Source organism: Cellulosimicrobium sp. AB352 (assembly GCF_049538415.1).
Classification (GTDB): Bacteria; Actinomycetota; Actinomycetes; order Actinomycetales; family Cellulomonadaceae; genus Cellulosimicrobium; species Cellulosimicrobium funkei.
Map to the genome: position 1 here is coordinate 114214 of NZ_JBMVFX010000003.1, position 57671 is coordinate 171884.

The following is a 57671-nucleotide window of genomic DNA, read 5'->3' on the forward strand; positions in this document are numbered from 1 at the left end:
TGGCTGCGCGCCGGGGCACCCGCGCAGGTGAAGTGCCTCGAGGCGCAGGTCATGGACCTGGCGGACGACGTGTCGTACTCCGTGCACGACGTCGAGGACGCCGTCGTCGGCGGGCGCATCGAGCTCGCCGTGCTCGACGACCCCGACGAGCGCGCGCGCGTCGTGCGCGCCGTCCACTCCTGGTACGGCACCGCGTACGACGAGGCGGCGCTCGACGCCGCGATCACCCGGCTCCAGGGCACCGGGCACCTGGTCACCGGCTTCGACGGGTCGCGCCGCGCGCTCGCCGCGCTCAAGGACGCCACGAGCCAGCTCATCGGCCGGTTCACCGGTGCGGCCCAGGACGCGACGCGCGCGCTGTTCGGGGACGGCCCGCTCACGCGCTACGCGGCGCGGCTCGTCGTGCCGGACGAGACGGTCGCCGAGATCCTCGTGCTCAAGGGCGTCGCGGTCGCGTACGTCATGGCGCCGCGCGAGCAGGAGCCGCTCTACCAGCGCCAGCGCGAGGTGATCGCCGACCTGGTGCACGTCCTGGGCGACCGCGCGCCCGTCGCGCTCGAGCCGTCGTTCGCGGCGGACTGGGAGGCGGCGCCCGACGACGCGGCCCGCCTGCGCGTGGTGATCGACCAGGTCGCGTCGCTCACCGACGTCTCCGCGATGCAGCTGCACGCGCGCCTCGTGCGCCCGCCCGCCTGACCGGCGGGCGCACGGGCCGGGTCAGCCGCGCTCGGCGACCCACGCGTCGCTCGCGCGCTGCACGTCCTCGGCCGTCACCGACTCCGCGACGGTCGCGAAGTACCAGCGGTGCCCGAACGGGTCGCGCACCGCCGCCTGGCGGAACCCCTCGAACCAGTCCGACGGCTCCGCGAGGCTCGACGCGCCGGCCGCGAGCGCCCGCGCGTACGCGGCGTCGGTGTCCTCGACCGGGACGGTGAACGACGCGTGCGTCGGGGCGCCGGGCTCCGGCGCGACCGAGTCCGGCGGGAACGCCTCCGCGACCGTGAACGTGCTGGTCCCCGCCGGGGAGACGAGCCGCAGGTCGGAGTGGATGACGGCGTCGCCCGCCGTGATCGTGTCGACCACCTCGGCGCCGAGCGCGGCCTCGTAGAACGCGATCGCCTCGCGCGCGCCGCTCACCGTGACGTTGGGGTGCAGTGCCGACATCTCCATGGTGTCCTCCTCCTCGTGGTTCCCCGCCCACCCGGGGCGGGCCGTCCCCCCATGCTCGTGTCGGCGGGCCGTGCCAGTCTTGGAGGAATGCGACAGGTGTTCGAACCCGCCGGTGCCGGCGCCCCCGCGGGGCCCCGGCGCCCGACGACGTCCGTCCGCGGTCTCGTCGACCCCGCGGCCGCGCGCCGCGGCTTCGAGCTCGTGCGCGTCGAGCCCGCCCCCGACCTCGCGGACCTGGTGGAGCGGCACTGGGTCGTGCGGTGGGACCTGCCGCCCGGCACGGAGTTCACCCAGGTCCTCGTGCCCCACCCGGTGGCGAACGTCGTGGCCGAGAAGTCGGGGTACGTCGCGCACGGGATCCCGCCCGGGCTGTTCGAGCGCACCCTGACCGGGTCGGGCGCCGTCGTCGGCACCAAGCTCCGGCCGGGCGCCTTCCGGGTGCTGCTCGGCCACCCGGACGCCGTGCGTCCGGGCGTGCAGGTCCCGGCCGCGGCGCTGCTCGGCCCGACGGCGGAGCGCACCGGCGCCGCGGCGCTCGCCCTCGCGGTCGCGGGCCGCGACGAGGAGGCCGCGCGGACGGTCGAGCCCCTGCTGCGCGCGCGAGCCGAGTGGGTCCGCACCGCACGCGCGACGCGCGACCTCGACCGGGTCGCGCGGGCGTTCGCGGCGCTCGTCGGCGGCGAGCTCGGGCCGGGGGCGGGCGTGGGGGACCTCGCGGACGTCGTCGGCACGTCCGCGCGCTCGCTGCAGCGGCTGTTCGCCGCGTCCGTCGGCGTGAGCCCGAAGTGGGTGCTCCAGCGGCACCGCGTGCACCTCGCCGCGGACCTCCTGGCGGCGGACCCGGGCCAGGACCTCGCGGCGCTCGCGACCGCCGTCGGCTACTACGACCAGGCCCACCTCGGGGCGGACTTCGCACGCGCGACGGGCGTCACCCCGGGTGCGTACGCGCGCCGCTGCGCGGCGTCGCGCGCGGCCCTCGTGGGGGCGGCGGCGGGGACCGGAGCCGGGGTGACGGACGCCGCCGCCGGGGCACCCGCCGGGCCGGCCCGGGGCGCATAGACTCGCCTCGTGGCAGGCCTGATTCGACGCGAGGACGTGGAAGCCGTCCGCGACCGCGCGCGGATCGACGAGATCGTCTCCGCGCACGTCACGCTCAAGACCGCAGGCGTCGGCTCGCTCAAGGGCCTGTGCCCGTTCCACGACGAGCGCTCGCCGTCGTTCCACGTGCGCCCCGGCGTCGGGCGCTGGCACTGCTTCGGCTGCGGCGAGGGCGGCGACGTCATCTCGTTCGTGCAGAAGATCGACGGCCTGACGTTCGTCGAGGCCGTCGAGTACCTCGCGGACCGCATCGGCATCCAGCTCCGCTACGAGGACTCCGGCGGCCCGCAGCGCCCCCGCGAGGAGCCCGGCCGCCGCCAGCGGCTGCTCGAGGCGCACCGTGTCGCCGCCCAGTACTTCTCCGAGCAGCTCTTCGCCCCGGGCGCCCAGGCCGCGCGCGCGTTCCTCGCCGAGCGCAGCTTCGAGCGGGCCGACGCCGAGCACTTCGGCGTCGGGTACGCGCCGACCGGCTGGGACAACCTCCAGCGCCACCTTCAGGGCCGCGGCTTCACGCAGGCGGAGCTCGTCGCCTCCGGCCTCATGAGCCAGGGGCAGCGCGGCATCTACGACCGGTTCCGCGGCCGGCTCATGTGGCCGATCCGCGACGTGACCGGCGAGATCATCGGGTTCGGCGCGCGCCGCCTCTACGACGAGGACCAGGGCCCCAAGTACCTCAACACGCCCGAGACCACGCTCTACAAGAAGTCGCACGTGCTCTACGGCATCGACCTCGCCAAGCGCGAGATCGCGAAGCAGAAGCGCGTCGTCGTCGTCGAGGGGTACACGGACGTCATGGCCGCGCACCTGTCCGGCGTGACGACCGCCGTCGCGACGTGCGGCACCGCGTTCGGCTCGGACCACGCGCGCATCGTGCGGCGCCTCCTCGGCGACACGACCGCGGGCGGCGGCATGCAGCTCGCGTCGGGCGCGTCCGTCGGGGGAGAGGTCGTCTTCACGTTCGACGGCGACGCCGCGGGCCAGAAGGCCGCCGTGCGGGCGTTCGGCGAGGACCAGCGCTTCTACGCCCAGACGTTCGTGGCCGTCGAGCCGAGCGGCATGGACCCCTGCGAGCTGCGCATGGCGCGCGGGCCGGACGCGGTGCGTGCGCTCGTCGACGGCCGCCAGCCGCTCTTCGAGTTCGTCATCCGCACGACGCTCGCGTCGTTCGACCTCGACACGGCCGAGGGGCGCGTCGGCGCCCTGCGCGCGGCCGCTCCCGTCGTCGCCGGCATCCGCGACACCGCGCTGCGGCCCGAGTACGCGCGCATGCTCGCCGGCTGGATCGGCACCGACGCGGAGCGCGTCCGGCGCGAGGTCGCCGCGGCCGCCAAGCGCGGCAGCGCACCCGGGCCCGTGCGGACCTCCCGGCCCGACGACGCCCGCCCCGGTGCCGAGGCTCGGCCGCCCGAGCCCGAGGTCCCCGCGCTGCCCCTGCCCGACCCGCGCGACCCCGTCGCGCGCCGGGAGCGACTCGCGCTCGCCGCCGTCCTCCAGTACCCCCAGCACGTGCCGCCGATGTTCGACGACCTCGGCGAGGACGCGTTCGCCGTCCCCGCGTGGCGCGCCGTCCACGCCGCGATCCGCGCCGCGGGCGGCGTGCGCGAGGGCAGGTCGCTCGGCGCCGGGCACTGGGTCGAGGCCGTCGTCGAGCAGGCAGCCGAGCCCGTGCGCGGCCTCGTGACCGAGCTCGCCGTCGCGCCCCTGCCCGAGGACCGGGAGAACGTCGTCGGCGGCTACGTCGCGGGCGTCGTGCGCGGCCTCGTCGATCTGGGCCTCACCCGCCGCGTCGCCGACGCGAAGAGCCGGCTGCAGCGGCTCGACCCGTCGGTCGACCTCGCCGCGTACCAGGAGGCGTTCGCCGCGCTCCTCTCCGTCGAGGCCGAGCGCCGCACGCTGCGCGAGGGCGAGATCGCCTGACGCTGGCGGCCTCGGTCGGTCCGGGGCGTCCAGCGCCGACGGAGGTGTGTCCGCAGACGACCGGCCCGCGCGAGCGGCGCGGACGCGTCGACGGGTGCTCGGAGAGGTCGGACGCTCCCGCGCCGGACGGAGGTTCGTCCCGGAGACGCAAAAGGCTCGGCCCCGGATCGCTGTACGATCCGGGGCCGAACCTGAGGGCTCCCGCGGTAGGACTTGAACCTACGACCGTCCGATTAACAGTCGGATGCTCTGCCAGCTGAGCTACGCGGGATCGACCATGGCCGTCGGGGTTTGCACCGCAGCGACCGGGGAAAACTCTAGCAGGCTCAGAGGGGTAGTCCGGACGCCGACCGGACCCGACCCTCGGCCGCGTCGACCCGGGCCTCGACCTCCGGGTCCGTCAGGTCCAGCCCGGGGTCAGCGACGACCTGCGAGAAGAGCTCGCCGTCCGCGTCTCGCCGCACGGCGACGCGCGCGGTGAGGCCTGCGGCGAACGTCACGGTCTCGGAGAGCACGACCGACGACTGCACGCGCTCGCGCAGCGTCTGCGCGAGCGACGTGCGGCGCGGGTCGGCGAGGCGCAGGGCCAGGGGAGGGGCGCCGTCGACCCACGAGACGGTGATCGTCGCGCTCTCCGGGTCGTACCCCGCCCGGTCGACGTCCGACCAGAGGTGCCGGACGACGGTCGTCCCGCCGGCGTCGCTCGTGAGGAGCCCGGCCCGCGTCGCGACGGCCCACGACCCGTCGGCGAGCTCCGCCGACGCGAGGACACGATCGGTGGCCGGGAGGTCGAGCGCACGGCGGACAGGGTCGGGCAGCGCGGGACGGCGGAACCAGGACACGTCCCCACCGTAGCGGCTCTCCGACCGCCTGCCGCACGGGCGGTATGCTCGCCCGCGCGCCCCGTTAGCTCAGCTGGTCAGAGCAGGAGACTCATAATCTCTCGGTCGCGGGTTCAAGTCCTGCACGGGGCACCCTTCCGCGTCGCGCGTGCGGCGCGAGCGTCCGCGCGGTGTCATGGCCTCATGACGGTGCGGACCAAGCGCGTGTACGAGCCGGCCGAGGAGCAGGACGGGTTCCGTGTGCTCGTCGACCGCCTGTGGCCGCGCGGCGTGAGCAAGGAGGCGGCGCACGTCGATCTGTGGCTCCGGGACGTGGCGCCGTCGACGGACCTGCGGCGCTGGTTCCACCACGAGGAGCGGTTGTTCGACGAGTTCGCCGAGCGGTACCGCGCCGAGCTCGACGCCCACGGCGACGCGGTCGCGGAGCTGCGGGACGTCGTCGGGCAGCACCCCGTGGTGACGCTGGTGTACGGGGCGAGGGACGAGCAGCACAACCAGGCCGTGGTGCTGCGCGACTACCTCGCGGCGAGCGCCTCGTCCTGAGCGCCCCGGGACGCGGGAACGTGGTCCGGGCGGTCGAGGTCGCGGCGCAGGTCACGGTCGAGGGCGTGGCGCAGCCGGGGCCCGAGCGGGCGTTCGACGGCGCGGTGGATCACCCAGGCGAGGGCGAGGCACACCGCGACCGCCACCGCGAGGGTCGCGGCGCGCGAGAGGTACGGGTGCACGGACTCGATGACCCATCGTCCCCAGGACGAGTGCACGAGGTAGAGCGGGTACGTGAGGGCGCCGAGCGCGGTGAGCCAGCCCCAGGAGACGCGGGCGAGCGGGGTGAGCGTCGCCACGGCGACGAGCGCGAAGCACACGACGATCGCGACCCACCACGCGGTGGGGGAGACGACGACGTCGGTGCTGTTCTCGATGCGGCCGGACTGGATCCGCCCGGAGAGCGCCGCCCCGAGGAGCACGTTCAGCGCGAGCGCGAGCCAGAGGACGGGGGAGCGGCGCTCGCGGGTCAGCAGGTAGAGCACCATGCCGCCCGCGAAGAGCGGGGCGTCGGGGGCGACGAGCACCGTCGCGGCCAGCTCGGAGCCGGTCTGGGTCGCGATCGCGCCGGCGACGGGCCACAGCACGACGAACGCGAGGACCCGCGCCCGCGTGAGGCCGACGGCGACGAGCACGCCGACGAGGACGTAGAACCGCAGCTCGGACCAGAGCGTCCAGTAGACGGCCTCGAGGTCGGGGATCCCGAACGCGCGCTGGACCATGGTGAGGTTGGCCGCCGCCTGCGGCAGGTCGACGTCGCGCCGGCCGGGGACGACGAGCACCAGCAGGACCACCGTGAGCAGCACCGAGGCCCAGTACGCGGGGAAGAGCCGCCCGGCGCGCGACGCGACGAAGCCGCGCACGTCGCGGCCCCACGCCGTCATGAGGATGACGAAGCCGCTGACGACGAAGAAGAGCTGGACCCCGAAGGACCCGTAGGCGGTGACGGCCTGGGCGTCGGGGAGCGAGGTGCTCGTGCGCGCGCCCCACGCGTGGTGGTTGACGGCGACGAAGTGGTAGACGAGCACCGCAGCTGCTGCCGCGAACCGGAGTCCGTCGAGCACGGCGAGGCGGGGGTTCTGCGTGGGCATCCGCGGCACGTTACCGAATCGTGATCAACGCCGCCTGGCAACGCCGTCCGGCGTGCGCGGAGTGCGCAGTTCTGGCACCGTGTGCGGGCCGGAGAACCCGGCGGCGCGGTGGGGGCGGCGTCCCGACGACCGAGGAGGTCCTGTGGCACCGAGCATGAGCTCGACCGGCAAGGCGGCAGCACGCGGCGCACGCGGCAGCAAGACCCTGGAGCTCCTGGCCCGCGGAGGCTACGCGGTGAGCGGTCTGCTCCACCTCGTCGTCGGCGTCCTCGCCGTGCAGGTGGCGACGGGCTCGGCCTCGAGCGAGCAGGCCGACCAGACCGGTGCGCTCACCGCGATCGCGCAGACGCCGGGCGGCACCGCGCTGCTGTGGTTCGCCGTCGTGGCGTTCGCGGCGCTCGCCCTGTGGCAGGTCACCGTCGCGCTGAGCGGCGCGGCCGAGACGTCCGACCGGCTCAAGGCCGCGGGCAAGGCCGTCCTCTACCTGGCGCTCGGGGTGATCGCCCTCCAGGTCGTGACCGGGTCCGCCGGCGGCTCCGGCCAGGAGGAGAGCATGACCGCGACCCTCATGGAGAAGCCCGGCGGCGTGCTGCTCGTCGGCGCGGTCGGTGTGGGCATCGTCGCCGGTGGCGTCTACCACGTCGTCAAGGGGTGGCGGAAGAAGTTCCTCGAGGACCTCCAGGGCGGGACCAGCGGGCACCTGGGCCGCGCCGTGGTGACGCTCGGGCGCGTCGGGTACATCGCCAAGGGCATCGCGCTCGGCGTGCTGGGCGTGCTGTTCGTCGTGGCCGCGGTCCAGCACGACCCGCAGCAGGCGGGCGGCCTCGACAGCGCGTTCGCCACGCTCGCGGCGCAGCCGTTCGGGGTCGCGCTCCTCGTCGCCGTCGGTCTGGGCTTCGCGGCCTACGGGCTCTACTCGTTCGCGCGGGCGCGGTACGCGCGGATGTGACGCGCGCCCCGGTGCGGGGCTGGGGACGACGGCCGGACGTCGTCGTGCGCATGGAAGAATGGTGACCATGGCGATGAGAGAGATCCGGACCATCCCGGACCCCGTGCTCCGCACCCCCTGCGACGAGATCACCACCATCGACGACCGGGTGCGCTCTCTCGTCGCCGACCTCGTCGAGACGGTCGACCACGAGGGGCGCGCGGGGCTCGCCGCCAACCAGATCGGCGTCAACCTCCGGGCGTTCTCGTGGAACATCGACGACGAGATCGGGTACGTGCTCAACCCGCGCATCGTCGAGCTGTCCGACGACTACCAGGACGGCGACGAGGGCTGCCTCTCCGTCCCCGACCTCTGGTACCCGACGCGCCGCGCCTGGTACGCGCGCGTGGTCGGCACCGACCTCGACGGCAACGAGGTCGTGGTCGAGGGGACCGAGCTCATGGCCCGGTGCCTCCAGCACGAGTGCGACCACCTCGACGGCATGCTCTACCTGGACCGGCTCGACCGCTCCGTGCGCAAGAAGGCGATGCGCGAGCTGCGCGAGCACCTCTGACACGGGTGTGCCCGGTCGGTCCCGGGCACGCCCGCCCGATCTCTCGCGCGCACGCGCGATGTCGTGCAAGATGAGCACGAGACACGCCGCGACATCGGTGCGAGCGCTGTGGACCCGCCCTGGGTGAGGACGTTGGGGAAGACGAAACCTCGACCTAGGGAGGCAGACATGGCCGGTGCCATCACCCGCGGTGTTCTTTACGTGCACTCAGCACCGCGTGCTCTGTGCCCGCACATGGAGTGGGCCGCGGGCAACGTCCTCGGCGTGCGCGTGTCGCTCGACTGGACCGAGCAGCCCGCTGCGCGCGGCCTCTACCGGGCCGAGTACTCGTGGCAGGGGCCGCAGGGGACGGGCGCCAGGCTGGCTTCCGCGCTGCGCGGATGGTCCCACCTGCGGTACGAGGTGACCGAGGAGCCCAGCCACGGCGTCGACGGCGGTCGCTGGTCCCACACGCCCGACCTCGGCATCTTCTACGCCCAGACGGACGTGCACGGGAACATCGTCGTGCCCGAGGACCGGATCCGGGCCGCGCTCGAGCAGGTGAGCGAGCCCTGGGCCATGCGCGACGCCCTCCACCTCGCGCTCGGCAAGGCCTGGGACGACGAGCTCGAGCCGTTCCGCTACGCCGGTGCGGGCGCGCCGGTGCGCTGGCTGCACCGCGTCGGCTGACGCTCGCGCGCGCCTGTCGGCAGCGACTGCCCACGAACGCCCGTCCGCAGGGACGGCGAAGGGCGCCTCCCCGAGATCGGGGAGGCGCCCTTCGCGTCGTCGTGGCGTGCGGTCAGACGCTGGCCACGGCGAGGGCGACGTTGTGGCCCCCGAAGCCGAACGAGTTGTTGATCGCGACGACGTCGCCGCTCGGCAGCGGCGCGGGCGTGTCGCGCACGAGCGGCACCTGGAGCTCCGGGTCGGGGTTCGCCACGTTGATCGTCGGGGGAGCGAGGCGCTCCGCGACGGCCTTGATCGTGAAGATCGACTCGAGCGCGCCGGCACCACCGAGGAGGTGTCCGGTCATCGACTTGGTGGCCGAGAGCAGCACGTGGTCGGCGTCGTCGCCCAGGAGCGAGCGGATGGAGCGGGTCTCGGTGAGGTCGCCCACCTTGGTCGAGGTCGCGTGCGCGTTGACGTGCACGACGTCCCGTCCGGTGACACCGGCCTCCTCGAGCGCACGGCGCATCGCCGCGACCTGGCCCCGCCCCTCCGGGTCGGGAGAGGTGATGTGGTAGGCGTCGGAGGACAGCCCGACGCCGGCGAGGCGCGCGTAGACGCGGGCGCCGCGGGCCGCGGCGTGCTCGGCGCTCTCGAGGACGACGACGCCCGAGCCCTCGCCGATGACGAAGCCGTCACGGTCGACGTCGTACGGGCGCGACGCGCCCTGGGGGTCGTCGTTGCGCAGCGAGAGCGTGCGCGAGGCGGCGAAGGCCGCCATCGGCATGGGGTGGATCGTGGCCTCGGTGCCGCCCGCGACGACGACGTCCGCGCGGCCCGCGCGGATCATGTCGACGCCGTAGCCGATCGCCTCGGCGCCGGACGCGCACGCGGAGACGAGAGCGTGGGCGCCCGCCCGGGCACCGAGCTCGAGCGAGACGTACGCGGTGGGGGAGTTCGGCATGAGCATGGGCACGGTCATGGGCAGCATGCGGCGCGCGCCGCGCTCCCGCAGCGTGTCCCAGCCGTCGAGCGTGGTCCAGATGCCGCCGATGCCGGACGACACGACCGTGCCGAGCCGGTCGCCGTCGACCTCGGGGCTGCCCGCGTCCGCCCACGCCTCGCGCGCGGCGATGATCGCGTACTGCGTGGAGGGGTCCATGCGCTTGATCTCGGGGCGCGCGAGGACCTCGGCCGGGTCGACCTTGATCGTCGCGGCGAACGTCACCGGGATCTCGTAGCGCTCCGCCCAGTCGTTCTCGAGCGTGCGCGCGCCGGACTCGCCGGCCAGTGCCGCGGCCCAGGTGGAGGGCACGTCGCCGCCGAGCGGCGTGGTGGCGCCGAGGCCGGTGACGACGACTTCAGTAGCGGCAGACATGGTGCTCCTCGGGGGTTGCGGCGGGGGCGGGAGGACGGGCGGGCCGGCGTGGGTGACGCCGACCCGCCCGCAGGCCTGCGAGGCAGGCGGGGCGTGCTCAGGCCTGGGCGCCCGTGATGAAGGACACGGCGTCGCCGACCGTCGTGAGGTTCTTGACCTCGTCGTCCGGGATGCGGACCCCGAACTTGTCCTCGGCGTGGGTGACGATCGTCATCATCGACAGCGAGTCGATGTCGAGGTCGTCGGTGAAGGACTTCTCGAGCGCGACGGCGTCGGTCGGCAGACCCGTCTCCTCGGCGACGATCTCCGCGAGGCCGGCGAGGACTTCCTGCTCGGTGTAGGCCATGGTTTCTCCTTGTCGTGGGGCCGGCGGCGACCGGTCCCGGTGGCGGTGCCCGGTGGGTGTGCCGGGCGGTACTTCGTCAGACGGTGCGCGCGACGGACGGGTCCGCCGACGGCGTGGGTCCTCCCCGCGGGGAGGGCGGCCGTCCGTCCAGGGTGATTCTCCCCTACGGCAGCACGACCACCTGCGCCGCGTAGACGAGCCCGGCGCCGAACCCGATCTGGAGGGCGAGGTCGCCGGAGCGGACCTGCCCCTCGTCGAGCAGGCGCCGGGTCGCGAGGGGGATCGAGGCGGCCGACGTGTTGCCGGTCTCCGCGATGTCCCGGGCGACCGCGACGGACGCGGGGAGCTCGAGCTGCTTGATCATCTGGTCGATGATCCGCATGTTCGCCTGGTGCGGCACGAACGCGCCGATGTCGGCCGGGGCGACCCCGGCCTCGGCCATCGCCTTGGCGGCGACGGGGGCCATCTGGAACGCGGCCCACTTGAACACGCTCTGACCGTCCTGGCGCAGCGTGGGCCACCCGAGCGAGGGGTCCTCGCGCAGGTCCGACCACGCGTGCGTCTGGCGGATCGCCTGCGCCTTGCCGCCGTCGGAGCCCCACACCGTCGGGCCGATGCCCGGGGTGTCGGACGGCCCGACGATCGCGGCGCCGGCGCCGTCGCCCAGGAGGAACGAGATCGAGCGGTCGGTCGGGTCGATGAAGTCGCTCATCTTCTCCGCGCCGACCACGAGCACGTGCGTCGCGATGCCGGCACGCACGAGGGCGTCGGCCTGCGCGATGGCGTAGGCGTAGCCCGCGCACGCGGCGGAGACGTCGAACGCGGCGGCGGGCGTCGCGCCGAGGCGCTCCGCGAGCACCGCCGCGGCGGCGGGGGTCTGGTGGAAGTACGTGACCGTGGAGACGATCACCGCATCGACGTCGGCGCCCTGGAGGCCCGCCCGGGCGAGCGCGTCGCGCGCCGCGGCCTCGGACAGGTCGAGGACGTCGACGTCGGCGCCCGCACGACGCCGCGTGACGATCCCGGTGCGCTGCCGGATCCACTCGTCGGAGGAGTCGATCGGGCCGGCGATGTCGTCGTTCGTCACGACGTTCTCGCCGCGCACCCCGCCGATCGCGAGGATGCGCGAGTGCGCCGGCCCGGTGGCCTGGCGCAGGGTCGCGCCGCTCACGCGTCGACGCCCGTGGCCGCGCCGGCCGCCACCGAGTGTCGGGCGACGAGGTCGCGAGCGGCCTCGACGTCGTCGGGCGACTTCACGGCCACGGCCTCGACGCCCTTGAGCGAGCGGCGGGCGAGACCCGTGAGGACGCCTCCGGGCGCGAGCTCGAGCAGCGCGGTGACGCCGAGTTCCGCGAGGGTCTCCTGGCACAGGTCCCAGCGCACGGGCGCCGCGATCTGCGCGGTGAGGCGGCGGACGACGTCGCGCGCCTTGCCGTACGTGCTGCCCTCGATGTCGATGGTCCCGTAGGACTCGCCGTCGGCGTTGGACAGGAGCGGCAGGCGCGGGTCGGCGACGTCCCACGACGCGGCGACCGGCTCGAACTCCTCGAGCGCCGGCTGCATGAAGGGCGTGTGGAAGGCGCCCGCGACCTGGAGCGGGATGACGCGCGCCTTCGCGGGCGGGTTCTCCGCGAGGGCGGCGAGGTGGTCGAGGGCGCCGGCGGCGACGACCTGCCCGCCGCCGTTGACGTTCGCGGGCCACAGGTGGGCCGCCTCGATCGCGGCGAGGACCTCCTCCGGGTCGCCCCCGACGACGGCGCTCATGCCGGTGGGCGTCGCGGCGGCGGCGGCCGCGGCCATGGCGCGCGCGCGGTGCGCGACGAGCCCGACGGCGCCGGTGTCCGTCAGCGCCCCCGCGACGGCCGCGGCGGCGAGCTCGCCGACCGAGTGCCCGGCGGTCACGTCGACGACGTCGGCGGTGTCGCGCCCGTCGAGGATCACGCGGAGCGCGACGAGCGACGACGCGACGATGAGCGGCTGCGCGACGGCCGTGTCACGGATCGTGTCGGCGTCCGACTCCGTCCCGTGCGCGCGCAGGTCGAGGCCCGCGGCCTCGCCGAACGCGGAGACCTGGTCGGCGACGCCGGTCAGCTCGAGCCAGGGGGCGAGCATTCCGGGGGACTGGGAGCCCTGTCCAGGGCACAAGACGGCGAGCACCCGTCAACTGTGCCAACGCGAGGGCCGTGCGCCACGTCACGACGCGCACCAACCTTGCGGAGGGTGGTTGTGCCGAACCTACAAGGCGTCGCGGGCGGGGAGCTCGCGGGGCGTGGGGGGCGCCCGGCTCCTCAGCGGACCGTCGAGAGCTGCCCGAGCGCGAGCGCGACCTGCAGCACGAACGACTCGCGGGCGTCCAGCGGGTCCCAGCCGGTGATCTCCGAGACCTTGCGCAGGCGGTAGCGCACGGTGTTGGGGTGCACGTACAGGGACCGGGCCGCCGCCTCGAGCGACCGGCCCGTGCCGAGGTAGGCGGACAGCGTCTCGAGCACCGAGCCCGTCGCCTCGGCGAGCGGGCGGTACGCCTGGGCGACGAGCGTGCGTCGCGCCGTGGTGTCACCGGTGAGGACGCGCTCCGGGAGCAGGTCGTCGGCGAGCACCGGGCGCGGGGCCTGCGGCCAGGCGGGCGCGGCCCGCAGCCCCGCGAGCGCGGCCTGCGCCGAGCGCGCGGCCTCCTCCAGCCCGGGGACCGTCGGCCCGATGACGACCGGGCCGGGGCCGAAGCGGGGCAGGAGCGACGCCGCGGCGGCCTGGAGGTCGCCCTCGCCGCCGAGCACGAGGACGAGCCGGTCGCCGTGGATGCCCACGAGCGCGTCGCCCGCCGCGCGGCGCGTCGCCCGGCGCAGCTCCGCCGTCCGGACCTCGTCGAGCGTCGCGGCGATCGTGCCCGCCATGACGAGCGTCGAGCCGTGGCCGCCCCAGCCGAGCGCCGAGACGCGCGACCGCAGCGAGTCGTCGCCGTCGCCGCGGATGAGCGCGTCCACGACGAGGGCCTCCAGGCGCGCGTCCCACGCGCCGCGGACCTCCGCGGCGCGGGCGTAGACCTCGGCCGCGGAGAACGCCACCTCCCGGGAGTAGCGCAGCACGGCCTCGCGCAGGTCGCGCTCGCCGCCCGGCGCCGCGAGCTGGTCCGAGTACGCCTCGACGACCTCGACGACGATGCGGACGAGCTGGAGCGTGTTCTGGAGCGAGATCGAGCGCGTGAGCTCGGGCGGGGCCGCGGCGAAGATGTCGCTCACGCCGTGCGGCGGGGCCTGCGGGTCCGCGTACCACGTGACGAACGCCGTGATGCCGGACTGCGCGACGAGACCCACGTAGGAGCGGTCCTCGGCCGGGAGCTCGCGGTACCAGCGGATCTCGTCGTCGAGCCGGCGCAGCGCGGCGGACATGAGCAGGCCGCTGCCGTCGCGCAGGCGCTGGAGGTTGTCCGCGTTGCCGGCCGGGCTCGTCGGGGTCGGCGCGGTCGCCGGGGTCCTGGGGGTGGCCGTCACGCGCCGAGCATACGGCCGGGGTTGTGGACAGTCCACAAAGCGTGCGCCGTGGCGGCCGCCGGGTCGCCGGGGGACCGGGTCGCTGGGTGAGCACCCGGACGACCCGCTAGGGTCGGGGAATGGCACTCATGCCCCGACTTCGACAGCTCATGCGTCGGCCGACGTCCGCGTCGACCGTCGGCACGCGCCGCCCACGGTCCGGGGAGAAGCGTGGCGACACGGTCCACGAGGACGCGCTGCGGGCGATGCTCGTCGACGACCCCAACGACGAGCGGGCCTTCCGCGCGCTCGCGGAGCTGGTCCGCCGTCGCGCCGCGGAGGGACCGACCACGGACGACCCGCTCGCCGCCCCGGCGGACGAGACGGAGAAGCAGCGCGCCGCCGACCTCGCGGTCTGGGCGCTCGCCGAAGAGCTCGCCGGGCACCCCCGTGGGTGGTACCCGCTCGTGGAGCTCGGCCGCCTCTCCCTCGACGACGACCCGGAGGCGGCCCTGCGCCGCTTCGCGACGGCCGCGGAGCGCGACCCCTCGGGGCACGCGCTCGCGCAGTCCATGGAGGTGCTGCGCACGGCGGGCCTGCCGGTCGAGGCGCTGGGCCTCGGCGTCGGCCACTGGCGCGCCCGCGAGCACGAGGCCGAGGTCGGGCGCCAGCTCGTCCTCGCGGCCATCGAGGCCGACCGGCCCCTCGACGCCCGCCATCACCTCGAGTCGCTCGTCGAGTACGGCGACCCCCGGGGCGTCGCGCCGCTGCGCGCGGACCTCGAGCGCGCCGTCGCCCAGGCCGAGCAGCACCGCGCCGGGACCTGACCTACGGCGTCCGGCACCTTCCGGAGACGACGACGGCCGGTCACCCCGCGGGGTGACCGGCCGTCGTCGTCTCAGGCGGTGGCCGTCAGGCCTCGCCGCCCGCGTTGCCGGACGTGCCGGCGGTGACGTCCATCAGGCGGTACTTCTCGATCGCCCGGGCCGACGCGTCCGCGGGGACCTTGCCCTGCTTGGCGAGCGCCTGGAGCGTGCGCACGACGACGGACGGGCCGTCGATCTTGAAGTGCCGGCGGGCCGCCGCGCGCGTGTCCGAGAACCCGAAGCCGTCGGCGCCGAGCACCTCGTAGTCGCCCGGGACCCACTTGCGGATCTGGTCGGGGACCAGGTGGTCGTAGTCGCTCGTCGCGACGAACGGCCCCTCGGCACCGGAGAGCTTCTCCGTGACGAACGGGACGCGCGCGGGCGCGGCCGGGTCGAGGAACGCGGCCTGGTCGGCGGCGAGCGCGTCGCGTCGCAGCTCGTTCCAGCTCGTCACGCTCCACACGTCCGCCGCGACGCCCCAGTCCTCCCGCAGGAGCTGCTGCGCCTCGAGCGCCCACGGCACGCCGACGCCCGACGCGAGGATCTGGGCGCGCGGCCCGTCGCCCTCGCCCACGGAGATGCGGTGGATGCCCTTGAGGATGCCCTCGACGTCCACGTCCTCCGGCTCGGCCGGCTGGACCATCGGCTCGTTGTACACCGTGAGGTAGTACATGACGTTCTGGTCGCGGCCGTCCGCGCCCACGCCGTGCTCGCCGGGGCCGAACATGCGCTCGATGCCGTCGCGCACGATGTGCCGGATCTCGTAGCCGAACGCCGGGTCGTACTGGACGATCGCGGTGTTCGTGCCTGCGAGGAGCGGCGAGTGGCCGTCGGCGTGCTGCAGGCCCTCGCCCGTGAGGGTGGTGCGGCCCGCGGTCGCGCCGATGATGAAGCCGCGCGTGAGCTGGTCGCCCGCCGCCCAGAACTGGTCGCCGGTGCGCTGGAAGCCGAACATCGAGTAGAAGATGTAGAACGGCACCATGATCTCGCCCTGCGTGGCGTAGGACGTGCCGACCGACTGGAAGGCGGCCGCGGAGCCCGCCTCGTTGATGCCCGTGTGCATGATCTGCCCGGCCTCGGACTCCTTGTAGCTCAGCATGAGCTCACGGTCCACGGCGAGGTAGTGCTGGCCCTGGGTGTTGAAGATCTTCGCCGACGGGAAGATCGAGTCCAGGCCGAACGTGCGGGCCTCGTCGGGGATGATCGGCACGACGCGCTTGCCGAACTCCTTGTCCTTGATGAGGTCCTTGAGCAGGCGGACGAACGCCATCGTCGTGGCGATCTCCTGCTGGCCCGAGCCCTTCTTGAGGATCTCGTAGGACTTGTCGCCGGGCAGGGTGATCGGCTTCGGCGACGAGCGGCGCTCGGGCACGAACCCGCCCAGCTGCTGGCGACGGTTCAGCAGGTACTGGATCTCCGGCGCGTCGGGGCCCGGGTGGAAGTACGGGGGCTCGTACGGGTTGGCGTCGAGCTCCTCGTCCGTGATCGGGATCCGCAGGGAGTCGCGCAGCGCCTTGAGGTCGGCCAGGCCGACCTTCTTCATCTGGTGCGTCGCGTTGCGGCCCGCGAACGACGGCCCGAGCGCGTAGCCCTTGACCGTGTGCGCGAGGATCACGGTCGGCTGGCCCGTGTGGGCGCGCGCCGCCGCGTAGGCCGCGTAGATCTTGCGGTAGTCGTGGCCGCCGCGCTTGAGGTTCCAGATGTCGTCGTCGGTCATGTTCTCGACGAGCGCCTTCGTGCGCGGGTCGCGGCCGAAGAAGTGCTCGCGGATGAACGCGCCGGACTCCGCACGGTACGTCTGGTAGTCGCCGTCGGGCGTGACGTTCATGAGGTTGACCAGGGCGCGGTCCTTGTCCGCGTTGAGCAGGACGTCCCACTCGCGGCCCCAGATGACCTTGATGACGTTCCAGCCCGCGCCGCGGAACTGCGCCTCGAGCTCCTGGATGATCTTGCCGTTGCCGCGCACCGGGCCGTCGAGGCGCTGCAGGTTGCAGTTCACGACGAAGGTCAGGTTGTCGAGCTGCTGCTGCGCCGCGAGCTGGAGCATGCCGCGCGACTCGGGCTCGTCCATCTCGCCGTCGCCGAGGAACGCCCACACGTCCTGCTGCTCCGTGTCACGGATGCCGCGGTTGTGCAGGTACTTGTCCGTCCACGCCTGGTAGATCGCGCTCGCCGGGCCGAGACCCATGGAGACGGTCGGGTACTCCCAGAAGTCGGGCATGAGCCGCGGGTGCGGGTACGACGGCAGGCCGCCGCCCGGGTGGGACTTCTCCTGGCGGAACCCGTCGAGCTGGTCCGCGGAGAGGCGGCCCTCGAGGAACGCGCGCGCGTACACGCCGGGGGAGGCGTGGCCCTGGAAGTAGACCTGGTCGCCGCCGCCGGGGTGGTCCTTGCCGCGGAAGAAGTGGTTCAGGCCCACCTCGTACAGCGTCGCCACCGACGCGTAGGAGGAGATGTGGCCGCCGACGCCGATGCCGGGCCGCTGCGCCCGCGTCACCATGACGGCGGCGTTCCAGCGGATCCACGAGCGGTAGCGGCGCTCCAGCGCCTCGTCGCCGGGGAAGTAGGGCTCCTCGTGCACACCGATGGTGTTCACGTAGGGGGTGGTCAGGGAGGTCGGGACGGCGACGTTGCGCTCCCGGGCCCTCTTGAGCAGGTTCAGCAGGACGTAGCGGGCGCGCGGGCCCCCGCGGTCGTCGATCAGGCCGTCGAGGGCCTCGACCCACTCGCCGGTCTCGGCGGGGTCGAAGTCCGGAACCTGGCTGAGCAGACCGTTGATCAGCGGTCCGGTCTCGTCGTACGAAGCCACCAGCAACCTCATATCTCGTCGGATGCCGGGCGCTCGGCCGCGCGGTACACGGCCGACACCCGTCTCGGGCCCACTCCGGGCACGCGGCCGCGGCCGCTGGTGGCGACCGCGCCTCTTCACGAGACCAGGGTGGTCTACCCATTGTGTTCACAACGCGCGCGTAAGTCACACCATCGGGTGGTCAAGAGGGCGTGATTTCGGCGACACGGGCCGGACGGCGTGCGCGCCGCCGTCGTGCGGCCGCCCGGCCGTGCCCGGCCACGGCCGACGACCCGCGCGACGGCCGTCCGTGGGCGGTGCCTTGCCAAGCACCGCACCCTGCGGTGGGCTACCTTTGCCAGACACGGCAGGTCGTCGTGCGCGCGGGCGCCCGCCCGGGCGCGCGCGACGGCCCACCGCACGGACAGGACGAGGAAAGGAACGACACGACAGTGACCGACACCGTAGGGCCCAGCGGGGCGGACCGACTGGGGTTCGCGCCCGGCAACGTGGTCCAGGAGTTCGGCTGGGCGGACGACGTCGACGACGACCTGCGCGGTGAGCTCGAGGAGCTCGTCGGCGGCGAGCTCGTCGACGAGGACTACGACGACGTCACGGACGGCGTGGTCGTGTGGTTCCGCCAGGACGACGGCGACCTCACCGACCTGCTCGTGGACGTCCAGACCGTGCTCGACGACGGCGGTCTCATCTGGGTGCTCACCCCGAAGCCCGGCCGGCCCGGCCACGTGGGCCACAACGACATCCAGGAGGCCGCGACCACGGCCGGGCTGCACGCGACGAGCACGTTCGCCATCGCGCCCGACTGGTCCGCGACGAAGCTCGGGACCCGTGGCCGCGGTCGCTGACGACGCCGCGACGACCGGGCGCACGACGCCGCCCGGTCCGGGCGACCCGGCGCCCGACTTCACGCTGCCGGACACCCACGGCACGCCCGTCCACCTCGCGGACCTGCGGGGTGGGCCGGTGCTCCTCGTGTTCTACCCCTTCGCGTTCTCGGGGATCTGCACGGGCGAGCTGTGCGAGCTGCGCGACAACCTCGAGGAGTTCGAGGCGGCCGGCGTCACCCTGCTCGGCATCTCGTGCGACTCCGTGTTCGCGCAGAAGGCGTGGACGGCGCAGGAGGGCTTCGAGTTCGACCTGCTCTCCGACTTCTGGCCGCACGGGGACGTCGCGCGGGCCTACGGCGTCCTCGACGAGGACAACGGCCTCGCGCTGCGCGGGTCGTTCCTGCTCGACGCCGACGGGATCGTGCGGTGGTCGGTCGTGAACCCGCGCGGGCAGCGTCGTGACCTCGACGGTTACCGACGGGCGCTCGAACAGCTTTGACGCGGGCGCGCCGCGCGCGGTGGGGCATCGCCGGGCGGAGGGCCGACGACGGTTTTCGTCTCGGGCATCGCACCGCGGTGTGGCCGATGGCGGGGTGTCGAGCCGGTAGGCTGTGCTCCGCTGTTCCAGGGCCTGTAGCTCAGTTGGTTAGAGCGCCACGCTTACACCGTGGATGTCGGGGGTTCGAGTCCCTCCGGGCCCACCACCGGGCCGTCCGTTCGACGAGATACCCGTTGCCTCGCAAGTAGCTGGTTCTCAGCGCGGCACCCCGCTGGACCCATCGGGGAGACCCGGGGGTAGGTACCTGGCCGGGAGCTAGATCCTTCTGACGACGACACCCGCCGGGCACGACGTCGATCCGTTGCACGAGCCGGCGGTCCACAGGCGTGCGGGTTCCACCCCGACTCCGGCTGAGCTTCGGCGATCGACCTCACGGCGCTGATGCGGCGCATTGCAGTGAAGCCGCCGACGCGCGCTACATACAAGCAGGGCTGCTCGACACCCCGTCCGATCGTGATGTTGGAGGCGCCTGTTAGCTTGCCCCCAAGACCGACCGGCGTCGACCGCCAGTCGGGAGAGAATGGCAGGGGGATGCGTTGCCTGAGTGGATTTCTTCCATGTTGGACCATGCTTCATGGCCCGCTCGCCACTATGCAGAACAGGGTGGATTCGAGCAATCCGGGTGGCAGTATCTGTTGGTCGTGGTTGTCGTCTATGCCCTCGAGGCCGTCGTTGTGGCGTGGCTCTGGTCTGAGTTCTGGTTTTGTATTCCTGACATAGCGCGGCGTATAGGGAAGTGGGCGGCACGCTCGGGCTCGTTTCAGTCGATGAAGTCCACGGAGCGCGCACTCGCCGGGTTCGATAGGGCATGTGGGAGGCTTCGCCTTCTTTCAGGCATCACCCGCTCCAGAGGGCCGGAGCCGCGAGATGCGGATTTTGCCGGAGACGGTGCGCGAGGACTGGTGCGCTTGTGTCGATTTCTTGCGCGTGGCGTGTTCGGCGCGGTCGGCGCGCTAGCGAAGCTGGCGAAGCGATCCGTCTCCTTCATGGTTCGTCCGTGGGGGTTGCTGCTCCTGACGGCCAGCGTGGCCACCGTCTATCCGGACGCAATCTCGGGGGCCTTGGCGGCATTCAACGACCTCGCCCGTGACGTGGTGTGGACGAACCAGTTCTTCACGAACGTGGTCACAATCGTCGGTGTCGTCGTCGCGGTCGGCGTCGTCGTGCTCAAAGGGCTGCTGTCTGACCGCATCTCCGCAAGGAGACACGTGCAGGAGGGTCGAAACAGGCAGGCGCTCGAGTCGATCGCGCCGCTGTCAGAGCCTTTTGGCCGAATCGGATATTTTGGGATGAACGAGTTGGAGAGCGCGTGTGACCGAGTCGCGTGGCAACTCGACCTCGCAGAAGACTGGATCAACGGGCGGGTGGGTCGAGCCCTCGCCGTGGATCCCGACGAGTACCATCTCGCATGCGGTTCGGACTGTCCCGATCGATATGAACCGAACGTTGGGGCGGGCCGTGTCTTCCGGTCCGTCGAGCTGGACGGCGCGTTCGAGCAGATTGACGAGATTTGTGGCAAGCTAAACCCTCTCGCCGCGTGGGGTCGAGAGTTGAGTCGTGTCTGTAGTTATCGGGAGAGCTTCGCCATGGTTCCCGCGCGTTACCACGGTGAATCGCTGGCAGAATATGTGAGGAGTGGACTCCACTTTATTTCGGACGGCGAGGTCGAGAAGGTTAGGATCAGGTGGCAGCACAGTTGCCCGACCGATCTGATCGAGGACGACCCGGACCTCTCGGCGGAGTATATTTGGGCCGAGCGTAGGAAGTACCTTGACAGCTTGGCCGCAGACTATCGTGATCTCACTTGGGACACACTGGGGCGGCTCCGCTTCTGCGAAGAGATGGCGGAGATCGCCTGGCGGGCTAACGGGCTGCGTGGAGATCTCTTTGCCCGATTCGCAAGATAGATGCAGAGCCGGCACGTCGGCGTGCCTCGCTAGTGTCTCAGCTCTCCCCGCGCGAAGGTGTAGGCCTTACTCGTAGAGCCCCTCGGTGGGGGGAGAAGCCAAGCTGTAGCGCCGTGACCAGGCAGGACTGGTGAGCCCCGATCGTCTGGGTGATGGCAAGGGCGTCGCGGTCGACGGCGACTCGGTGGTCGTGCGGTATAGGCGACCGGAGCTCGGTTTGTTCGGTGTCGCCAGAGTGCGCGTGGGCCAGCAGGTGTGCGCTCGGTTCCTTCTGGAGGAACCCGACGCCTTCCGTCGGGTGACCTGTCCTTGAGCAGCCAGGAAGGCGTGTGGGAGCCCACCCCTAGCATCGGGCCCACCAGCAGCGACGACGTGACGGTGAGGTAGAGGGTGCTCGAGAAGGTCAAGGGTCTGTTCCGGCGTGACGAGGGGCAGACGGGAGGCGACCGCCCGAGCGCTCGGCTCGTCGACGCCCTGAAGGTGCTCGCGGTCGCGTCGCCGGAGCTCGCGGACCGCGCTGTCGCGTACGTGCACCGGGGCGAGGGCCCTGAGGTGCTGCTCGAGCTGGAGGCGCTGCGGGGCGGCGACGTCGAGGCCCTCCTCGGCCGTCCCGGCCAGTCCGGGGTCTACTCGTGGACGACCCCTGCCCAGGACGACCGGCTGAAGGCCGCCGTGCCGGGGTGGACGTCGGCGAAGGCGGTCACCGCGCGCTCCAACCTCTACACGCTCTCGGACTCCGTCACCGTCCCGGAGCTCGTACGCCTCGGCCGCGTCCTCAGCGCGGTCTCGTCCGAGGTGGACCGCGAGCGGGCGTCGGACCCGCGCTGGCTCACGACGCTCGTCAACGACATGTCGCGGCGCGCGAACGAACGCAGGCACGGCCAGAAGGGCAAGGGCGCGCCCGACCGCTGGACGCCGGACCTGCTCGTGGCCCTCGCGGTCGAGGGCGGCGTGCCGGAGGCGGACGCGCCGGCGGTGGTGCTGCGCGAGCTGTTCGAGCGGCCGGCGTCGGCCGGCTGGGCGTCGAGGCACCTGGGCCCGGCGCTGCTCGGCGACCCGGCGCGGGAGTTCGTCGTCGCGCACCTGGACGTCGCGACGCGGGTGCTGCCGGGGGTGAGCGCCGCGGGGCGCGGTGAGCTCGTGGCGCTCGTAGCGGCGGACCCGGCGGCGACCGAGACGTTCGCCCCGCTGCTCGCCGCGCTCGCCGCGGACACGAGCAAGGCGGTGCGCGAGGCGGCGGTCGCCGCGCTCGTCCCGCTCCCCGCGGCGCGCCAGCGCGAGCTCCTCGCCCCTCTGCTCACGTCGCTCCCGGCCTCGCGGCTCGGCGCCGTGGTGACACGGCTCGCCCAGGTCGACGGCGGTCTGGCCGCCCTGGAGGAGGCGGCCGAGCGGTCGACGGGCGCCCGGGCGACGCTGCTGCGCGACACCGTCGAGCGAGCGCGTGTCCTCGACGCCGCGCAGGAGGACGAGCCCGAGATCGACGTGCCGCCCTTCGAGCCGCTGCCGGAGACGGTGCTCGGCGACGAGTTCGTGCGGGCCGCGCGGGCCGCGATCGACACCGCCCTCGAGCGCGCCCGCGCCGACCACGCGGCGCACGCAGGGAAGAAGGACGACGACGGGTGGCCGCGGTGGCGCCGTCTGACCGTCGAGCAGGACCTCAAGGAGCTGCCGGGCATCACCGACGACGACCTCCGGGTCTTCGCGGCGTTCCTGTCCGGGACGAGCGCCCGGCGCCCCGGCGGCGTCGTCATGCGCCGGCTGTCCGCGCCGGGCGTCTTCTCGCGCCTCCCCGGCATCACGCTCCTGCACCGGCTGCGGCTGCAGGGGAACGAGGGACGCGGGCGCAGCGAGCGGTTCGGCTGGTACCGGCTCCACGAGGGCGACCTGCTCGACGTCGACCTGCGCGTCCTCGACGAGGCGCTGCGGCGCGTCGGACGCGACGACGCCGGGGCGCTGGTCGACGAGCTGTACTTCTCGACCTGGTGGGCGACCGACACGGTGACGCCCGAGCACGCGTGGCCCTACTACGCGGGGCACCTCGACCGGCTCGCCGCCGCGCTCGACGACCGCGAGCGCACGTACGGCAGCGCCAAGCCGGCCCGGGCGCTCGCGGTGCTCGCCCAGCTGCCGCAGGTCCCGCGCCGGTTCCTGCCGCGCCTGACCGAGCTCGCACTGGGTGAGGGCCGCACCTATCGTGCGACGGCGCAGGCGGCCCTGAGCACGCACCCCGGGGTGCGCGGGCTGGCCGAGCAGGGCCTGGGGAACGGCCGGTCCGAGGTGCGCCGCAGCGCGGCGGAGTGGCTCGCCCGGCTCGGCGACGTCGACGCGGTGCCTGCGCTGCGCGCCGCGCTGGGCAAGGAGCGCAGCGAGGTCGTGCGCGCCGCGCTCCTCACGGCGCTCGAGGCGCTGGGCGAGGACATCTCGGCCGACCTCGCGCCCGAGGCGCTGCTCGCGGAGGCGACCAAGGGCCTGCGCGCGAAGAAGCCGGTCAGCATGGCGTGGTTCGACCTCGACGCGCTGCCCGCGGCCCGCTGGGCGGCGGACGGCTCGCCGGTGGACCCGACGGTCCTGCGCTGGTGGGTCGTGCTCGCGGTCAAGCTCAAGGACCCGAGCGGTGCCGGGCTGCTGGAGCGGTACCTGTCGCTGCTCCAGGAGGAGGACCGCGCACGGCTCGGCAGCCACGTGCTCGCGGCGTGGGTCGCGCAGGACACGCGCAACCCCTCGCCGCAGGAGAGCGACGCGTACGCGACGGCCGGTGCCCAGCTGCGGTACGACCAGTACCAGGCCTGGGCCAAGCGCTCGCCCGAGCACTACTCGGTCGAGGCGTCCAAGACGCTCGAGGACCACCACCGCGACCTGTACCGCGAGCACCAGGCCACGTACGTCGGCTCGGCGGTCAAGGACAAGGGTCTGCTCGCGCTGACCGTCGCGATGCCGGGCGCCGAGCTCGCCGCGACGTTCCAGCGCTACGCGAAGGCGCACGTCGGGCGTCGCGCGCAGACCGAGGCGCTCGTGCACGCGCTCGCGGCGAACGGGCAGCCGGCCGCGATCCAGGAGCTCCTCGCCGTCTCGCGGCGGTTCCGCCAGGCGACGGTCCAGGAGACCGCGCAGCGGCTCGCGGGCGAGCTCGCGGAGCGGCGCGGCTGGACGGCGGACCAGCTCGCCGACCGCACCGTCCAGACCGCGGGCTTCGAGGACGACGGCCTGCTCCACCTCGACCTCGGCTCCCGGGAGTACGTCGGGCGCATCACCCCCGCGTTCACGCTCGAGCTCACGAGCGACGCCGGCAAGGTGGTCAAGGCGCTCCCGGCGCCCCGGGCGCAGGACGACCCCGAGCTCGTCGCGGCCGCCAAGAAGCAGCTCACCGCGAGCCGCAAGGAGCTCAAGGCCGTGGTCGCCCTGCAGAACCAGCGGCTCTACGAGGCGATGTGCGTGGGCCGCACGTGGACGGCGTCGGAGTGGCAGGAGTACCTCCTCGGTCACCCCGTGATGTCGCGCCTCGTCGAGCGGCTCGTCTGGGTCGAGAACCCCGGGACGGAGGGTGCCCGCCCGTTCCGGCCCGACGGCGGCGCGCTCGTCGACGCCGACGACGAGGACGTGGAGCTCGGGGAGGGGTCCACGGTCGGGCTCGCGCACGCCGTCCTGCTCGGCCCGGAGGCGACGGCGGCCTGGACGGCGCACCTGGCGGACTACGAGGTCACCCCGCTCTTCGCGCAGCTCGACGTCGCGACGCCCGACGTCCCCGCGGGCGCGACCGCGATCGACGACCACAAGGGCTGGTTCTCCGACAGCTTCTCGATCCGCGGGCGCGCCACGAAGCGGGGATACTCCCGCTCGCAGGCCGAGGACGCCGGGTGGTTCAGCGCGTACACCAAGGCGTTCACGAGCGCGGGGATCGTCGTGCAGATCGAGTTCACGGGGTCGTTCGTCCCGGAGGAGAACATCCCGGCCGCGGTGACGGCGCTGACGTTCGAGCGGACGGGCCGCGGCTCCGGACGGGGGACCGCGCGGATCGCGGACCTGCCGCCCGTCCTCGTCGCGGAGGCCTACCGGGACTATGTGGCGGTGGCCGAGGCGGGTTCGTTCGACCCCGACTGGGAGCGGAAGAGCCAGTGGTGACCCGCCGGACGCTCCCGTGAGCGGCGGCGCCGCCCCGTGATCGTCGTCGCGACGCTCGCCTGGCTGCTCGTCGCCGTGCTCGCGCGCCGGTCGACGGCGGTCCGGTCCGCCGTGAGCACGGCGACGTCGACGCTGCTCGCCCTCGCGGGCGTCGGGGCGGTCGTCGTCGTGGTGGCCGTCGCCGCGGACGACGGCGGGACCCGGGCGCTCGGCGCCCTCGCGAGCGTGCCCGCCGCGGCCGGCGCGGTCGCCGCCGGGACGTGGTGCGCGCGAGCGGTGGTCCGCCCGTGGACGGCGCGGCGGCGCGAGCGCGCGGCGGGCCGGGTCGCGTGGCAGGACCGCGTGCTCGCCGCCGCGGCGCGCACCGGGCCGCGCGTGCGAGGCGTGCGCGTCGTCGACGTCGCCGCCCGTTCGGCGTTCCGCGTCGCCGGGGTCCGCGTCACGGGCCTCGCCGCCGAGATGTCGTACTACGGCCTCATCTCGCTCATCCCGCTGACGACCGCGATCGGGTCGAGCCTCGGCTTCCTGCGCCCGCTCCTCGGCGACGACACCGTCGACTCGATCCGCTCGTCGATCGTCGGCGGGCTCACCACGGTGTTCGCCGAGCACGTGTCGACCTCGGTCGTCGCGCCGCTCGTCGACAGCCTGCTCGACGAGCAGCGCACCGGGTTCGCCGTCGGGTCGTTCCTCGTGGCGCTCTGGCTCGCGAGCCGCGTCTTCCGCGCCGCGGTCCGAGCCTTGGACGACGCGTATGGCGTCGAGCGGCGCCGCGGGGTCGTGGCGCAGTACGTCCTGGGGGTCGCGCTCGCCCTCGGCGCGATCGTCACGGCGGTGTCCGTCGTCGCTCTCGTCGTCGTCGGCCCGCTCCTGGGCGACGGCGCCGACCTGGCCGAGCGGCTCGGCCTCGACGCGGCCTTCCGGCAGACGTGGGACGTGCTGCGTTGGCCGACCGTCGTGCTCGTCTGCGGCGCGTACCTCACGCTGCTCTACCGCTACGCACCGAACGTCGACACGACGTGGCGGCGGTGCCTGCCCGGCGCGGCCGTCGGGACCGGTGGCGTCCTCCTCGTGTCCTGGGGGTTCGGTCTCTACGTCCGGCTCGCGGGACCGGCGGCGCCGGGCTCCGAGGCGGGGACGACGGCGGTCGTCCAGGCGGCCGGGCAGATGCTCGGCCTCGTCCTCGCCGGGGTCCTCTGGGGCTGGCTCACGAGCATCGTCGTGCTCGTGGGCGGCGTCGTGAACGCGGAGGCCGACCCGCACCGCGTGGTCCCGGCGGGACGTGCCACGGGCGCATCCTGGGCCGGTGGGGAGCGCGCCCCCGTGACGGGCACGGCCGCCGAACCCGTCGACGACCGCTCCCGCGGCACCGGCGCCGGCCGTGTGGGACGCGGCTCCTACGCTGACCTGCAGGACCACGGGCACGGCGCCCGCGACCGGACCGAGGAGGAGCCCGGGTGACGAGCACGACGACCGGTGACGAGCAGGCGCCCCTGGCGCTCGCCGAGCTGCGACCGCCGGCGGAGGTCCGGTACGCCGACGAGCTCGCGGCGCTCGCCGAGGCCGACGCCCGACGCGGGGCCGACGTCCCGCCGGGCTGGCGCCTGAGCCCGCGCGCCGTGCGGGCGTTCGTCGTGGGCGACCGGGAGCTGGGCGTGAGCCGCAAGTTCTTCGGTGACGACCCGCTCGTCGACCGCGCGGTCGTGTCGCTGCTCGGCAGGCAGGGCCTCATGCTCGTCGGTGAGCCCGGCACGGCCAAGTCCCTGCTGTCCGAGCTGCTCGCCGCGGCCGCGAGCGGCACGTCGACCCTCACGGTGCAGGGCACCGCGGGCACGAGCGAGGACCACGTGCGGTACTCGTGGAACTACGCGCTCCTCATCGCGGAGGGGCCGAGCGAGCGCTCGCTCGTCCCGTCGCCCGTCTACCGCGCGATGGAGAGCGGGCGCGTCGCGCGGTTCGAGGAGATCACGCGCTGCGCCCCGGAGATCCAGGACACGCTCGTCTCCGTGCTGTCCGAGAAGCAGCTCATGGTCCCCGAGCTCGGCGCCGACGCCCGTGTCGCGGCGCGGCCCGGATTCAACGTGCTCGCCACGGCGAACCTGCGCGACCGCGGGGTCCACGAGATGTCGGCCGCGCTCAAGCGGCGCTTCAACTTCGAGACGGTCGCGCCGATCCGCGACCGCGCGTTCGAGATCGAGCTCGTCGAGACGCGCCTCACGGCGGAACTGGGGCCGGCCGCGGACCGTCCCGTGCTCGACCGTGACGTGCTCGAGGTGCTCGTCACCGTGTTCCAGGACCTGCGCACCGGCACGACGGCGAGCGGCGCACCGGTCAAGCGCCCCGAGACCGTGATGTCGACGGCGGAGGCGGTGAACGTCGCGATCGCGGCGTCGCTCGAGGCGCGCTACCTCGGCGACGGCACGGTCACGGCCGGGCAGGTCGCGCGCCAGGTGGGCGGCGTCGCGCTCAAGGGCGACGAGGAGGACGCGCGGCGGCTGCGGCACTACGTGGACAACGTCGTGCGGGAGCGCGCGCGGTCGGACGCACGCTGGAAGGACTTCCTCACGGCGGCGGGCGACCTGTGGCAGTAGCCCTGCGCGCCGCGTGGGGCGCCGCGCCGCCGCGGCTGCGCCAGGCGGCCCACGACTTCGCGCTGCTGCGCGAGCGGGACGGCGTGCACCTCGTCGGGGTGCGCCACCACAGTCCCGCCTGCGCGGTCGCGGTGGCCGCGCTGGTCGCCGAGGTCCGGCCGTCCGTCGTGCTCGTCGAGGGGCCCGAGGAGTACACGCGCCTCCTGCCCGCGCTGCTCGACGAGCGGACGGTCCCGCCCGTCGCGGTCCTCAGCCTCGCCGGCGACCTCGCGGACGCCGCGGGAGGCGGCGTGCGCGCCGCGGGCTTCTACCCGCTCGCGCGGTACTCGCCCGAGTGGGTCGCCCTGCGCGCGGGGCACGCGGCGGGCGCGGAGCTCGCGTTCGTCGACTCCCCGTGGGGGGAACGGACGGCCGAGGAGGACGACGAGCGGGGAGCGGCCGCGCGGACCGTCCTCGCGGAGCGCCACCTCGCGCACTCGCGCACGGTCGCCCGGCTCGCGGAGCGGCTCGGGTGCCGCGACCACGACGAGCTGTGGGACCACCTCTTCGAGGCGCGCGAGACGGCGCGCCTGCACGACTGGCGCGAGCTCGTCGACGACGTGTTCGCGTGGGCCGCGCTCGCGCGGCTCGACTACGAGGACGAGGCGCTCGCCGCCGACGGCTCGCTCGACCGCGAGGCGCGCATGTCCGCGCGCGTCGCGGAGCACGCCGCGCGTGCGGACGGGCCGGTCGTCGTCGTCACGGGCGCGTTCCACACGCTCGCCCTCGTCGAGGCGCTCGAAGGGAGCGAGCACGGCGCGGCGGTCGTGGCGCGGCGCCCCGCGGACGGGTACGGCGACCTCGCCGACGCCCCCGCGTGGCTCGTCCGCTACGACGACGAGCGGCTCGACGCCCTGCGGGGGTACGGCGCGGGCATGCCCGCGCCGGGCTACTACGACCGGCTCTGGGCCGCGCACCACGACCCGGCCGGGCCTGCTGCCGCCGCGGCCGGGGTGCTGGTCGACGTCGGGCGCGGGGCGTCGGAGCGCGGGGCCCTCGTGAGCGTGGCCCAGTCCCAGGCCGCCGTCGAGCACGCGCACCGGCTCGCGGCCTTGCGGGAACGGCCCTGGCCGTGCCGCACCGACCTGCTCGACGCGATCACCTCGTGCTACGTGAAGGACCCGGACGACCTGGACGCCGCGGGAGACCGCCCGCTCGGTCTCGCGGTCGCCGAGGTCTTCGCCGGGCGCGCGCTCGGCGACGTCGCCCCAGGCGGTGCGGCCCCGCCGCTCGTCGAGGAGGCGCGGGCCCGCGCCCGAGCGCTGCGCCTCGACGTGTCCGACGCCGTGCCGCGCACCGTGCGGCTCGACGCCCGCCGTCGTGCCGCGCACCGCGACCGGCGCCGGTTCCTCGCGCTGTGCGCGTTCCTCGAGCTGGGCTTCGCCCGCCGGGTCTCCGGCCCCGACCACGTCGCGGGCCGCGGGCTGGGCCTCGTGCTGGAGGAGTGGACGTACGCGTGGACGCCGCTCGTCGAGGCGCGCCTCGTCGAGCTCTCCCACCGCGGGGCGACGCTCGAGGCGGTCGCGGTCGCGCTGCTCGACGACGCCCGCGAGCGGGCGCGCGAGGAGCGCTCGAGCGACGCCGTCGCGCGCCTCGTCGCGCAGTGCGTCGTCGTCGGGCTCCCGGAGCGGCTGCCCCCGCTCGTCGCGCTCGTGCGCTCCACGCTCGACGTGGACCCGTCGCTCGCGTCCGTCGTCGCGGGCATGCGACGGCTCGTCGCGCTGTGGCGGGCGCGCGTCGAGCTGGAGCTGGGCGACCACGCGCAGGCCCTGCTCGACCTCGCGGAGCAGGGGCTGGCCACGGCCGCGTACCTGGTCCCGGACCTCGCGGCGGCCGACGCGACGACGCAGGACGACGCCCTGGCGAGCCTCGTCGCGCTGCGGTCCCTCGTGCGTGACGTGCGCGGCGCGGGCCGGGACGGACCGGGCTCGGCGGCCGCGACGGTGGGGCAGGCGCTCGCGCGCGTCCGCGAGGACGCCGACGCGTCCCCGGCGGTGCGCGGCGCGCTCACCGCGTTCGCCGCCGTCGACGACGAGCTCGACGACGAGCTCGCTGACGAGCCAGGTGACCGCGGGCTCGTCGAGCGGGTGCGGGCCCAGCTCGCACCCGGCGCGGACCCCGTGGCGGCGACGGCGTTCCTCGGCGGGGTCCTGCGCGCGGCCCCGGACCTGCTGCTCCACACGCCGGAGATGTTCGACGCCGTCGACGAGGGCTTGCGTGGTCTCGACGAGGACGCGTTCCGAGCGGTCCTGCCGGACCTGCGGCGCGCGTTCACGTGGTTGCGGCCGACCGAGACGCACCGGCTCGCCGAGCGTGTCGCCGCCCGCACCGGGACGCGCGCGGACGCGCTGGACCGGCGCGTGCACGTCTCGGAGGACGACCTGCGGGCCGCGCTGGTGGTGGAGCGCGAGCTCGTCGCCGTCCTCGAGCGGGACGGGCTGGGCGCGTGGGCTCGCGGGAGCGCCTCGTGACGGCGGGCGGCGGTCTGGGCGTGGCCGGGCGGGCGGACGACCAGGAGGCCGCGCGGCGCTGGCGGCTCGTGCTGGGCCGGTACGCGGGCGACGCGTTGCCCGTGGCGCCGCCGGACCAGGCGCTGGACCGCACGCTCGGGCACCTCTACGACCGCGAGTACACCGCGCGCGGCCACCGGCACGGCACCGGGGGAGACCCCGACGGCGACGGGGGCAGGGGCCGCGGAGGCGGCCACGGCGGGTCGGTCGTCGAGGGGCTCGACTGGCTGGGGTCGGCGCGCGAGCTGTTCCCGCGCGAGACGTTCGAGCGCATGCAGGTCGAGGCGGTCGGCCGGTACGGCATGACGGAGCTGCTCGCGGACCCGCAGGCGGTCGAGGCCGTCGAGCCGAGCACGGAGCTGGCGTCGGCGCTCCTGCGCGTGCGGGGCAGGCTCGGGCCGCAGGTGCAGGACGGGCTGCGACGGATCGTCGCGCGCGTCGTCGAGGACGTGGTGCGCCGCCTGCGCCCCCGCTTCGTGACGGCCGTCGACGGGCGCCGGGACCGGACCCGTCGCTCGTTCGTGCGGTCGAGCCGCACGTTCGACGCCGCCGCGACGGTCCGCGCGAACCTCGGCCGCTGGGACCCGGAGCGCAGGCGCCTGCTCGTCACGGACCTGCGCTTCTCGGCGCGGCGGCGCAGGGCGCTGTCGTACGACGTCGTGCTGCTCGTCGACCAGTCGGGGTCCATGGCGGCCTCGGTGCTCTACAGCGCGGTGAGCGCGGGCATCCTCGCGGGGCTGCCGGGGATCACGGTCCGCCTCGTCCTGTTCGACACGGCGGTCGTCGACATGTCGCACCTCGCGCACGACCCCGTGACGGTGCTGCTCACCGCGCAGCTCGGCGGCGGGACCGACATCGCGCGCGCCGTGCGGTACGCGGAGCAGCACGTGCGCGACCCGCGGCGCACGGTCGTCGCGCTCGTCAGCGACTTCGAGGAGGGCGGCTCGGTGTCGCAGCTGGTGTCCGCGGTGGGGCGCCTGCACGCGTCGGGCGTCCGGCTGCTCGGGCTCGCGGCCCTCGACGGGCAGGCGAACCCCGCGTACGACCGCGGCGTCGCGCGCCGGCTCGCCGAGCAGGGCATGGAGATCGCGGCGCTCACGCCGGAGCGGTTCGCCGAGTGGCTCGGCGAGGTGCTCCCGTGAGCGGGGCCGGCGCCGGGCTCGGTGCGTGGGCCGCGGTGTACGCGGGGTACGACGACGACGCCCTCGCCACCCTCGCGAGCCCGGGCCTCGTCCGGCGCGCCCGCAAGGACGTCGCCGCCGGGCGGGTCGAGCCGGTCGAGGCGCGCCCCGACGGCGTCGTGGTGACCGTGGGCGGGGTGCGGGTCGAGCTCGACGCGCGCGGTCCCGCCGGGGCGCGGTGCGCGTGCCCGACGCCGGGCACGTGCCAGCACGTCGTGGCCGCGAGCCTGTGGGCGCGGGGGACGGGTGCCGCACCCGCGCCGCCTCCCGCCGTGGCAGGTGACGGCGCGACGCCGTCCCCTCCCGCCCCGGACCCGGTGGCGGAGATCCTCGCGCTCGACCCGCGCGTCGTGCACCGTGCCGCGGGCGCCGCCGTCGTGCGGGCGGTCGCCGAGACGGTGCCCGCTCGTCCCGCGCAGGCGTCGGCCGACGGTCTCCCCGTGGAGGGGGCGGTCGGTGGGCCGCCCGTGGAGGTGGCGGTCGACGGCCCGCGCGCGGAGGTCTCGTGGCCCGGCGCGCCGCGCGTCACGTACGTCGCGGGGGCGGGGTTCCCGGGGATGCTCGTGGCCCGCGAGGGGGCGGCGTGGAGCGACGCCGACGAGCGCCGGTGGCGGCTGGAGGCGCTCGTGCAGGTGTGGCGTGCGCACGGTCGTCCGTGGCCCTGGCCCGAGCGGGCCGCTGCGACGCCGCGTGCCACGGGCGTCCCCGACGCCCGGGCGGTGGCCGACGAGGTCGTGCGCGCGGTCGAGCGGCTGCTCGACGTCGGGCTCTCGCACGTCGGCCGCGACGACCTGGAGGAGCTGCGCGGTGCGGGCGTGGTGGCGCGGCTCGGCCGACGGCCCGCGGTCCAGCGTCTCGTCACGTCCGCGGTCGGGCGGCTCGAGGCGCTCGCGGACCACCGCGACGCGGTCGACGAGACGGACTGCCTCCTGGCCCTGGCCGAGCTGTGGGCGTACGTGCAGGCGGTCCCCCCGCCCGACGCCGGCACGCCCGACGAGCGCCCGACCGACCTGGCGCGGGTCGTGCCGCTCGGTGCACGGTGGTGGGTCGCGGCGTCGGGCGCGCGGGGTGTGACCATGCATCTGTGGGACGCGGACGCCGGGCGCGTGCGGTCGGTCACCACCGGCCGCCCGCCGGGCGCCGACCCGACCTTCCGGCGCTCGTGGGACCTCCCGCTCGTCTGGGGCCGCTCGGTCGAGGCGCTGTGCCGCGGCCCGTTCGCGCTGCGGGACGCGATCGAGCGTGCGGATACCGGGCTGCGCGCGGGCGAGGGGCCCGACGTCGGGCCGCTCGGGGCGCTCGACGCCGACGAGCTCCGCGACGTCGCGGCCCGCACCGCGACGACCCCGCCGCGGGCCGAGGCCGGGTTCGGCCGGACACCCGCCGCCGTGCGGGTCGTCATGGTGCGCGAGGCAGGGGCGATCGGCCTCGACGAGGTCGCCCAGGAGCTCAGGTGGACGCTGGTCGCGGCGGACGGCGCGGAGACGGTCGTGCGCGTCGACGCTGCGGACGAGGCCGCGTGCGACACCCTGCTCGGGGTCGCGGCGGGGAACCGGCGCGTGGTCGCCGTCGCCGTCGAGCGCGACCTCGCGTCGCGGCGCGACGAGGCCGTCGGGCTGTTCGTCGACCGCCCGGGCGAGGGCCTCGACGTCGTCGTCCCGACGCTGACGCCGGCGTACGACCACCGGGCGTGGTCGACCCCCTGGACCCGGCTCCGCGCCCGGGTCCGGTCGCTGCGCGGGCGCGCCGGCACGCACGCGCGGGAGGTGGTCGTGCCCACGCCCGTCGAGGAGGTGTGCGACACGCTGCTCGACACGGTCGTGGCGCTCGCCGCCACGGGGCGCCGGCACCTCACGCCGCACCAGGCGAGCGCGCTCGCGCGCGCAGCGCGCACCGCCGACGACCTCGGGGCGACGACGCTCGCCGCCACGGTCGGCCTCGTCGCGCACGAGCCCGACGCGGCTCGGCTCCTGCGCGCCGGCTTCGTCGCGTCCCGTGGTCGGACGCTCGCGCGCGCCGTGGCCGCCGCGCCCGCCCCCGGGCCCCGAGCACGGGAGGCGATCGCGTGAGCACCTACGCCGTCCACGTCGGCTCGCCGGGACGGGCCCGGGTCGAGCACGTCACGGACGGCCCGGCGGACCCGGTCCGCGAGACCTGGGACGACACGAACCGGTGGTACCCGCCCCTGCTCACGGCCGGGCGGCGCGTGGAGCGGTCGCACGACCTGCGCCTGTCCCACGTGCTGCTACGACGCTCGCGGCTCGTCGCGGGCACGCCGTTCGCGCGGCGCGACCCCGGGCCCTGGGACGCGCTCGCCGCGGTGCCGGCGGGGCGCGACCCGTCCGCGCCGCGGCAGCCCGTCGGGCTCTTCGAGCTCGGTGCGCAGGACGGCCCGAGCGTGCGGCTCGACCCCGTCGCCGAGCTCCGCGACCAGCTCGCGACCGTCGCCGCCGCGGACGGGCCGGACGCCGCCGGGCGGCTGCGGCTCCTGCTGGCCGGCGAGTCCGCGGGTGCGCTCGTCGCCGCCGAGATGCACCACGCGGGCGTGCCGTGGCGCGCCGACGTGCACGACGCGATCCTCAGCGGCGAGCTCGGACCACGGCCCCGGCCGGGCGAGCGGCCCGCGCGCATGGAGGAGCTCGTCGCGCGCATCCGCGCGGCGCTCGACGCGCCGCCCACGCTCAACCCCGACTCCCACCCCGACCTGCTCAAGGCGCTGCAGTACGCGGGCGTCGGCGTGCGGTCCCTGCGCAAGGGAGAGCTCGAGCGCGCGGACCACCCCGTCGTCGAGCCGCTGCTGGAGTACAAGAAGCTTGCGCGGCTCCTCACGGCGAACGGCTGGGCGTGGCTCGACACCTGGGTGCACGACGGCCGGTTCCGTACCGAGTACGTCGTGGGCGGGGTCGTCACGGGCCGATGGGCGTCGAGCGGCGGGGGAGCGCTGCAGCTCCCGAAGCAGGTGCGGCGCGCCGTCGTCGCGGACCCGGGCTGGCGGCTCGTCGTGGCCGACGCCGCGCAGCTCGAGCCGCGCGTGCTCGCCGGGCTCGCGCACGACGAGCGCATGGCCGCCGCGGGCCGTGGGGGCGACATGTACGCGGGGATCGTCGCGTCGGGCGCCGTCGCGACCCGCGACCACGCGAAGGTGGGGATGCTCGGCGCGATGTACGGCGGCACGACCGGCGACAGCGCGCTCGTGCTCCCGCGGCTCGCGAAGGCGTTCCCCGACGCCATCGGCCTCGTGGAGCGCGCCGCCCATGCCGGCGAGCGCGGGGAGGTCGTCTCGACGCTCCTCGGCCGCAGCTCCCCGCGCCCCGGCGAGTCGTGGCACGCCGCGCAGGACGGGGCGTACGCGGTCGAGGAGGTCGGTGCCACGGAGGACGCAGGGTCCGGGGCCGACGCGCAGGCGCGGGCCCGGTCGTACACGCGGGCCTGGGGCCGGTTCACGCGCAACTTCGTCGTGCAGGGCACGGCGGCCGAGTGGGCGCTGTGCTGGCTCGCGTCGATCCGGCGGCGGCTGTGGGACCTGCCCCTCGCCGCGACCCCCGGGGCGGCGCCCGCCCCGTTCGCCGACCGGGCGCACCTCGTCTTCTTCCTGCACGACGAGGTCGTCGTGCACGCGCCGGCCGAGCTCGCCGAGACGGTCGCGCACGAGGTCCGCGCCGCAGCGGCCGAGGCGGGTCGCCTCCTGTTCGGCGACTTCCCGGTCGACTTCCCGCTCACGGTCGCGGTCGTCGACCACTACGCCGAGGCGAAGTGAGGCGCGGCGGGCAGGACGCCCGGTGCAGTCACCGTCGCGGTTCGCCGCGGTACGTGCCGAAGGACCAGAGGTTCCCCTCGGGGTCCCGGAGCACGAGCTCGCGGCTCCCGTAGTCCGTGTCCCGCAGCGGCACGACGACGCGACCGCCGGTACCCGGCACGCGCGCGCGCAGCCGGGCGTCGAGCGCCTCGATCGCGGCGTCGTCGGGCACGACGGCGTACGTGCCGCACGTCCCCGGCTCGCGCGACCACTCCCGCTCGGGGGAGTGGCTGCCGAGCATGATCCCGCCGCCGTGCGGCCAGTCGAGCTGGGCGTGCGCGACGTCGCGGTCGTCGCCCGCCATGACGGCCGTCGCGACGAACCCGACGACGTCGGTGAGGAACGCGACGAGCGCGCGGGCGTCGCGCGCCTGGAGGGTGGGCCAGACCTGGGGGCTCGGTGCCCCGGTCGGCGTCCCGGCCGCGTCGGCAGCGGGGGTGTGGTCAGCGGTGTCCCGGGTGCTCTCGTGGATGCTCATGGTCCCAGGCTGGGCCGTCGGTGTGGCCCCCGGCTTGGATGTTCCCGACCTCCTCCTGGACCCACCCGGTCGGCGTCGTGCCGGCGAACCGCCGGAACTCGCGCACGAGGTGGGAGTGGTCGGCGTACCCGGCGCTCGCGGCGACGTCCGCGAGCGTGCGGGGCCCGCGGCCGAGGGCGAGGCGCTGCACCGCACGACGGGCCGCGTCGAACCGCGCGAGCCCGCGCGCCGCGCGCGGCGAGACCCCGAGCTCCGCCCGGAACAGCGTCTCCAGGCGGCGTTCGCCCAGCGCTACGTGGCGGGCCACGTCCCGGACCCGGGCGCGCCCGTGCGTGCGCACCAGCACCCGCCACGCCTCCGCGACGTCGGGCCGCACGCCGTCGCGCCGGGCGACGGAGCCACCCGGCGCGACGGCCCCGGGCTGTGTGAGCGCCGCCCGCACGACGTCGAACGCCGCGGGCCACGAGCCCGCCTCGGCCACCTGATCGCGCAACCGCTCGGCGACGGGCCCGAGCACCGCGTCCGCGTCCTCGACGAGCCCGAGGTCGCCGGCCCGGACACCGAGCAGCTCGCGGCACGCGAGGGGGTCGAGGGCGAGCTGCACGCCCGCCTGCTCGGGCGGCTGGTGGATGTAGGCGGGCCGCGTGTGCAGACCGCCGACGAGCGAGGCGTAGCCCACCGGGGCGTCGTCCGGCCCGACCGCCGTCGGCACGGCGCCCGCGGTGCTCACGACGAGCGTGAGCCACGGCGACGGCAGGCCGCGGTGGACGGACGGTGTCCCGTCCGTCGTCGCGGTCCGCAGGCGGTAGCCGACCATCGACACGACGCCGGGCGGCAGCGCCGGCGGCAGGGCTCGCACGTACTCGTGCACGGCTCCAGGCTAGGCACTCACGTCGCGGGTCGCAGACCGCGCACCTGCGGGACGTCGGTGCCGCTCGCCGCGCGGCGCACGTGGGAGCGCGCGTGCTCGACGGCGTCGTCGAGCGTGTCGAACAGGTGGTTCTCGTGCCGGAGCTCGGCGAGCGCGCCGACGTTCGTGAGCAGCGCGCGGTGCCGGTCCTGGACGCCCTTGACGAGGACGGTGACGCCGCGCGCCTCGAGACCCTCGATGAGCCCGCCGAGCGCCTTCGCCCCGGTCGCGTCGACCATGCGGAGCTGGGAGAGCCGCAGGACGACGACCGCGACGTCCTCGTGCGCCGAGGCGTCGGTCACCTCGGCGAGCACGCGGTCGGCGGCGCCGAAGAACATGGACCCCTCGAGGCGGAAGAGCGCGACGTGCTCGTCGCCCGGCTCGGCGGGGCCGGGCAGCGGCTCGCGGTGGACCCCGGAGGCGCGGGCGACGGTCCGCAGCGCGAAGAACGCGGCGACGAGGATGCCGATCTCGATGGCCTGCACGAGGTCGAACGCGACGGTGACGACGGCGGTCACGGCGAAGGTCGCCGCGCTGGAGCGCCCGGCGCCGACGACGGAGCGGATGGTGCGCCCGCCGATCATCCGGAAGCTCGTCACCATGAGGACGCCGGCGAGCGCGGCGAGCGGGATCCGCGAGACCGGGCCGGTGGCGAGGTACATGACCGCGAGGATCACGACCGCGTGCACGACGGCGGCGAGCCGCGTGCGGGCGCCGGAGCGCACGTTCACCGCGGTGCGGGCGATGGCCCCCGTGGCGGGCATGCCGCCGAAGAGGCCGCTGGCGACGGAGGCGGCGCCCTGGCCGACGAGCTCCCGGTCGGGCTGGTAGACGGAACCGCCGCCCGGCCCGGACTGGACCATGGTCGCCGCGACGCGCGCGGACAGCAGGGACTCGATCGCGGCGAGCGCGGCGATGGCGAGCGCGGCGCCGCCGAGGTCGCGCAGCGCGCCGGGCGTGACCGACGGCAGGACGGGCGCGGGCAGCGACGACGGCAGCGCGCCGATGCGCGGGACGGGCGCACCGAGCACCTCGACGAGGACGGTGGCGAGCACGACCGCGCCGAGCGACGCGGGGATCCCCGCGTGGAGCCGGGGGAGCAGCACCATGGTCGCGGCGACGAGCGCGACGCAGCCGAGCGTCCACAGTGCCGGGGCGGCGGGCACGTCGGTGACGGCGGCGCGCACGGCCTCCACCGCGGACACGAGGGTGTTGTGGCCGGGCGCGACCTCGACGCCGACCGCGGCCGGGACCTGCTGGAGGAAGATGATGCACGCGATCCCGAGCGTGAACCCCTCGACGACCGGCCACGGGATGTACGTGACGACGCGCCCGAGCCGGGCGAGCCCGGCGACGAGGACCACGAGCCCGGCGAGGACGGTGACGAGCGCCACGGAGCCCGGGCCGTGCGTGACGACGACCGGCGCGAGCACGACCGCCATCGCCCCGGTCGGTCCGGACACCTGGTGGTTCGACCCGCCGAGGACCGCCGCGACGACGCCGGCGACGACGGCGGTGACGAGCCCGGCGGCGGCCCCGACGCCGGAGCTGACGCCGAACGCGAGCGCGAGCGGGAGCGCGACGACGCCCACGGTGACGCCGGCGAGGAGGTCGGCGCGCAGGGTCCGGGGGCGCAGGTCGTAGTCGGAGCGTCGGGGCAGCAGGTCGCGGACGGCGGCGAGGCGGTTCATGCCGAGGGGGACGACGCCGTGGTCGCGTCGAGCACCGCGCGCGCGGACGCGCCGGGCAGGGCCGGGAGCCGCCGCGCGGCCTCGAGCTGGTCGGACGCGCCGGCGAGGTTCGACAGGAGGAACGCCCGTGCGACGACGAGCAGCTCGGCGACGAGCGGCTCGGCGAGGCGGTACTCGACGGCGTTCCCGCTGCGCGTCGAGGTGACGACGCCCGCCCGGCGCAGCACCGCGAGGTGCTGGGAGAGCTGGGACGCCTCGCACCCGGTGACGTCGAGCAGCACGGAGACGGGCGCGGTGTGGTCGGCGTCGGCGGCGAGGACCTCGAGCACCTGGATGCGCGTGGGGTGCGCGAGGCACCGGAAGAGCTCGGCCTTGATGCGGTAGAGGGGGGCGGTCTCGTCGGTGGCCGGGGCGCCGTCGTCGGGTCGGGGTGGGCGGGGCACGGGTCCTCCGGGCTACGGGATGATGGCTTGCGCAATCCATCAAACCATGGCGAGCGGCGTCCGGCGGCCCGCCCGGGATAGCCTGCCGCCATGACCGCCGCGCCCGACCCGAGCACCGACACGTCTCCTGCGGACCCGGCGGCCGAGGGCGCGGGGCACCCGACGCTCGGCCGCGTCGTGCGGACGCTGGACGAGCTGTACCCGCCGTCGACGGCGGAGGACTGGGACGCCGTCGGGCTCGTCGCCGGCGACCCGGACGCGCCCGTGCGCAAGGTGCTGCTCGCCGTCGACCCCGTCGAGGAGGTCGCGGACGAGGCGCTGGCCTGGGGCGCCGACCTCCTCGTGACGCACCACCCGCTGTTCCTGCGGCCGGTGCACTCCGTCGCCGCGACGACCTTCAAGGGCTCGCTCGTGCACCGCCTCATCCGGGGCGGGTGCGCGCTGTACGTCGCCCACACCAACGCCGACGCCGCGCAGCGGGGGGTCGCGGACGCCCTCGCCGACGCGCTCGACCTCCTGCACCGCGTCCCCCTCGTGCCGCACCCCGCGCCGTCGCCGCACGAGGCGGCCCGCACCGGCACCGGCCGCGTGGGCCGGCTCGCGGAGCCGACGACGTTGCGCGCCTTCGCGGAGCGCGTCGCGCAGGTGCTGCCTCCGACGGTGCAGGGCGTGCGCGTGGCGGGCGACCTCGACGCGCGCGTCGAGTCGGTGGCGGTCGTGGGCGGGTCCGGCGACTCGCTGTTCGACGCCGTGCGCGCGAGCGGGGCCGACGTCTACCTCACGTCGGACCTGCGCCACCACCCCGTGTCCGAGCTGCGCGAGCGCGCGCGGCTCGACGGCGGCGAGGCGGGGACGCCGTTCCTCGTCGACGTGCCGCACTACGCCTCGGAGTGGCCGTGGCTCCGCTACGCTGCCGAGGACCTCGTGCGCGTCCTCGCGCGCTCCGGCGCGGCCGTGGAGACGCGGGTCAGCACGCTCGTCACCGACCCGTGGACGGCGCGGTTCCCGTCCGCACCCGCCGACCCCGCAGCCGACGCCGGACCGCCCCGCGCCACCGCGCAGGGCTGACGCCCGCCGCGCGTCGACCCCCACCCGTCCCCACCGACCCGCATGCCGGCCCCCGCCCCGGGGCCCACGAAAGGAACCACCCGTGGCCACTGCACCGCCCGCCGACCAGCTCCGCCTGCTCGACGTCCAGGAGCTCGACACGCGTGCCCAGCAGCTCGCGCACCAGCGCAAGAACCTGCCGGAGCACGCGCGCATCGCCGAGCTCGACGCCCAGCTCGAGGACCTGCGCGGCAAGCTCGTGGAGTCGCGGACCGCGGTGAGCGACCTCCGGCGCGAGCTGACCAAGGCCGAGGGCGACGTCGAGCAGGTGCGCACGCGCGCCGCCCGCGACCAGTCGCGCCTGGACTCCGGGCAGGTCGGGGCGAAGGACGCGCAGGCGCTCGTCGCGGAGCTCGAGTCGCTCGCCCGCCGGCAGGGCGTCCTCGAGGAGGTCGAGCTCGACGTCATGGAGCGGCTCGAGGCGCACGAGGAGGCCCTCGCGAAGCTCGAGTCGGCGCACGCCGAGCTCGAGTCCGCCAAGGCCGAGGTCGTGGCCGCGCGCGACGCCCGGTACGCCGAGCTCGACGCCGAGGCCGCGCAGGTCGCGGGGCGGCGCACGGACGCCGTCGCCGGCCTCGACGCGGGCCTGCTCGCGCTCTACGAGCGCGTGCGCGACCAGAACGGCGGGCGTGGCGTCGTCGCGCTGCGCGGCCAGCACGTCGACGGGCTCAACGTCTCGCTGAGCCCGGCCGAGCTCGCGGCGATCACGTCGGCCGCGCCCGACCAGGTGGTGCGGCTCGAGGACTACGGCCACATCGTGGTGCGGCCGGAGGGCGCCGGCGCGTGAGCGGCACCAGCGGTCGGCAGCTCGTCGTCGAGGCCGACGGCGGCTCCCGCGGCAACCCGGGGCCTGCGGGCTTCGGGGCGCTCGTCCGCGACGCCGCGACCGGCCAGGTGCTCGCCGAGCGGGCCGCGTACCTCGGCACGACGACGAACAACGTCGCCGAGTACTCGGGCCTCGTCGCCGGTCTGCGCGCCGCCGCGGAGATCGACCCGGACGCGCGCGTGACCGTCCGGATGGACTCGCGGCTCGTCGTCGAGCAGATGTCGGGGCGCTGGCAGATCAAGCACGACGACATGCGCCGCCTGGCGGCCGAGGCCGCGGCGGTGCTGCCGGCCGCCCAGGTCACCTACGAGTGGGTGCCGCGCGCGCAGAACGCGGCGGCCGACGCCCTCGCCAACGAGGCGATGGACACCCGCGGCACCGTCGTGCGCGACCACGAGCCCGCGGACACGTCGGAGGTGCCGTCCGGCGCCGCGGCCGACCCCGCGGCCGAGACCGCACCCGTCCCCGTGGACGGGACGACCCTCCCCGCCGTCCTCGAGGGTGCGGCGCTCGACACGCCCGACCGGCCGTCGGGCGCCACCGTCCGGTTCGACGACGCACCCGCGCTCACGGTCGTGCTCGTGCGCCACGGCCAGACGCCGCTCACCGTCGCGGGCGCGTTCAGCGACTCGTCGGTGCCGGGACCGTCCCTCACCGCGCGCGGCCGGACGCAGGCCGCGCAGGCCGCTGACCTGGTGTTCCGGATCGGTCGCCAGGCATGGCCCGACCTGCCGCGCCCGTCGGCCGTCGTCTCCTCGCCCATGGTCCGGGCCCAGGAGACCGCGCGCGCCGTCGGCCGCCGCCTCGGGGTGCCCGTGACGACCGACGACCGGTTCGCCGAGGTGGACTTCGGCGCGTGGGAGGGGCTCACGGCCGCGGAGGTCGACGCCGGGTGGCCCGGCCTCCTGCCCGCCTGGTACACGACCGGGACGACGCCGGCCCCGGGCGGCGAGTCCGCCGCCGACGTCGGCGTGCGCGTCCGGCAGGGGCTCCGCGACCTCGTCGACACCATGCTGCCGGGTGCCGGGCCCGCGGGCCGCACCGTCGTCGTCGTGGGTCACGCCGTCCAGGTGCGGGCCGCGATCGGGACGTCCGTGGGCGCGCCGCCCGAGCAGTGGTCGCGGATCCGCGTCCCTCCGGCGTCGGTGAGCATCCTGCGGTTGTGGGCCGACGGCACGAGCGAGCTCACGGCCCAGGGCGTCCCGAGCGACCTCTGACCCGGCCGAGGTAGAGGCCTGGTAGCGCGAGGTAGAGGCATGGTCGTGACCGCGGCTCTACCTCGGCGGCCTCGGACGCGCGGTGCGGGCGGCCTGGAGACCGGTCTCCACCCAGGCGTCGAGCTCGCGCGTGTCCGCCAGGCGCGGACCGTCGACGACGACCCACCCCGCCATCGTGCGGGTGCCCATCGTCATCGGCCGGGCGCCGCGCTCCAGGGCGGCGGTGCGTCCGCCCGTGCCGAGCCGCACCATGAGGGCGTCCCCGGAGATCGCGACCGCCATGCGCCCGTCGACGAGGAACGCGAGGCCGCCGAACATCGTCCGCTCCTCGAACGGGGCGCGGGGCGCCAGCACCGCGCGGACGCGGTCGGCGAGGTCCTGGCTGACGGCCATGGGTCCACTGTGGACCCCTGCCCGTCCCGGCGCAGTGGCACGCGGCGCCGGCCCGGGCCGACCACCGCGCCGGACCGCTCGCCCGGACCGCTCGGGCGGACCGCTCAGGAGATGACGAGCTCGAGCGTGCGCGGCCCGCTGCGCGTCGTGGCGTCGTGCAGGGTCGCCTCGATCAGCCGGTAGGTGAGGCCCGAGCCGACCTCGGTCCCGATCACCGTGCCGACGAGCTCGCGCGCGGCGTCCAGCAGCCCGGCCGCGGACGACGGCGACGGCGCCTCCCGGCGCACGAGGTGCCCGGCGAGCACGCCGCGCGTGTGCTTGGCGTTGTGCGAGACGACGGTCCGCTTCCCGGCGTGCTCGCGCACGACCCGCACCGCGACCCACTCGGCCGCCCGCGGGCCCGATGTCCGCGGCTTCCACGCGCCCACGTACGTCGCGGACCGGCAGTCCACGACGACGTCGCCCGCGGCCCGCTCGTCGAGCACGGGGTCGAGGTGGGGCCGCCACGCCGTGGCGAGCTTCCCGACGCCCGGCAGGTCCACCGCCATGGAGAGCCGGTACGCCGGGACCCGGTCGGCAGGGGAGAGCGCGCCCCACAACCCCGACACGACGCGCACGTCCTCGCGGGCCCGACGCGCGGGCTCCCCGCCCGCGGCGAGCGCCCCCGCGAGGTCCGCGGCGCCGTACAGCACGCCCGTGTACACGTCGGCTGCCGGACCGGCCGGGGCCGAGCGCAGCACGGTGTTGCGTCGCACCTCCTCGGCGAGCCCCGGCGTCGTGCCCAGGACCTCGTGGGCGTCCGGCCGGGCGCTCGCGGCGGCGAGCGCGTCGAGGACCGTCACGCGGTGCGCGGTGAGCGCGGGGGAGGTCAGGGTGTCGAGGTCGACGGGCGGGGCGCCGTCGGGCGCGGGGGTCTTGCCCTCGGACGGGGGGAGCAGCACGAGCACCGGGTCACTCTACGAGCGCGCGCGACGTCGCCGCCGCGGGTGACCGGGGCCGACGGCGTGGGGTGCGTCACGGCTACGCTCGCCCGATGGCCCAGGTGAAGATCTACGGACGGCGCAGCGTGTGGGGCGCGCGGCGGACGGAGGTGTCCGACGCGCTGCACGACGCGCTCGTGCGCGCGTGGCAGCTCCCGCCGGACAAGCGGTTCCACCGCTTCCTGCTCCTGGACGACGACGACCTGGTCGCCCCGCGCTCGGACGCGTACCTGGTCGTCGAGGTCGTCTGCTTCACGGGCCGCACGCGCGAGGCCAAGCGCGCGCTGGTCGCGGCGCTGTACGACGACGTCGTGCCAGCCCTCGGCCTGACGGTGGACGACGTGGAGCTCGTGATCCTCGAGAGCCCGCGCGAGAACTGGGGCATCCGCGGGGTCAGCGGCGACGAGCTCGCGCTGTCGTACCGCGTCGACGTCTGACTCGCGCGTCCCCTGCCTCGGGCGGCGGGGGGCGGTCCGAGCCCCGTGCGGGGCCGCTCAGCCTGCCTCGGCGACGACGGCCAGCACCGCGTCGCCGTACCGGGCGAGCTTGTTCTCGCCGACGCCGCTCACCAGCGCGAGCCGCTCGAGCGAGCCGGGCCGGGCGGTCGCGATCCCGCGGAGCGTCGCATCCCCGAACACGATGTACGCGGGCACGCCCTGGGTCTTCGCCTCGCCCGCCCGCCAGGCGCGCAGCGCCTCGAAGAGCGGGACGTCGGCCTCGGCCAGCTCGGCGGCGGCCGACGCCTTCCGTCCCTTCGCCGCGCGCACCGGACGCGCCGGCTCGTGCCGCATCCGGACCTCGCGGCGCCGGGCCAGGACCTCCCCGCTCGCCGCGGTGAGCACGAGCGTCCCGTGCGCGCCCTCGACGGTGAGCAGTCCCTGGGCGAGGAGCTGGCGCACCACGGCTCGCCACTCGTTCTCGGACAGGTCGTCCCCGACCCCGAACACCGACAGCTCCTGGTGCCGGAACCGCCGGACCTTCTCCGTGTCCCGGCCGAGGAGGATGTCGACGACCTGCCCGACGCCGAAGCGCTGCCCGCGCTCGCGGTCCAGACGGAACACCGTCGAGAGCACCTTCTGCGCGGCGACCGTCCCGTCCCAGGCCTCGGGCGGGGCGAGGCACGTGTCGCACGTCCCGCAGGCCCCCGGGTGCTCCTGGCCGAAGTAGGCGAGGAGCTGGGCGCGGCGGCACTCCACGGTCTCGCAGAGGGCGAGCATCGCGTCCAGGTGCCGGCCCAGGTTGCGCCGGTGCGCGGCGTCGCCGTCGGACGTCTCGATGAGCTTGCGCTGCTGCACGACGTCGGCGAGGCCGTAGGCCAGCCAGGCGGTGGAGGGCAGCCCGTCGCGCCCGGCGCGCCCCGTCTCCTGGTAGTACCCCTCGACGGACTTGGGCAGGTCGAGGTGCGCGACGAACCGGACGTCGGGCTTGTCGATGCCCATGCCGAAGGCGATCGTCGCGACCATGACCACGCCGTCCTCGCGCAGGAACCGGGACTGGTTCGCGGCGCGCACCGACGCGGGGAGCCCCGCGTGGTAGGGCAGCGCCTGGATCCCGTTCTCGACGAGCGTCGCGGCGGTCCTCTCGACCGACGCGCGCGAGAGGCAGTAGACGATCCCGGCCTCCCCGGCGTGCTCGGTCCGCAGCAGGTCGAGCAGCTGCTTCTCGGGCCGGTCCTTGGGCACGATCCGGTAGGTGATGTTGGGGCGGTCGAAGCTGGAGACGAAGTGCCGCGCGCCCTCCAGGTCGAGGCGCAGGGCGATCTCGGCGCGCGTCGCGGCCGTCGCCGTCGCGGTCAGCGCGATGCGCGGGACGGACGGCCAGCGCTGGTGCAGCACCGACAGCTCGAGGTAGTCCGGCCGGAAGTCGTGGCCCCACTGGGAGACGCAGTGCGCCTCGTCGATCGCGAACAGCGCGATCGGCGTCCTGTCGAGCAGGTCGAGGGTGGCGCGGCTGCGGAGCCCCTCCGGCGCCACGTAGAGCAGGTCGAGCTCACCCGCCACGAGCGCCCGCTCCACGGCGCGGCGGTCCTCCGAGGACAGCGTGGAGTTGAGGAACGCGGCGCGGACGCCGAGCGCCGCGAGGGCGTCCACCTGGTCCTGCATGAGGGCGATGAGCGGGGAGATCACGACGCCGGTCCCTGGACGGACCAGGGCGGGGATCTGGTAGCACAGCGACTTGCCCCCGCCGGTCGGCATGAGCACCAGGGCGTCGCCGCCGTTGACGACGGTGTCGATGACGGCCGCCTGCTCACCCCGGAACGCGTCGTACCCGAAGACTCGCCGGAGCACGTCGAGCGCGGGGTCGGTCGCAGTCGCTGTGGCCACCCGGGCACCCTACCGAGGAGTTCCGACACGACGGTCCCGGCGCGTCCGCCCCACCGCCGGGGCGCCCGTCACGGGCGGCGGAGCTCCGCGGGCAGGTCGTCCCGGTGGCGGACGGCGAGCGACGTCACCGCGCGGGTCAGGCAGACGTACAGCCGTCGCAGCCCCGTGACCCGGTCGGGCTCGCCCCGGACGACGCCCTCCGGGTCGTCCAGCACGACGTGGTCGAACTCCAGCCCCTTCGCGAGCGACGCGGGCACGAGGTCGAGGCGCGCGTCGAACTCGACCGCGCCGTCGTCGTCCGACGCCTCGCCGACGACCGCGAAGGCGAGGCCCGCCGCGGCGAGCGCCGCGCGCGCGGCGTCCGTGCCGGCGTCGGGCACGATCAGCCCGACCGACCCCTCCCGGGCGAGCGCCGTGCGGACCAGGTCCACGAGCGGCCCGGTGGTGAGGACGAGCTCGCCCCGCGCCCGGCGGACGGCGACCGGCGGGTCGAGGTCCGGCGCGATCGAGGGGAGCAGGCGGGCCGCGTACTCGATGACGTCGCCGGGGACGCGGAAGCCGGCGGTGAGCTGCTCCACGTGGCCGTCGGGCTTGCCGAGGTGCGTCAGCGCGTCGGTCCACGAGGAGACCCCCCACGGCGTCGTCGCCTGGGCCAGGTCGCCCAGCACCGTCAGCGAGCCGGTACGCGCCCGGCGCCCGAGAGCGCGCAGCATCATCGGCGAGAGGTCCTGCGCCTCGTCCACCACGACGTGCGCGACCGACGCGCCACGGGCCAGCAGGTCCGCGACCTCGTCGAGCAGGACGAGGTCGGCCAGCGTCCAGCGGGCCGTGCCCGGTGTCCGGGACGGTCGGGCCGGGCGCAGCAGCTCCTGCTCGGCCGGGGTGAGGACGCCGTCGGCGCTCGCGGCGAGGAACGCGGGGTCGACGAGGAGCCGGTGCAGCAGCGCCGTCGGCGTGACCTTCGGCCACACCGCGGCGGTGTAGTCCCGGACCGGGCGGGTGCGCGCGAGCGCGTCCCACGCCCGCTCGTCGAGCGCCTCGCCCGACTCCTCGATCTGCACGAGGATCCGGTGCGCGAGCGCGTGCCGCAGGTGGTCGCGACCGGCGTCGAAGCGCGGCTCCCGGCCGACCACCTGCGCCACGCACTCGCGGGCCTCGTGCGCGGCGACGCGCCAGCGGCGCGCACCGCGGGGCAGCACGAGCGCCTCGGACGGCTCGACGAGGTGCGACCACACCGCGCGGCGGAGGACCTCGGCCATGCGCACGTCGCCCTTGAGCCGCGCGACGTCCGCGGGCTCCGTGCCGCGCAGGCGGCCGTGCGCCGTGACGATCTGCTCGACGGTGGTCTGGGTCGCGTCGACCTCGCCGAGGGCGGGCAGCACGTCGCGGATGTACCGCAGGAAGCTCGCGTTGGGCCCGACGACGGTCATCCCGGCGCGGCTCACCCGCTCGCGGTGGGAGTACAGCAGGTACGCGGCGCGGTGCAGCCCGACGGCGGTCTTGCCGGTGCCGGGCGCGCCCTGCACGACGACGGTCCGGTCGATCCCGCTGCGCACGATGACGTCCTGCTCGGGCTGGATGGTGGCGACGATGTCGCGCATCGGCCCGGTACGGGGCCGCTCGATCTCGGCCTCGAGGATCGCGGAGGACTCCGCGCCGGGACCCGGTGCGGTGAGCGACTCGTCCTCGAAGCCGGTGAGGGCGCCGCGCTGGAAGCCGTAGCGGCGACGGACGGCGACCCCCATCGGCTCGGTGCGGGTGGCGCGGTAGAAGGGCGTGCTCACCGGGGCGCGCCAGTCGACGACGAGCGGGTCGCCTTCGGGGTCGGAGACGTGACGGCGTCCGATGTGGAAGACCTCGGCGGGCTCGTGGCCGGTGCCGTCGAGGTCGATGCGCCCGAAGAAGAGCGGGACCTCGGGGTCGTCGGCGAGCTGGGCGAGCCGACGGGCGAGCGCCGCCTCGAGGTACTCGGCGCTGACCCGGTCTCCCGCGAGCGCGTCGAGCGACCCGGCCCGCTCGCGCATGCGGGCGAGCTGCCTGCGGGCGTCGGCCAGGAACTCCTGCTCCCGGGCGAGCTCGGCCGACGTGTCGGGGGCGGGTGCCGCGCTCGGGGCGTCGGGGGCGGACGGTTCGGCGGTGGCGGGCACGACAGACCTCCGGGAGCGGGCTTCGAGGGGGGCGGGCCATCCTACGGGGCACGACCCGCCGCCGGGACCGGTCGCTGGTCCGCCGAGCCGCCCGGGAGCGGTAGCCTTGCTGGCGCGGACGAGTCGGTCGGACGGTCGCGTCGGGAGGCCTCGTGCCTCCTGCCGAGGAACGTCCGGGCTCCGAAGGGCAAGGTGGTGGGTAACGCCCACCCGGGGTGACCCGCGGGACAGTGCCACAGAGAACAGACCGCCGCGTCGGGAAGGGCTCCGGCCCCGACCGGTGCGGTAAGGGTGAAACGGTGGTGTAAGAGACCACCAGCGGACCGGGTGACCGGTCCGGCTCGGTAAACCCCACCTGGAGCAAGGTCAGACAGACTGTGTCTGAGGGCTGCCCGCCCGATTCTCCACGGAGAAGCACAGTCGGGTAGACCGCTCGAGCCCTGCGGCGACGCAGGGCCTAGATGGATGACCGTCGCCCGCGCGAGGGTGACCTCGCGCGGGAACAGAACCCGGCGTACAGACCGACTCGTCCGCACATGAGCCGCTGACCTGGAAATACACTTCTGGCCGTCGTGCCCGGCCCGCGACCAGTCCGCAGAAATCCGAAGAGCGCACGCGGCGAGCGCTGACAGGTGCTGGTCAAGACGCCGAAGATCCTTCACGTCTAGGACCATCTCCCTTTCGGGCTCCCTCGGAGCGACCTGCATGAAGTCTCCGGTCCCGTACTGGATCATGACCACGACGTGTGCGGCGTGATGACGCTCGAGCCGTGCCGTGCGCACATCGGCGTGAAGACGTCGAAGTTCGTTTCCTCGTTCCTTCGGATGGTCCTCCGACACCTGCTCGAGGGTGCGGAGCGCTTCTCCCTGGCTGGAGCACAGGGCGAGAGGATCGTAATGCGCCATCGACACGGCGCAGACAAGCATCGCGACCTGAAACTAAAGGTTCGGGTAGCTCACGCTCACGCGCCCGAGTGCTTTGTAGTACCCGGAAGAGCGCTCAAGCTCCACGACTACTGACCTTTCCGCCCATCGTCCCGAGCACGCTGTCGACTGCGTCGCGGGTGCGGTCGTCGGAGTCCGGCCACAGGTGCGAGTAGGTGTCGAGCGTCTCGACGGCGGACGCGTGCTTGAGGCGCGCCTGGACCGTCTTCACGGACTCACTGTGTCGGATGAGCAGGCTCGCGTAGTGGCGGCGCAGTTCGTGGAAGCTCGCGTTCTCAAGCCCGACGTCGCGAACCGCGGACCGCCAGACGTCGTGCAAGCTTGACCGGCGCAGCGCCGCGCCCGTCGACCAGGTGAACACGAGCCCGTCGCGTCCGGCCGGGAAGGCTGCCAGATGCGCCGCCAGTGCCTCCACGGCGACCTTGGACCAGACGGTTGCGCTCTCGGATCTCATTTCCGCCTAGCGTGAGGTCGCTGGCGTGGTCCTGTCAGCGCGCGAAGCGGAGTCACAGTTTCAGGCGGCGATCGATGGCGTCTCGGAGTCGGTAGGGCAGATCAGCGCGACGCTGGATCTGAACACGGCTGAGGGCCGGGCGAACGATGCCGCCCTTCGAGGCGTTACTGACGCGGCTTGGGGTGTCGTGGTTGCGGACCAGAAGCCTGGCGCGTCGCAGGACGTGCTGCGGGACAAGATGGCGCGCGGTCGGCAGGCGTCCATCACCGCATCAACAACGGCCGGGATGCCCGAGCAGGCAGCAAGTGATCTCGCGGACCGGTACGGGTTGATCCCAGAGACGATACGGACGGACATCTTTGCCGACACGGGTCAGGCGATGAGCGCCGGGGCGAACCTCGCCGCCGCCTAGGTGTCCCTCAAGAACCGCACGATCCAGATCACCACGGCATTCCGGGAGACCGGAGGGGGTATCACGTCCCGAACTCCGCTACGCCTGGCCGCGCGCTCGGCGGCCCGGCCCAAGGCCCGAGAACCTAAAGGACGGCGGCGCCGATCAGCCTCTTTCCAGCATTGGAGCTCGCAGCAGACTTTCCTCGGGATCACAATCGGCACCGACCACGCGGAGATCGTCTCGGGCACGTGGACCTACAGCAAGGCACTCCGGTCGCGTGGCCGACACTCGAAGGTGTACGCCATGCCCCACCTCGATGGGGCGGTCGTCCAGGGAGACGTCGGGTTCGGGGAGCTGTGGGCTGCGAACGTCGCTCACGCTCCGAGTCGCTGCTCTCCATGGATGACATCAATGAGTGCGGCCAGGCGGCGATCAGGGACTCTCCGGAGGCGCTCGACGACCAGCGTGAGGATCCACTCGGGGAGGCACTCGCGCTGCACCCCGTTCCCGTCTCTCGACGACTTCCAGCCAACCGAGGTATTTGGGCCGTTTGTGCATCGGTCCCAGCCGGCACGCGACCATCGGATTACGAGTTCGGGCGGTACCGGAAGGCTCTGATGAACGACCGCACCCGGTACCCGGACGAGGTGACCCGCGAGCGGGTGGAAGCGGCGCACCGTGCCAACCTCGCTGGTGTGGAGTCGCTTCCCGTCGGGATCTACCACCCAACGACGGGACGAGGGCTGGGTTGCACTCGCCGAGCACAGCCGCGCGACTCGTTCGACGTTGGCCGCACAGTCGAAGTTCAAGGTGCTTGTCGGTGGCGAACTGCACCACAAACGGCTCAAGCGTGGGAGTGTCACGACTCGGATCATCCACACGTTTAACGACTCGGGGGACGAGTTCGCGGCCATCATGGGCGGCACCCTGCACCCGGTTGGGCAGCAGGGCCCGCGCCCGTACGGGAGCGAGAAGACGTACAGGGAGTGCTGCATTGCGCGCGAGGAGAACGAACCCTCCTGGTGCGGCGTCCCGCTCATGCGCAAGGACTGCTGCGCGCTCGGGCCTGGCGCACCGATGAGCGCTTCGGACGCCGCCGCGTCAGGATGTGCTCATGCCTGGGGAGTGCACGACGGAGGACGTCAACGCTGGCGTCCGCGAAGCGACCCGGCTCGGGATCAAGGTCGACATGTTCGTTTCCAAGTGGCGCAACAGGTTCCCGAAGTTTGCCATCGACGGCGTCCTGAGCCGCGACTCTCAGGGCCTGTCGCTGAGCCTCAACGGTGACGCGCCTGTCGCGGCGCAGGCCTGGGTGCTGCGACAGGCGATCAAGGAACTCGACCGCGAACCTGGAGGACCAGGCTGGGACCCCGGGTCTGCCCCGGACAGCTGGATCCGCCCACTCGTAGCCCCCGGAGTGACAGCACGATGCCCTCGGCTCGCCTGGACGGCGGGTCGGAGCATCCGCTGATGGGTCGAGGCCGCCGCCGGCGGGTGAACTTGGGGCTCGGACAAGATTGCCACGCGAGGGCGGCGCCGTCGCAGCCCGTTGTGCACTAGCATCCCGGGCATGGTAGGGGAGCAATCGCACCAGAAGGGCGAGGACGGCGTCCGCAGAGCGAAGAAGTGGCTTGATGCGACCACTCGCGTCCAAGCCAGCTGGACTGCCTATGATGACACTGCCTCAGGAAAGCTGGAATTTGTCTGGCCCTATGGCGGAAATCAGTATTCCTACGACCTCGGCGGAGTGCTCGCCGGTGGCGACTATCACTTGCAGCACTTCTTGGCAGAGTCTAAGAAGTACGACGATGCCAGCGACCAGGGCACCCACTTTGACAAGTTCCTCGCTCAGAGCTACGTGACGCTTGATACGGACGGTCGTATGGCGGACCATTTCATGTGGATAACTTGGGCGCCGTTTCGTATAACCACGTGGACATCGCTGTTCTCCACGGGCAAGATTGAGGATGCGCTCCTCAGCGACGTGAATCGCCAAAGGGTCTTCGGGGGCGTTGACGTTGAAACCGCTCGGTCTCAAATCGACCGAGATCTAGCCGAAGAGGTTTCTCGGCGGATCTGGGTCATCGTCCTATCGGATAAGCAGGAGACGCTGGTCATTAGTGATGACGAGCGTGCGCAAGTGGTCGCTCGCCGCATCGCGTCAGGGAGATGAACCAAAATGTCGACTGTAGTCTCGCATGAACCGATCAAGAACGTTTCAATAGAGACGATCAAGAGAAGTGTTGCTGACAATTTGGCCAGCGCGGACCGATCCGCAGTGGTGCGGACAACCGAGTTCTTTAACAATACGTACGCGCCCGACCTTGTTCTCGAATGGCCTCGTGAGAAGACCGTCCGATACGTCTATCTGCGAACCAGTGCGAACCCCGACTACTTGCTAGATGACCTCACATATGTGCGATCCGAACGGCCCATCCTCATGCCTCTTTCGGAGTCTCGGCCGAACGCCGACGAGGGTGTTCGGGACGAGGTACTGACTGAAACTGCGCGTGAGGCCCGCACGCTTATCGCAGAGCCGCAGGGGTTCTCGCGAATGGCAGCGCGACAGATCGATGAACCTGTTATCGAACTGGGCTCACGGTCCCTGCTGCAGGGCGGCGCTGGAGTCGTTAGGCCGGATCAGGCCGATGACTTTGCGAGCGATCTCGCCCTTGGGTTTGTCGGGGCCCAACTCGGCGAATCTGACACGACTCGGTCTGCCGTCAACGCTGCCGAGGCGTACTTGGATCTGGCCCACGCGGCAGAGGTGACCAGTTTCCTCCAGGCAGTGTGGGTTGGGTCTGGTGCTGACGGTGTCAGCTTTCCGGGCGCCACTTCCCTCAGTGCCAGCCCCAGCGACATTGGCCTTGACTTGCTGCTTCGCACAATAGATATTGATGACCCAGAATTTTGGGCGCGCATTGCGAAGAACCTAACTTTGAGTCAGCTGCTTGGCCTCAGCGAGGCCTCAAACGGCAAGAATCTTCAGTTCCTTATGAAGGCTGCGGCGAAACGCCTGCGCGCGAAGGCGGCGCGTGTGGTGCCCGAGCCTGAGGGGACGGCACCATACGAGTGGTTCGTCAGGGATGGCGTGGTTGGACTGGGCCTTCCGGGCGCGGCTGCCATCTTCGCGCCTAATCGAATCGACGAGTTTCAGATTGCTGGATTGCGATCGAGCGTTTCTGCCTCGACGCTCAAGGACCGAGCCAAACGAGCCGGGATCACGCTCTCGGAGATCAAGCTATCTGTGGGTTCTCGCAGGCTTGACTATGCCGCTGAGGATGGTTCGGACATTTCAAAGGATGATGTTCTGGACAATCTCGAGAGTGCGCTGGGTGGTGCGACCATCGTCCAGTCGGCGACTTCGCTGGTGGGGTCGCGCGAAATTCGCTCGGACTTCGGGTCTGGTACCGCTGCCGGCAGGACCAGCGCGGTCTTTTATCTACAAGATTTGGTGGAGTCGGGACTGCCGCTCCTAGCGAATATCGACCGTGTGGCGAGTGACGAGATACGGCAGGCGATCGGACACGTCGACACTGGCCCAAATGTTCTCCCATGAGGCTCTCCTTCTCGCAATGGCGTCAGAGGTCGTGTCTCCACGTCGATGGTCCGGCGCTGGTTGCGCGAGCAGGTCGACCGGGGCGGCGAGACCGGGCCCTGGCTGGTCGACAACGACCTCGCGGAACGCGCACGACCCCACTTCGCTGCGAGGTCGGCTAAGCGAGCCGCGGACCGCAGCACTTGCGTGGTCGACAGTTGCGACCGGGTGGATGTTGCGCGGGAGATGTGGCGGATGCATTACGACCGGTGGGGTCGGCACGGCTTGACGGATCGGCGTGGTGGTGCGGACCACCAGCGCGCAAAGACGCACTGCCTCCGCGGTCACGAGTACACAGAGGAGAACACCATCGTGCACCCCTCCGACGGTCGGCGACGTTGTCGTGCATGCCGAGCCCGCGTGGCTTCCGAGCGAGCCTGAACGCCGGCGCTACGCTCGTGCCATGGCTCTGTATGGTGAACTTTCGGACCTGGTAGCGGCAGACACTGATGTCATATACCACTACACCGACGCCGGCGGCCTCTTGGGGTTGATCCAGGGGGGCGAGCTCTGGGCCACCGAATCCCATGGCATGAATGACCTGGCAGAAGTTCGCCAAGGCGTGGAGTACATCAATGATTGGCTGAACCGGCAGTCATCTAGCCTACCCTTTCTGGACTACCTCAAGGAAGCTGCGGAGGTTGGCATCCACGAACTAACTACCGCATTTATGTGCTGCGCCTCTACGCGTCCCGACGATGCAAATCAATGGAGGCTGTACGCAGATGGGGGCCGTGGCTATGCGGTTGGACTGGACCCTAGCGTCCCCCTAAGCGTGCTCACCGAACACGGGCCCCTGGAAGTCCCGGAAGGTGTTTCGGAAATAAGACGGGCAATGCGCCAATTCGAAGATGTCGTCGAAATTTCGCCCTGGCAAAAGGTGCTTTACGCCAAAGAGAGACGTGAAGAAGCCTTGGAGCTCTTTCTTAGACAGGCTGCGACGGAGTTCGAGAAGTTTGAGCGCACAGTTGACGACCTGGCGTCATCGTCCGGCAATGTTGATGATTATATGGCTGAGCGAGACGGCGCGAGGCAGATGCTGCTTTCGTCATTCGCGGGCGACCTCGCGGCCATAGCAACCCTAATCAAATCGCCAGGCTTCTCTGGCGAACATGAAGTTCGCACAATCGTGACGGCGTACGGTTCTCGCCATAGTATGTTCCGCCCGAGCCGATATGGCGTCGTCATGTACCAGCGCATCGGGAGGAGTGTTCCAGGCACGAAAATGGAAGCTCGCTGGGAGGTGCGTCGCGGTATCGCCAAGGGCTCGTCGGGCGAGCCGTTGCCGGTCATCGATGTGACAATGGGTCCCCTTCTAGATCACGACCACAATGCCGCGACCGTCAGGTCGTTATTGGTGCGAGGCGGAGTAGGGGCCGAGGTGTTGGCGTCTCGAGTGCCGCTCCGCTAGCCCGCGAACTCTCGCTTCCGGCGTCATGTCTCGAACGCGGCGATCGTTCGGCTGAACGTGCGGTGCATCGGGCTGGCGGTTGCCGCAGCTCCTCCTTGGCTGAGCCCCGGACGCAAAGTGCGTGGGCGACTCTCTGTTCAACGCGATAGTCGATTCCGTCGCTGGTGCGGGCGGGCGCTGGGCGTTGCCCGGGCGGCATCATGGCGCCCAAGATAGGACACGAATTGGTCTTCTCAAACCCGACGTATCCATTTGCATGCTTAGATGCCAAATGGCGCCATGAAGGCTAGGTCGAGCCCGTGCCGAGCGCCCAAGGGACTCCCGATGTGCCGGGCGATGATGGCACCATCGCCGGTATGGAAAACGACCCGGCTGAGACCGCCGTACCTGTCGCCCTCTTCGATGCGGGAGAGTTCGGACGCCGCATCGGCATGTCAGAGGACTGGGTGCGACGCAAGGCGAGGGGCATTCACCACCACCGCATTGAACGACTCCTCAAGTTTTCCGACGAGTCCGTGGAGGACTTCAAGATGCGGACCGCGGTGCAGGCAGCTGACCCGTTGCGGCGCACGGGTAGGTCCCGCAACAGCCGTCGGAAGTAGTCCGCAGGGAGTCCGCAAGAGGACCACAAGCGTCCCGTGTCGGTCAACGGTGCCCAACGTGGAGAGTGGCGGAATCCCAACGCTCCAACGCGTACGATGGCCACCGCGGACCGCCCAAATTTCCGTCGATACAACCCGGCGTACAGACCGACTCGTCCGCATCGCACCGCCCGACCTGAGACAGCGGCACGTCCTCTGGTGACGTGACGATCGACGCTGGCGGCGATCACGACTCAACGGCGTCGGGAGGTTGTGCCCTACCCGCTGGCGCTGACGGTCCCCGGACTGGGGTGAGCCCGGCGCGGACTCTTCCACTCCGCCCACGCCGGGCTCTGCGACAGAGGTTCGGCCGCCTCGCATCAGAGACGGCGCGAGCCGGGCACCTTCACGCGTTCCCGGCCCGCGTCGTGTCGAAGGTCGTCAGCCGCCTCTGAACGGCTAAGGCGCCCTGAGCTGCCCTGCTTCGTCGAAACCCAGTCGGGCGGGCGGTGTCTCGCGCGTTCGCAGCAGTTCGTCGATGTGGGTCATCAGGAGAGCGAAGCCCGCCCAACGCGGCTCTCGTCCGGGCCAGAGCACTTCGACGTCCTCGGCGACCGCGTCGAGGAAGCGGTTCAGGTCCTCGTCGTCGACGTCCAGGACGATCGGCGGGGCGTAGTGCCTGTCGTCCCAGCGGTGGATCTGCGCTCCGTCGGTGGTGACGCGCACGTCGTTGCCGTCGGAGGCCGACTGGAGGGCGAACTGCTCGACGGTTCGGGTGGTCATGAACTCGCAGGATAGGTGGTGATGATGTTCTTGGAGACCCTGGCCACGACGACGTAGGCATACTTCACCGCGCGCACTCGATCGCTGCGGTCGCGAATCTGGATCTTTGTCTTGTAGACGTAGGTGTCGTTCTTGCTCTCGTACCAGACGTGGGCCGGGGACCTCAGCGCCTCGTTGATCGCCCAGTCCGTGAACGTGCGCCAGCTGGAGCTGCCGCCCATCATCGCCAACATCTCCCACTGGGTGCGGTGCCGATCCGCGACGTGGCGCAGACCCCAACTCGGCGAGCCGCACCGCAGGTACGACTTTCCAGACGAGAAGCCAGCACGCGCAACACGCTGGAACGTCCGGACGAGCTTGGTGTTCTTGTCGAAGACTCCGCACGCGGCCCACGTCGCCTGCGGCGAAGGGAGCGTCGGTTCAGTGCCGCCCCTCGGCGGCAGGAGAGGAATGGCCTTCGGGTCGAACCTCTGAACGGTGAGCCCGTCCCCGCCCGGAACGGCGAGGGTGTAGTCCTCCGCGACCGGATCGAGGCCGGTGTAGTCGAGCGGCATGTACTCGCCGTCGCCGACAGCGATCTCGTCATCCTCGGTCGTCGAGGCGGCAACCGGTGCAGCTGTGGCGCTCACCAGCCCGGTTCCAACCAGCACCGCTACCAAGACACCGGTGGTGCCGACTCGCAGCAGCTTACGTACGTTCATGCTTGTCCCCCTTCTTCGCGCACACCATGGGGCGCGTGGGCGTGAAGCATGGCACCCCCGGGGACCGCCGGGAAGGTGCGCCGTTCGTGATGTCGATGACCTTCCGCAACAGGGTGCGTTCACGGTATGCAAGCCGCCACGACATGCGATGGAGGGGCGCCGAAGGCGCAGGTGGTCACGGACCGAGGCAGGAAGACGAGGCGACCAGGACGCCCATCGCGGGTGCCCTGGTCACGTCAGTCGAGGTCCGTCCAGACCCGCTCGATGCTGTAGTCGACATAGCGGGTGACGCGGCGACGGGCTGTCCTTGAAGACGCAGTAACCAGGCGATGCGTCGCTGTACGCGGTAACTCCGGCGTAGGGCGGCGGGTGCAGCACGTTCCCGCATCCTCCTCTTGTCGAGGGGACGGCGCGGGGGTGGGTGCGCAGATGCGCGACCCGCTCGGTGGTCGCCGTGCCCGGCTCGACGGTGGTTCCCGACGTCGGTGTCTTGCGCGTCCCAAACGTCACCGACGAGCTCGACGCCGCACCGATCCTCCACGAACGCGCTGCTGGTCCGAGCGCCCCGCCGTGCGGGGCGTCGCGACAGTGCGCAACGTCGCGCGTGGACCCACGACTCCCCTCGAGCGGAGAACGAGATGGGACGACGCACAGCCGCGCCGGACCGCCGTCGGTCGATCGTCGCGACGGCTCTGCTGTGGTGCCTGGTGGTGGCCCTCCTGGTGGTGCCGTCCGCGCCGAGCGCGACGGCCGCGCCCCGGCCCCGGTCCCGGCCTCCCGCCGTCGGGCCCGGGGGAGCCGCCCGCCGGCGCGGTGCCGGGCTCGCACCCGGCCGCCCCGGGGCCGTCCGCGGGGCCCTCGTACGCCCTCGCCGTGACGGGCGCCACGACCGCCGGCCTGGCTGCGCTCGCCGCCCTCCTGCTCGGCCTCGGGACGCTGCTCGTGCGCGGGCACGCGAGAGCCGCGCGCGGCCCGGGCGGGCTCGGGCCGCGGCGCCCGCGAGGCGGCGGGACGGCGTGAGCGCCGCGGTGCGGCGTTAGGCTGTCGTGCCGCACCCGCCGCGGAGACGCCGGTCCGCCGGCTCGT

The 57671-nt window shown here is 73.5% G+C and carries 48 protein-coding genes, 3 tRNA genes and 1 other RNA gene (1 of these 52 running past the window's edge); 31 read left to right on the forward strand and 21 right to left on the reverse strand.

Annotated features, from left to right (window positions below):
- Nucleotides 1-696: the 3' portion of a deoxyguanosinetriphosphate triphosphohydrolase gene (locus ACPCUX_RS03475; protein WP_051027575.1), read on the forward strand. The gene continues 594 nt to the left of window position 1, outside the view; only the last 696 of its 1290 coding nucleotides appear in the window; its start codon lies off the left edge, out of view; the stop codon is at nt 694-696.
- A gap of 21 nt (nt 697-717) precedes the next feature.
- Here ACPCUX_RS03475 and ACPCUX_RS03480 read toward each other — a convergent pair whose 3' ends face one another.
- Nucleotides 718-1170, reverse strand: coding sequence for a VOC family protein (locus ACPCUX_RS03480; protein WP_061268625.1), 453 nt, complete (start codon nt 1168-1170; stop codon nt 718-720).
- A 96-nt stretch (nt 1171-1266) separates the two neighbouring features.
- Here ACPCUX_RS03480 and ACPCUX_RS03485 point away from each other — a divergent pair, with 96 nt between their 5' ends.
- Together ACPCUX_RS03485 and dnaG are read left to right on the forward strand one after the other, a co-directional pair.
- A complete protein-coding gene (locus ACPCUX_RS03485) occupies nt 1267-2229 on the forward strand; it encodes a helix-turn-helix domain-containing protein (protein WP_423388168.1) in 963 nt (320 codons plus the stop codon).
- 9 nt (nt 2230-2238) lie between these two features.
- Entirely contained in the window at nt 2239-4185 is a 1947-nt protein-coding gene (dnaG, locus tag ACPCUX_RS03490) for a DNA primase (RefSeq protein ID WP_354805387.1), read from the forward strand.
- 198 nt (nt 4186-4383) lie between these two features.
- Here the strand turns inward: dnaG and ACPCUX_RS03495 are convergent.
- Together ACPCUX_RS03495 and ACPCUX_RS03500 are read right to left on the reverse strand one after the other, a co-directional pair.
- A tRNA-Asn gene (locus ACPCUX_RS03495) sits at nt 4384-4456 on the reverse strand.
- Between the two features lie 55 nt (nt 4457-4511).
- Nucleotides 4512-5027, reverse strand: coding sequence for a hypothetical protein (locus ACPCUX_RS03500; RefSeq protein WP_137281090.1), 516 nt, complete (start codon nt 5025-5027; stop codon nt 4512-4514).
- Between the two features lie 58 nt (nt 5028-5085).
- Between ACPCUX_RS03500 and ACPCUX_RS03505 the strand changes: the two genes are divergently transcribed.
- Together ACPCUX_RS03505 and ACPCUX_RS03510 are read left to right on the forward strand one after the other, a co-directional pair.
- Nucleotides 5086-5159, forward strand: a tRNA-Ile gene (locus tag ACPCUX_RS03505).
- 51 nt (nt 5160-5210) lie between these two features.
- On the forward strand, nt 5211-5570 hold the full coding sequence (locus tag ACPCUX_RS03510) for a DUF488 domain-containing protein (RefSeq protein ID WP_198163054.1): 360 nt from the start codon (nt 5211-5213) through the stop codon (nt 5568-5570).
- Here the strand turns inward: ACPCUX_RS03510 and ACPCUX_RS03515 are convergent.
- A complete protein-coding gene (locus ACPCUX_RS03515) occupies nt 5543-6661 on the reverse strand; it encodes an acyltransferase family protein (protein WP_423388169.1) in 1119 nt (372 codons plus the stop codon). The genes ACPCUX_RS03510 and ACPCUX_RS03515 overlap by 28 nt on opposite strands.
- Before the next feature lie 142 nt (nt 6662-6803).
- Between ACPCUX_RS03515 and ACPCUX_RS03520 the strand changes: the two genes are divergently transcribed.
- The 3 genes from ACPCUX_RS03520 (at nt 6804) to ACPCUX_RS03530 (ending at nt 8832) form a co-directional block, all read left to right on the forward strand.
- Nucleotides 6804-7610: a DUF1206 domain-containing protein gene (locus tag ACPCUX_RS03520; protein ID WP_249355963.1), complete on the forward strand. Its 807-nt coding sequence runs from the start codon at nt 6804-6806 to the stop codon at nt 7608-7610.
- A gap of 67 nt (nt 7611-7677) precedes the next feature.
- Complete coding sequence (def, locus tag ACPCUX_RS03525) at nt 7678-8163, forward strand: peptide deformylase (protein WP_021481144.1); 486 nt, start codon at nt 7678-7680, stop codon at nt 8161-8163.
- 168 nt (nt 8164-8331) lie between these two features.
- Nucleotides 8332-8832, forward strand: coding sequence for a DUF3145 domain-containing protein (locus tag ACPCUX_RS03530; protein ID WP_021481145.1), 501 nt, complete (start codon nt 8332-8334; stop codon nt 8830-8832).
- A 112-nt stretch (nt 8833-8944) separates the two neighbouring features.
- On the opposite strand, the gene ACPCUX_RS03535 is transcribed toward ACPCUX_RS03530, so the two are convergent.
- The 5 genes from ACPCUX_RS03535 to ACPCUX_RS03555 form a co-directional block, all read right to left on the reverse strand.
- Complete coding sequence (locus tag ACPCUX_RS03535) at nt 8945-10189, reverse strand: beta-ketoacyl-[acyl-carrier-protein] synthase family protein (protein ID WP_034651767.1); 1245 nt, start codon at nt 10187-10189, stop codon at nt 8945-8947.
- Between the two features lie 97 nt (nt 10190-10286).
- Nucleotides 10287-10535, reverse strand: coding sequence for an acyl carrier protein (locus ACPCUX_RS03540; protein ID WP_021482065.1), 249 nt, complete (start codon nt 10533-10535; stop codon nt 10287-10289).
- A gap of 163 nt (nt 10536-10698) precedes the next feature.
- Nucleotides 10699-11706, reverse strand: coding sequence for a beta-ketoacyl-ACP synthase III (locus ACPCUX_RS03545; protein WP_034651764.1), 1008 nt, complete (start codon nt 11704-11706; stop codon nt 10699-10701).
- Nucleotides 11703-12692 carry an ACP S-malonyltransferase gene (locus ACPCUX_RS03550; protein ID WP_423388170.1) on the reverse strand — a complete coding sequence of 330 codons (990 nt, stop codon included), beginning with the start codon at nt 12690-12692 and terminating at the stop codon, nt 11703-11705. The genes ACPCUX_RS03545 and ACPCUX_RS03550 overlap by 4 nt, the downstream gene beginning before the upstream one ends.
- A gap of 131 nt (nt 12693-12823) precedes the next feature.
- Nucleotides 12824-14023, reverse strand: coding sequence for a PucR family transcriptional regulator (locus ACPCUX_RS03555; protein ID WP_034651758.1), 1200 nt, complete (start codon nt 14021-14023; stop codon nt 12824-12826).
- A 119-nt stretch (nt 14024-14142) separates the two neighbouring features.
- Between ACPCUX_RS03555 and ACPCUX_RS03560 the strand changes: the two genes are divergently transcribed.
- Nucleotides 14143-14829 carry a hypothetical protein gene (locus ACPCUX_RS03560; RefSeq protein WP_034651756.1) on the forward strand — a complete coding sequence of 229 codons (687 nt, stop codon included), beginning with the start codon at nt 14143-14145 and terminating at the stop codon, nt 14827-14829.
- Between the two features lie 85 nt (nt 14830-14914).
- On the opposite strand, the gene aceE is transcribed toward ACPCUX_RS03560, so the two are convergent.
- The gene (gene aceE / locus ACPCUX_RS03565; RefSeq protein ID WP_034655442.1) at nt 14915-17677 is read right to left on the reverse strand and encodes a pyruvate dehydrogenase (acetyl-transferring), homodimeric type; all 2763 of its coding nucleotides are present in this window, start codon (nt 17675-17677) and stop codon (nt 14915-14917) included.
- A gap of 431 nt (nt 17678-18108) precedes the next feature.
- Between aceE and ACPCUX_RS03570 the strand changes: the two genes are divergently transcribed.
- The 11 genes from ACPCUX_RS03570 (at nt 18109) to ACPCUX_RS03620 (ending at nt 35164) form a co-directional block, all read left to right on the forward strand.
- Nucleotides 18109-18522, forward strand: a complete 414-nt coding sequence (locus tag ACPCUX_RS03570; protein WP_031316633.1) for a DUF3052 domain-containing protein — start codon at nt 18109-18111, stop codon at nt 18520-18522.
- Nucleotides 18506-19003, forward strand: a complete 498-nt coding sequence (locus ACPCUX_RS03575) for a peroxiredoxin (protein ID WP_034655440.1) — start codon at nt 18506-18508, stop codon at nt 19001-19003. The genes ACPCUX_RS03570 and ACPCUX_RS03575 overlap by 17 nt, the downstream gene beginning before the upstream one ends.
- A 128-nt stretch (nt 19004-19131) precedes the next feature.
- Nucleotides 19132-19208: transfer RNA gene (locus tag ACPCUX_RS03580), tRNA-Val, on the forward strand.
- 622 nt (nt 19209-19830) lie between these two features.
- Nucleotides 19831-20970, forward strand: coding sequence for a hypothetical protein (locus ACPCUX_RS03585; RefSeq protein ID WP_423388171.1), 1140 nt, complete (start codon nt 19831-19833; stop codon nt 20968-20970).
- Between the two features lie 390 nt (nt 20971-21360).
- A complete protein-coding gene (locus ACPCUX_RS03590; RefSeq protein WP_423388172.1) occupies nt 21361-25089 on the forward strand; it encodes a DUF4132 domain-containing protein in 3729 nt (1242 codons plus the stop codon).
- Between the two features lie 36 nt (nt 25090-25125).
- Nucleotides 25126-26547 (forward strand): YihY/virulence factor BrkB family protein, encoded by a 1422-nt coding sequence (locus ACPCUX_RS03595; RefSeq protein WP_423388173.1) that lies wholly within the window; start codon nt 25126-25128, stop codon nt 26545-26547.
- On the forward strand, nt 26544-27677 hold the full coding sequence (locus ACPCUX_RS03600) for an ATP-binding protein (RefSeq protein WP_423388174.1): 1134 nt from the start codon (nt 26544-26546) through the stop codon (nt 27675-27677). The genes ACPCUX_RS03595 and ACPCUX_RS03600 overlap by 4 nt, the downstream gene beginning before the upstream one ends.
- The gene (locus tag ACPCUX_RS03605; protein ID WP_423388175.1) at nt 27668-30187 is read left to right on the forward strand and encodes a DUF5682 family protein; all 2520 of its coding nucleotides are present in this window, start codon (nt 27668-27670) and stop codon (nt 30185-30187) included. Before ACPCUX_RS03600 ends, ACPCUX_RS03605 begins: the two co-directional genes overlap by 10 nt.
- Nucleotides 30163-31368 (forward strand): VWA domain-containing protein, encoded by a 1206-nt coding sequence (locus tag ACPCUX_RS03610; protein ID WP_423388176.1) that lies wholly within the window; start codon nt 30163-30165, stop codon nt 31366-31368. Before ACPCUX_RS03605 ends, ACPCUX_RS03610 begins: the two co-directional genes overlap by 25 nt.
- Nucleotides 31365-33476, forward strand: a complete 2112-nt coding sequence (locus ACPCUX_RS03615) for a hypothetical protein (RefSeq protein WP_423388177.1) — start codon at nt 31365-31367, stop codon at nt 33474-33476. Before ACPCUX_RS03610 ends, ACPCUX_RS03615 begins: the two co-directional genes overlap by 4 nt.
- The gene (locus tag ACPCUX_RS03620) at nt 33473-35164 is read left to right on the forward strand and encodes a bifunctional 3'-5' exonuclease/DNA polymerase (RefSeq protein WP_423388178.1); all 1692 of its coding nucleotides are present in this window, start codon (nt 33473-33475) and stop codon (nt 35162-35164) included. The genes ACPCUX_RS03615 and ACPCUX_RS03620 overlap by 4 nt, the downstream gene beginning before the upstream one ends.
- A 28-nt stretch (nt 35165-35192) precedes the next feature.
- Here the strand turns inward: ACPCUX_RS03620 and ACPCUX_RS03625 are convergent, their stop codons facing one another.
- Genes ACPCUX_RS03625 through ACPCUX_RS03640 form a run of 4 tightly spaced genes read right to left on the reverse strand, consistent with a single transcriptional unit; the run spans nt 35193 to nt 38725 of the window.
- Nucleotides 35193-35681 (reverse strand): VOC family protein, encoded by a 489-nt coding sequence (locus ACPCUX_RS03625; protein ID WP_363371121.1) that lies wholly within the window; start codon nt 35679-35681, stop codon nt 35193-35195.
- Nucleotides 35647-36552, reverse strand: a complete 906-nt coding sequence (locus ACPCUX_RS03630) for a helix-turn-helix domain-containing protein (RefSeq protein WP_423388179.1) — start codon at nt 36550-36552, stop codon at nt 35647-35649. The genes ACPCUX_RS03625 and ACPCUX_RS03630 overlap by 35 nt, the downstream gene beginning before the upstream one ends.
- A gap of 17 nt (nt 36553-36569) precedes the next feature.
- Nucleotides 36570-38282, reverse strand: coding sequence for a SulP family inorganic anion transporter (locus ACPCUX_RS03635; protein WP_423388180.1), 1713 nt, complete (start codon nt 38280-38282; stop codon nt 36570-36572).
- On the reverse strand, nt 38279-38725 hold the full coding sequence (locus ACPCUX_RS03640; protein WP_085387731.1) for an ArsR/SmtB family transcription factor: 447 nt from the start codon (nt 38723-38725) through the stop codon (nt 38279-38281). The genes ACPCUX_RS03635 and ACPCUX_RS03640 overlap by 4 nt, the downstream gene beginning before the upstream one ends.
- 90 nt (nt 38726-38815) lie before the next feature.
- Between ACPCUX_RS03640 and ACPCUX_RS03645 the strand changes: the two genes are divergently transcribed.
- From ACPCUX_RS03645 to ACPCUX_RS03655, 3 genes are all read left to right on the forward strand, one after another.
- Nucleotides 38816-39793, forward strand: a complete 978-nt coding sequence (locus tag ACPCUX_RS03645; protein ID WP_423388181.1) for a Nif3-like dinuclear metal center hexameric protein — start codon at nt 38816-38818, stop codon at nt 39791-39793.
- 82 nt (nt 39794-39875) lie between these two features.
- Nucleotides 39876-40619: a zinc ribbon domain-containing protein gene (locus ACPCUX_RS03650; protein ID WP_034653131.1), complete on the forward strand. Its 744-nt coding sequence runs from the start codon at nt 39876-39878 to the stop codon at nt 40617-40619.
- Nucleotides 40616-41875 carry a bifunctional RNase H/acid phosphatase gene (locus ACPCUX_RS03655; protein ID WP_423388182.1) on the forward strand — a complete coding sequence of 420 codons (1260 nt, stop codon included), beginning with the start codon at nt 40616-40618 and terminating at the stop codon, nt 41873-41875. The genes ACPCUX_RS03650 and ACPCUX_RS03655 overlap by 4 nt, the downstream gene beginning before the upstream one ends.
- 57 nt (nt 41876-41932) lie before the next feature.
- Here ACPCUX_RS03655 and ACPCUX_RS03660 read toward each other — a convergent pair whose 3' ends face one another.
- Together ACPCUX_RS03660 and ACPCUX_RS03665 are read right to left on the reverse strand one after the other, a co-directional pair.
- Entirely contained in the window at nt 41933-42268 is a 336-nt protein-coding gene (locus tag ACPCUX_RS03660) for a TfoX/Sxy family protein (protein ID WP_034653128.1), read from the reverse strand.
- Nucleotides 42269-42372: 104 nt separating this feature from the next.
- On the reverse strand, nt 42373-43215 hold the full coding sequence (locus ACPCUX_RS03665) for a YaaA family protein (RefSeq protein ID WP_423388183.1): 843 nt from the start codon (nt 43213-43215) through the stop codon (nt 42373-42375).
- An 86-nt stretch (nt 43216-43301) separates the two neighbouring features.
- Here ACPCUX_RS03665 and ACPCUX_RS03670 point away from each other — a divergent pair, with 86 nt between their 5' ends.
- Entirely contained in the window at nt 43302-43685 is a 384-nt protein-coding gene (locus ACPCUX_RS03670) for a tautomerase family protein (RefSeq protein ID WP_085387735.1), read from the forward strand.
- 57 nt (nt 43686-43742) lie between these two features.
- Here the strand turns inward: ACPCUX_RS03670 and recQ are convergent, their stop codons facing one another.
- Nucleotides 43743-45572: a DNA helicase RecQ gene (recQ, locus tag ACPCUX_RS03675; protein ID WP_423388184.1), complete on the reverse strand. Its 1830-nt coding sequence runs from the start codon at nt 45570-45572 to the stop codon at nt 43743-43745.
- A gap of 68 nt (nt 45573-45640) precedes the next feature.
- Nucleotides 45641-47719, reverse strand: coding sequence for a HelD family protein (locus tag ACPCUX_RS03680; RefSeq protein WP_423388185.1), 2079 nt, complete (start codon nt 47717-47719; stop codon nt 45641-45643).
- 119 nt (nt 47720-47838) lie between these two features.
- Here ACPCUX_RS03680 and rnpB point away from each other — a divergent pair.
- Nucleotides 47839-48252: RNase P RNA component class A (gene rnpB / locus ACPCUX_RS03685), an RNA gene on the forward strand.
- Between the two features lie 466 nt (nt 48253-48718).
- On the opposite strand, the gene ACPCUX_RS03690 is transcribed toward rnpB, so the two are convergent.
- Entirely contained in the window at nt 48719-49117 is a 399-nt protein-coding gene (locus ACPCUX_RS03690) for a tyrosine-type recombinase/integrase (protein WP_061268600.1), read from the reverse strand.
- A gap of 25 nt (nt 49118-49142) precedes the next feature.
- Between ACPCUX_RS03690 and ACPCUX_RS03695 the strand changes: the two genes are divergently transcribed.
- From ACPCUX_RS03695 to ACPCUX_RS03715, 5 genes are all read left to right on the forward strand, one after another.
- A complete protein-coding gene (locus ACPCUX_RS03695) occupies nt 49143-49529 on the forward strand; it encodes a hypothetical protein (protein ID WP_423388186.1) in 387 nt (128 codons plus the stop codon).
- Nucleotides 49530-51081: 1552 nt separating this feature from the next.
- On the forward strand, nt 51082-51684 hold the full coding sequence (locus tag ACPCUX_RS03700) for a hypothetical protein (protein WP_128957482.1): 603 nt from the start codon (nt 51082-51084) through the stop codon (nt 51682-51684).
- A gap of 6 nt (nt 51685-51690) precedes the next feature.
- Nucleotides 51691-53070 (forward strand): hypothetical protein, encoded by a 1380-nt coding sequence (locus ACPCUX_RS03705; protein ID WP_128957483.1) that lies wholly within the window; start codon nt 51691-51693, stop codon nt 53068-53070.
- A gap of 442 nt (nt 53071-53512) precedes the next feature.
- Nucleotides 53513-54520, forward strand: a complete 1008-nt coding sequence (locus tag ACPCUX_RS03710) for a DUF2971 domain-containing protein (RefSeq protein ID WP_423388187.1) — start codon at nt 53513-53515, stop codon at nt 54518-54520.
- 356 nt (nt 54521-54876) lie between these two features.
- Nucleotides 54877-55122, forward strand: coding sequence for a hypothetical protein (locus tag ACPCUX_RS03715; protein ID WP_134724198.1), 246 nt, complete (start codon nt 54877-54879; stop codon nt 55120-55122).
- A 438-nt stretch (nt 55123-55560) separates the two neighbouring features.
- Here the strand turns inward: ACPCUX_RS03715 and ACPCUX_RS03720 are convergent, their stop codons facing one another.
- Both ACPCUX_RS03720 and ACPCUX_RS03725 read right to left on the reverse strand, forming a co-directional pair.
- Nucleotides 55561-55884: a hypothetical protein gene (locus ACPCUX_RS03720; RefSeq protein WP_061268594.1), complete on the reverse strand. Its 324-nt coding sequence runs from the start codon at nt 55882-55884 to the stop codon at nt 55561-55563.
- Nucleotides 55881-56585, reverse strand: coding sequence for a hypothetical protein (locus ACPCUX_RS03725; RefSeq protein WP_423388188.1), 705 nt, complete (start codon nt 56583-56585; stop codon nt 55881-55883). Before ACPCUX_RS03725 ends, ACPCUX_RS03720 begins: the two co-directional genes overlap by 4 nt.
- 873 nt (nt 56586-57458) lie before the next feature.
- Here ACPCUX_RS03725 and ACPCUX_RS03730 point away from each other — a divergent pair.
- On the forward strand, nt 57459-57605 hold the full coding sequence (locus ACPCUX_RS03730) for a hypothetical protein (RefSeq protein WP_423388189.1): 147 nt from the start codon (nt 57459-57461) through the stop codon (nt 57603-57605).
- Nucleotides 57606-57671: the final 66 nt, after the last annotated feature.

What these genes read in the sequence shown, in the direction of transcription:
- ACPCUX_RS03515 (WP_423388169.1), bottom strand. Translation starts at nt 6,661, where the DNA reads ATGCCCACGCAGAACCCCCGCCTCGCCGTGCTCGACGGACTCCGGTTC.
- ACPCUX_RS03510 (WP_198163054.1), top strand. Translation starts at nt 5,211, where the DNA reads ATGACGGTGCGGACCAAGCGCGTGTACGAGCCGGCCGAGGAGCAGGAC.
- ACPCUX_RS03725 (WP_423388188.1), bottom strand. Translation starts at nt 56,585, where the DNA reads ATGAACGTACGTAAGCTGCTGCGAGTCGGCACCACCGGTGTCTTGGTA.
- ACPCUX_RS03625 (WP_363371121.1), bottom strand. Translation starts at nt 35,681, where the DNA reads ATGAGCATCCACGAGAGCACCCGGGACACCGCTGACCACACCCCCGCT.
- ACPCUX_RS03705 (WP_128957483.1), top strand. Translation starts at nt 51,691, where the DNA reads ATGTCGACTGTAGTCTCGCATGAACCGATCAAGAACGTTTCAATAGAG.
- ACPCUX_RS03635 (WP_423388180.1), bottom strand. Translation starts at nt 38,282, where the DNA reads ATGAACCGCCTCGCCGCCGTCCGCGACCTGCTGCCCCGACGCTCCGAC.
- ACPCUX_RS03660 (WP_034653128.1), bottom strand. Translation starts at nt 42,268, where the DNA reads ATGGCCGTCAGCCAGGACCTCGCCGACCGCGTCCGCGCGGTGCTGGCG.
- ACPCUX_RS03700 (WP_128957482.1), top strand. Translation starts at nt 51,082, where the DNA reads ATGGTAGGGGAGCAATCGCACCAGAAGGGCGAGGACGGCGTCCGCAGA.
- ACPCUX_RS03560 (WP_034651756.1), top strand. Translation starts at nt 14,143, where the DNA reads ATGGCACTCATGCCCCGACTTCGACAGCTCATGCGTCGGCCGACGTCC.
- ACPCUX_RS03710 (WP_423388187.1), top strand. Translation starts at nt 53,513, where the DNA reads ATGGCTCTGTATGGTGAACTTTCGGACCTGGTAGCGGCAGACACTGAT.
- ACPCUX_RS03715 (WP_134724198.1), top strand. Translation starts at nt 54,877, where the DNA reads ATGGAAAACGACCCGGCTGAGACCGCCGTACCTGTCGCCCTCTTCGAT.
- ACPCUX_RS03720 (WP_061268594.1), bottom strand. Translation starts at nt 55,884, where the DNA reads ATGACCACCCGAACCGTCGAGCAGTTCGCCCTCCAGTCGGCCTCCGAC.
- ACPCUX_RS03480 (WP_061268625.1), bottom strand. Translation starts at nt 1,170, where the DNA reads ATGGAGATGTCGGCACTGCACCCCAACGTCACGGTGAGCGGCGCGCGC.
- def (WP_021481144.1), top strand. Translation starts at nt 7,678, where the DNA reads ATGGCGATGAGAGAGATCCGGACCATCCCGGACCCCGTGCTCCGCACC.
- ACPCUX_RS03585 (WP_423388171.1), top strand. Translation starts at nt 19,831, where the DNA reads ATGAAGTCCACGGAGCGCGCACTCGCCGGGTTCGATAGGGCATGTGGG.
- ACPCUX_RS03535 (WP_034651767.1), bottom strand. Translation starts at nt 10,189, where the DNA reads ATGTCTGCCGCTACTGAAGTCGTCGTCACCGGCCTCGGCGCCACCACG.
- ACPCUX_RS03670 (WP_085387735.1), top strand. Translation starts at nt 43,302, where the DNA reads ATGGCCCAGGTGAAGATCTACGGACGGCGCAGCGTGTGGGGCGCGCGG.
- ACPCUX_RS03530 (WP_021481145.1), top strand. Translation starts at nt 8,332, where the DNA reads ATGGCCGGTGCCATCACCCGCGGTGTTCTTTACGTGCACTCAGCACCG.
- ACPCUX_RS03645 (WP_423388181.1), top strand. Translation starts at nt 38,816, where the DNA reads ATGACCGCCGCGCCCGACCCGAGCACCGACACGTCTCCTGCGGACCCG.
- ACPCUX_RS03540 (WP_021482065.1), bottom strand. Translation starts at nt 10,535, where the DNA reads ATGGCCTACACCGAGCAGGAAGTCCTCGCCGGCCTCGCGGAGATCGTC.
- ACPCUX_RS03690 (WP_061268600.1), bottom strand. Translation starts at nt 49,117, where the DNA reads ATGAGATCCGAGAGCGCAACCGTCTGGTCCAAGGTCGCCGTGGAGGCA.